This is a genomic window from Thermoflexibacter ruber (genome assembly GCF_900113045.1).
Classification (GTDB): Bacteria; Bacteroidota; Bacteroidia; order Cytophagales; family Thermoflexibacteraceae; genus Thermoflexibacter; species Thermoflexibacter ruber.
Genome location: NZ_FONY01000005.1, coordinates 115,343 through 173,013, shown reverse-complemented (window position 1 = coordinate 173,013; position 57,671 = coordinate 115,343). Strand labels below are relative to the sequence as shown.

Genomic DNA, 57,671 nt, shown 5'->3' with positions numbered 1-57,671 from the left:
AGGTTCAAATTGATTTAGGCAAAAAATATGATATGGTCAAAGACAAAGAGGGCTTCTGGGAAGTAACTACTGAAGTAATCAGTGAGGGTATTCATTATTATTCCTTGCTGATTGATGGAGTTGCACTTGCCGACCCTGCAAGCGAAACATTTTATGGCATGGGACGCATGGCAAGTGGTATAGAAATACCTTCTGTAAATGGTGCTTACTATGCACTCAAAGACGTTCCTCATGGAGAAACCCGCATGAAAAGGTATTATTCTACCGTTACTAATTCATGGAGGCGTTTTTATGTTTACACTCCACCGGGTTATGACGAAAACCCTAATGAAAAATATCCTGTGCTTTACATCATGCACGGAGGCGGCGAAGATGAAAGAGGCTGGGGAACGCAAGGCAAAGCAGACATCATCTTGGACAATCTCATTGCAGAGAAAAAAGCCAAACCAATGTTGGTTGTGATGCTCGATGGCAATGTAAGCAGTGGTGGAGGCATCGCAGGTTTCAATGAGCAAGTTTTGCGTGCATTTGAAAACGAGTTGAAGCAATGTGTCATCCCTATGGTAGAGAAAAGCTACAAAGTAGCTACTGATGCCAAAAATAGAGCCTTAGCAGGTTTGTCTATGGGAGGTCTGCAAACACTTTATGCAGGAATAAGAAACACCAATTTATTTTCCTACTTGGGCGTATTTAGCTCAGGCTGGTTTGCGAATCGCACCGAACTCTCAGACCCTCAATATGAGTTCATGAAAAAGAATGTGGATATGATTAACAACAATTTAAGAGTTTTTTGGATTTCGATGGGTGGCAAGGAGGATATTGCCTACAATAACTGCCAAGTAATGATGTCCAAGTTCAGCGAAATGAACATAAAATATACTTATTCTGAGTATCCCGGTGGGCATACTTGGCCTGTATGGAGGCACGATTTATTTGAATTTTCTCAGTTGTTATTTAAGTAATGCAATCGTTAGCTTAGACTGATTTTGCTTAATTAGGGTTTAAGTGAATATAATAAAGTCAAAATAAAGTCAAAATAGGCAAAGATAAACACATTCTTGTTCATTTATTTTTACTAATATTGTAATAAGTTTTGTTAACCTTCCAAAGTCGGTCTTACTTTGGAATTTCATACTAAAGTTATTGCAATATATAACTACTTTTCACGAAACTACACGCGAAAAGAAACTTTAAAGGGGCTGACCATTAGTCAGCTCTTTTCTAAATAAAATAAAGTGTATATTTAAACCTTAAAAATCACTTAAAACCAATTTTCAACTAATACAAATGACAAAATTTGGAATGAATCTCCTGCTCTGGGGGACTCAAATAGACGAATCTCTTTTTCCTATTTTAGACCAAATTAAAGAAATAGGCTTTGACGGTGTAGAAGTTCCTATTTTTAATACCAACCCTGACTATTGGAAAGTGTGGGCAAAAAAATTAGACGAGTTGGATTTAGGAAGAGTCGCTGTAACTATCTGTGGTGCAGATTTTAACCAAATCAGCCCTGATGCACAAATGCGAAAAAAGACCTTAGCACGCAACAAGCAAGCGGTAGAGTGTGCCGCAAACTTAGGCGCAACAATGCTAACAGGACCTTATCACTCTGCTTTATGCGTTTTTACAGGCAAATCTGCAACCCAAGAGGAGTGGCAGTGGGCAGTGGAAAATATACACGCTTTGGCAGAACACGCTAAACAGTTTAATATCACCTTAGGTTTAGAGTACCTTAATCGCTTTGAAAGTTACTTGATTTCTTGTGCAGAGGAACTGCTTAGTTTTGTAGAAGCAGTCAATCACCCTAATTGCCAACTGATGTTTGATACTTTTCATGCCAATATTGAGGAAAAAAACATAGGAGAGGCAATTAAAAAATGTGCAAAGCACCTGATTCATGTGCAGGTTTCTGAAAATGATAGAAGCACGGTAGGCAAAGGGAATGTAGATTGGCAAGGTGTTTTTTCTACTTTAAAATCAATCAATTATGATGGTTGGCTCAGTGTAGAGGCGTTTAGCCCCAAGTTGGCGGTAGCAAATATCTGGCGGAAAATGTTTGACTCTGAGGAGCAGCTGATGCGAGATAGCTTGAGTTTTATTAAAAAAAATTATGAGTTGTGAATTATTTGCTTGGTACTTCATGTAATAACACATGAAGCATTGAAAATCAAATTTTTATGTGTTATATAAACGTATTATCATATAAAAAGCAAAAATTCACATAAAAGTCAAATCATAAAAAAATATTCAGTTTTTCATGTGTCATCACTTGGAAAGCAACGAAATAACATCAAACTTGTATTTTAAAACAACATCAAACCATTTCAAACAAAAATATAGAAGTAAGTATGAAAAAGTTGAACATGGCAATCGTAGGGCTTGGCTTCGGAGCAGAGTTTATCCCTATCTATCAGCGACATCCACATACTAATATGTATGCAATTTGCCAGCGTAATGTAGAAAAGCTAAATCAAATTGGAGATGCTTTTGGCATTGAAAAACGCTATTCGAATTATGATGAACTATTGGCTGACCCCAATATAGACGCTGTGCATATCAATTCTCCTATCCACAATCACGCAGAGCAAAGTTTGAAGGCACTCAAAGCAGGCAAACACGTGGCTTGTACCGTACCTATGGCGACTTCGGTAGAGGAGTGCATGGAAATAGTGAAAGCCTGCAAGGAATCAGGCAAAAAATATATGATGATGGAAACGGTAGTGTATAGTCGTGAGTTTCTCTTTGTCAAAGAGTTATACGAAAAAGGAGAACTCGGCAAAGTCCAATTCCTCAAAGCAAGTCATCAGCAAGACATGGACGGCTGGCCTGACTACTGGCCTGGATTGCCACCTATGCACTATGCTACGCACTGTGTAGGTCCTGTTACAGGTTTGCTCAAATTGGAAGCCGAATATGTTTCTTGCTTTGGTTCAGGAACTATCAGAGAAGAACTCATTAAACACTACAACTCTCCTTTTGCGATAGAAAGTGCGCACATCAAGTTCAAAGACAGCGATTTATCAGCTTATGTGTATCGTTCACTTTTTGATGTAGCTCGTCAGTACAGAGAAAGTTTTGAAGTCTATGGCTCTAAAAAATCCTTTGAATGGTCGCTGATAGAAGGCGAAGACCACGTAATCCACACCGCCAAAAAGCCTGAACACGAAATCCCTGAAAAGATACAAGTACCTGATTACGCACATCTTCTGCCCGAAGGAATCCAACAGTTCACCACCAAAGGTGTGTATGACTTAGGAGAAAATCAACACCTTTCTTTCGTGCAGGGTAGTGGGCATGGAGGTTCGCACCCGCACTTAGCGCATGAGTTCGTCATGGCAATCGTAGAGGACAGAGAACCTTTCCCTAATGCTTGGCAATCAGCCAACTGGACAAGTGTAGGTATCTTGGCACATGAATCAGCCTTGCAAGGAGGGAAAATCATGTATTTACCTGATTTTAAGAACGTTTAAGAGAAAAAAGGAAAAAATAGAGAATACCTGTCAGGTTTCCAAAACCTGACAGGTGTGTGTATATTAAAACTGTCGTTCCTATGGGACTTTTATTAATGAAATATACTCATAACTTCTACAAAACTGTTGTTTCTAAATAGGACTTTGATATTTGATATAAGTATTCTTTCTAATTTTTAATATATCATACTCAAATAATTACCTTTTCATGTCTTATCTCTCGGTACGAAGTACATGAAAAGCAAAATGCTTGACAACAAACCTAATACTCAAAACTAACAAACAAATTTCTTTTAATCATTAACTTAACTTTAGCATGAAAAAAACATTCCTTATCATCAACATTTTATTGCTATGGCTTGCCTGTTTTTCACCACAGACCTTTGCCCAAAAGCAAAAAAAGCAGGGCAATGCCCGCCGCTTGGAAGTCCTCTTTTTAGGGGATAATGGACACCACAAGCCAATAGAGCGTGTGCCTTCGCTCATGATGGCTTTGGGAAGTAAGGGAATAAATATTACCTATACAGATGATTTGCAAGACCTTACACTTGACAACCTGAATCAGTACGATGCTCTGCTTATTTATGCCAACTGGGATAGCTTGCCTCCTGCTCAAGAAAAAGCCTTGCTTACCTACGTAGGTAGTGGCAAGGCTTTGATTGCTGTGCATTGTGCATCTTACTGTTTTCGCAACTCTGCGGAATATGTAAAAATGGTGGGTGGGCAGTTTTGGCGACATAAAATGGACAGCATCACGACCACTTTTACCCAACCCAATCATCCAGCAGTTGCTGGTTTAAAACCTTTTACTGCTTTTGATGAAACTTATTTGCACGATAAATTACAAGCAGATAACAATGTGTTGGCAGTGAGAGAAATCAAAGCAGACCAAGCCAACGACAAACCCAACCAAAAAACAGAGCCTTATACTTGGACTCGTACTTATGGCAAAGGTAAGGTATTTTACACCGCTTACGGACACGATGAGCGCACTTGGAATCACATAGGTTTTCACGACTTGATAGAAAAAGGGATTTTGTGGGCAGTGGACGAAAAAGCGAAAAAGGCACACGCCGCACTCACTCCACAGCCGTTCCAATTTATAGAAGCAAAGTTACCTAACTATGAACAACGTCCAGGTCCTCAGTTGAAGCAGTTGGCTCTTTCGCCAGAGGAATCCATGAAACATATTCAAGTACCTGTAGAGTTCAACTTAGAACTTTTTGCCAGTGAACCAAACGTAATGCACCCTATCGCCATGACTTGGGACGAGAAAGGTCGCTTATACGTACTTATCACCAAAGATTATCCAAATGAACGCAAAGACGAAGGAGGTAGCGATTATATTTTGCTTTGCGAAGATACAAATAATGACGGGAAAGCAGATAAATTTACTCGTTTTGCTGACGGATTAAGTATCCCTACGGGCATGACCTTTGCCAATGGAGGTCTGGTGGTTTCCCAAGCTCCACACATGCTATTTTTGAAAGATACTGACGGAGACAACAAAGCAGATGAAAAGAAAATCTTGTTTTCAGGTTTTGGTACTTTTGATACACATGCGGGTCCTTCCAACTTACACTATGGTTTTGACAATTGGGTGTGGGGTTGCATAGGTTACTCTGGTTTCAAAGGCAAAGTAGGCAAAGATTCCTTAGAATTTGGGCAAGGATTTTTCCGATTCAAACCCGATGGCTCTCAATTAGAGTATGTTACAAGTACTAATAATAATACTTGGGGCTTTGCTTTCAACGAAACAGGAGATGTTTTTGGCTCTACTGCCAACAATGCACACGGTTGGTATATGCCGATTGCGAACCAATATTTCAACTCTGCCAGAGGCACAGATAACGGAAGCAGAAGCACTGATACGCACAAAGACATGAAAACCATTACCCCCAAAGTGCGCCAAGTAGATGCTTTTGGTGGGTTTACTGCTGCAGCAGGACATAACTTTTACACGGCAAGGGCTTTCCCTAAAAAATATTGGAATAAAATTGCGTTCGTTTGCGAACCCACAGGACACGTAGTTCACCAAAACAACATGGTGAAAAATGGGACGGATTTCCAAGATAAAGAAGCATTTAACTTGTTGGCAGGAGCTGATGAGTGGGTAGCTCCTGTTTTTGCAGAAGTAGGACCCGACGGGGCAGTTTGGATAGCAGATTGGTATAGTTTTATCATTCAACACAATCCTACTCCACAAGGCTTTACCAATGGAGCAGGAAATGCGTATGAAACTGATTTGAGGGACTTTACGCACGGAAGAATTTATAGAGTGAGTTGGAAAAAAGCACCACCTTACAAGCCTGTGGTTTTGGACAGAAACAAGCCTGAAACTTTGATTGCAGGTTTGAAAAATAGCAATATGTTTTGGAGAATGACAGCACAACGCTTGTTAGTAGAAAGGAATAATCAAGATGTTGTTTCTCAACTCATTGCTTTGGTCAAAGACCAGTCCTTAGACGAAATCGGGATTAACCCAACTGCAATTCATGCCTTACGAACTTTGGAAGGCTTAGGTGCGATAACTGCGTCTAATTCAGCGGTAATGGAAGCGGTAGTTGCTGCTCTCAAACACCCTTGCCATGGAGTTAGAAAAACAGCAATTCAGGTGTTACCAAAAAATGAAAGTTCTGTAAAAGCCTTATTAGCCAACGATTGCTTGAATGACAAAGAGCCTTTGGTGGTTTTAAATACCTTGCTGGCACTTTCTACTATGCCTTTGAACGCAGAAGCTGAAAATGCGATTTTGCAAAGACTGGAAAAATCCAGCGAAATCAATGACAGATGGTTGCCTGATGCTTTTGCGATTGCCTTGACAAGCAAAGGGGGAAAATTGTATAAGCAAGTGATTAAAAAATACTTAGGCAAAAAAGAAACACCCAAAGCCAATGATGGCGGCATGAATCACCAACATCATCAAATGACTACCAATGAAGACAAGCCACAAACCCCTGTAAGTGAAAAAGCGGATTTGGTGGTAGAAGCGGTAAACATGACTACTACTACGCCTGTGGTGAGGGAAGGTTTTGGCTACAGCATTGTCTTAAAAAATCAAGGAAAAACCGATATTCCAAAAGGTAAACTCATTGTAGTCCAAATCAATCTGATAGGGCAAGGCTATAAAATTGACCAAGTAAGCAACTACATGGACGGAATAGAAGCAGGAAAAAGCGTAACGCTTACCAAAGGGAACAATGGACCTTGGACTTTTAACTTAGGATATAGTTCTGATAAAGCGGGTGATTATGTACTTGATATTGTAGTGGATAAAGACAATAAGATTGACGAAGGAAATGAAATGAACAACCGCTTTACCAAGAAGTTTACTTACCTACCTCCGCCAAATATGACCGCTTACGTATTGGAAAGAGCTACAAGGAGTTATGCCTCGCTTGCCAGCATAGACTCTGCGGTGAGCATTTTGAAATACAGCACCCAATTAGACCAAGCGTATAGCAATGCACTCCTCAAAGGACTAAGCTCAGGTTGGAACGCCAAGCGCAAAGACACGCCTAAAACAGAGGACAACCCCTTCCTAAAGTCTTTTTATCAAGGAGTGGCAAATGAACACAAGGAAAGGATTGCTCGCCTTTTGGTAGGTTGGAATGTGCTTTCTCCTAATGAAATCAGCGACCCTAATGCACAAATAATTCACCTCAAAGCGATTAAAGAAACTTTGAAGTTTGATAAAAAGGAGTTTACTGTAACCGCAGGGAAGCCTGTAGAAATCGTTTTTGAAAATCCAGATGCGATGCAACACAACCTCGTCATAGGGCAACCTTACAGCTTGGAAACTATTGGAAAAGAAGCAGATAAGATGATTACACAAAAAGATGGCGCAGAGAAAAACTATGTTCCTGCAATTCCACAAGTCATAGTAGCGACTCCTTTGGTGAATCCAGAGCAAAGCTACCGCCTCAAATTTACTGCTCCAACTGAACCAGGGGAGTATGTCTTTGTGTGTACTTTCCCAGGGCATTGGCGCATTATGAATGGAGTGATGAAGGTAGTAAATGCGGTAAGGTAAAAAAATTTACTAAACCTGTCAGAGTTTCAAAACCTGACAGGTTTTAGGCTCTATATTCGTACTATGAATTGTTATATGCCGTTAGGCATACGATATTGGTAGAAAATAATTTATTCAAACTGTACCAATCCCGTAAGGGATTGAATATTAAACTCCTAACGGAGTTTGGGCGATACAAATAAAATAGTGCTACCAATATTAAGTCCTTGACAGGACTTCTCTTTATTCATAACTTTTTGATACACTTATCTATAGCCTTGAACCTACCATAGATTCAAGCGTTACGCTTGAACCAGTAGGATAACACCATTACTCACTAAACCAAACTTTAAACAAAATTATGAGCAAAAAACTATTTATCCTCTCACTGCTCGTTTGGGCTGTGGGGTGCTTCTCTCATGCTGTCGTAGCACAGCCGCCAAGAGGTCCCTTTGTAGTATCTCCTCAGATTAATTCCGATAAAACTGTAACCTTCCGCTATTTAGCCCCTTCTGCTAAAGAAGTAAAGCTAAGTGGACAGTTTCTAAAAAGTCCAATGGAGATGGTCAAAGATTCTATTGGGATTTGGAGTGTAACCGTAAGTAACATTAAGCCAGACATTTATCCGTATAGCTTTCAGGTAGATGGAGTTACAGTCATGGACCCTGCCAATGTGTCTTTTTTTCCTAACGAACGCTTCAAAGCGAGTTTGGTAGATGTGCCTGATAATCCGCCTTTGATTCATGCCTTGCAAAATGTACCGCATGGAACGATTACCTACGAGTATTATCCATCTGTTGAAGGAACTACAGGCTCAGTAGTGGTTTATACACCTCCCAATTATGATAAAGATGCTTCCAAAAAATATCCTGTTTTTTATCTGATTAGTGGGACTACGGATACTGAAGAAACTTTTTTTAAAGTAGGTCGCACCAACTTGATTCTTGATAATCTGATTGCTGAAGGCAAAGCCAAACCTATGATAGTTGTCATGCCTTATGGAAATCCTATGGCTAAGATAGCCGAACAAAAAGGAAGATCTAAACCTGCTGACCCCACCTCAAGAGATGGCGCAGATGCCGTAAATAGAGCCAAGTTATTTGAAGTGGATTTAGTCAGTAATTTGATACCATACATTGAAAAAAACTACCGAACACTCAACAATCGAGAAAACCGAGCCATTGGGGGATTTTCAAGAGGAGGAGGACAAACTTTAAGAACTGCTTTTGGTAACATGGACAAGTTCGCTTGGATTTGTTGTTATAGCTCCTATTTATCTACTTCAGAAATGGAAAGTAATTTTAAGTCGATTACGGAAAAACCCGAAAACACCAATAAGCAATTGAAATTATTTTGGATAGGGGTGGGTGATGAGGATTTTCTCTACAAAGGTACAGTGGAATTTATGGACTACCTAAAAGCCAAAAAAGTGAACTATAAAAGCCTTATTACACCCGGTGGACATACATGGATGAATGTGAAAACATACGTAGCAGAAACTGCACAACTACTTTTCAGATAAACCTTAAACACTTTTGTAAATATGAAACAGATATTTTATATTTTGCTAATCCTTGCCTTTTCAGCTTTGACAGCCTTTGCCCAAAGACCACCTTCCATTAGTTCGCCAGAAGTTGCTCCTGACCACAGCATTACGTTCAGGTACTATGCCCCTAAAGCCCAAAAAGTAATGGTAAGTGGAGAGTTTTTAGCTGCACCTATGCTCATGACCAAAGATACTTCGGGAATATGGAGTGTTACTGTTCCCTCCGTCAAGCCCGATATTTACCCATATAGTTTTTGGGTGGACAGTGTGCAAATCGCTGACCCTAACAATACTTACATTTTTGCCAATGAAAGATTCAAACGTAGTATTGTAGAGGTTCACGGCGACCAACCGCTCATTCATTCTTTGCAAAATGTGCCGCATGGAAAAATCAATTACCGATATTATCAATCCTCTACTTTGGGAACTACTCGAACTTTATTGGTCTATACGCCTCCAAACTTTGATGCAAATGGAAAAACCAAATATCCAGTGCTTTACTTGATTCATGGAGGTTCAGACACTGAGGAAACTTGGACAAAAGTGGGTCGGGCTAACCTCATTGCCGATAACCTCATTGCTCAGAAAAAAGCAACACCTATGATTATCGTCATGCCTTATGCCAACGTAGCCCCAAGCCCAAGAGAACTTTTTACCAAAGACATGATGAATGACATCATTCCGTTTGTAGAAAGCAACTATCCTGTTTTGACGGACAGCAAAAGTCGGGCAATAGCAGGATTTTCTGTAGGTGGGGGGCAGACACTTAATATTGGACTGACCAATCCCGATAAGTTTGCTTACGTATGCTCTTACGCACCTTTTACAGCTACAGACGAGTTCAAAAAGAATTTTGGCAACTGGTCGCCTAATGCGGCTCTGATGAACAAACAACTCAAATTGTTCACCATTAGCATTGCCACTGAGGACTTCCTCTATGAAAGTGTAAAACAAAATATTGCTATGTTTAAGGAAAAGCAACTGAATCTTGAAACTTTGGTGGTATCGGGGGGGCATACATGGATGAACTGCAAACTCTACTTGGCGAATACTTTGCAACAGATTTTTAAATAAGAAAACTGTAAAATAAGGCTATTAAAAAGCCTAATATCTTCCCATGCTGGGATTCCTAAGCAATGGTTTAGACGGGGCTGCTAAGCGATAGTTAGGCTTAAAAATGTGATAAAAAGCTATCAACTTGTCTTAGGACTCCGTCTAACAATTCTTTTGAATTACTTAGCTAATTTTGTTGAGGTACTTACTTAGCTTTTGACAATAAATACATAATTTAGGAAAAATTTTATCAGTCAAAATCTACCATGAATAGAAAATCATTTATCCTTAAAACGGGTGTTTTTATAGGCGTATGTGCTTGTGCAGGGGCGTGTGTACTGCCCAAAGGCGAGCAGGTAGAGCCTAAAAAAGAAGAAAAAGTAGATTTTACCATTGACTTGACAGAAACTAAGTTTGCCGATTTGCAAAAAATAGGAGGCTTTATTTACGAAAAACTCATCATTGTAGTTCGCAAAAGCACAAGTGAGTATTTGGCATTTAACCAATACTGCACCCATGCCGCAGGCGTAGTACAATTTATCCCCCAAAACAACCACCTCCAATGCCCTGTGCATGGGTCTATTTTTGATTTAGATGGCAAGGTGATTCAATCCCCTGCCATCAACCCTTTAAAAAAATACAAAGCGGAACGCAATGGGAATTTATTGCGGGTTTTTGAGTAAACTATACGCTACTTATATTTGTAAAATGATTATCATTTTATAAATTTGTAATAACAAAATCAAATAATAATGGAAACAAAAAAGCGAGTATGGATTTCTTATGACTTAGGAGTAATAGGGGATTATGAAAGCCTATATCAATGGTTTGATGAGCAGGGAGCAAAGGAATGTGGATTGAATATTGCCACGTTTGAGGTAGAGGTAGAAGAGGAAAAACTCATTGATTATCTACGTAGTAATATGAAAAAAGAGTAAAAGTTGAGAAAACTACAAGAATATATGCTATCTATTTACAACGTAGTACAGGTAAAGTTAAAGGAGAGTTTATATTTGGAAAACGAAAGCGCGCTATATGGGAGGGATACGCCACTTCTAAATCAGAGGAAGTAGATATTTAAAAATAGATATGCAAAATATCCTTGTAGATACGTGTTTCTGGTTCGGGCTTTTTGATAAAAATGACCAATGGCATAAGTCAGCATTAGATATTCTCGAGGCAACCAAAAAAGAAAATAGATATTTAATTCCATTTCCTTCTTTGTATGAGATTCTTCATACTCAATTTGTTAAAAATAACAAAAACAACTTTGATGCTTTTTTAAAATCACATCAAGTTAATTTTATTAAAGATGATAAGTACATTAAAAAAGCATTTGAACGATGTTTAAAGCCCGAAAACTATAAGTATAGTTTGGTAGATTTAGTTCTAAGAATGATGATTACTGGTGTAAATATATCTATTCAGGCATTTATTACTTTTAATTCTAATGATTTTCATGATGTTTGCCAAGAACGCGGTATTACTTTACTTTCTTCTTAAAATCTACTTCCGTTAAACTTTTCATAAAGGCTATCAAGTCTTTTTGCTCTTGCTTATTTAGGTTTAACTTGTCAAAGGGTAGTGTTTGGTTGTCTAACTGGATTCCTATGCCTTCGCCCCCGCCTCTATTATAAAAATCTATTACTTGCTCTAAGGTTTGGTAAACGCCGTTGTGCATATAGGGTGCGGTCATTTCCACATTCCTCACCGTAGTAGTTTTAAAAGCGAAAGTATGCAAAGGTATTTTAGTCGTATTGAATTTACCTTTGTCAGAGTCTATAGTAGCTTTAGCAGTATCTGGTTTGGTAGGCACGCCTATGATTTCTGTTTCCATTTTATCAAAAACAGGAGGCACTGTGCCATTAAAAAGAGGCATAAAATGGCAGGTGCCGCATTTTGCTTTACCCATAAAAAGATTAAAACCGTTGATTTCTTGAGAATTAAGCTGAGTTTTATCTCCTCTCATGTACTTATCAAAGCGAGAGTTTAGGCTTTTTAGAGAGCGTAAATATGTAGCCAAAGCAATTTTAAACTGCTCCTCTGTAATGGGGCTTTGTGTATTTTCTTCCTCTGTTAAAAATACTTTTTGGAAAAGTCGTTGATAATTTTTATCTTGATTAAGTTTGCTTACTGCTTCTTTTACTGAGCTGTGCATTTCATCTTTGGCACTCAGTACATCGGTGATTTGGTCTTCCATATAGGCTACTCTACCCTCGTAGAAAAGGCTTGCTTGCAGTCCTGCATTGAGCAAGGTAGGGGCGTTTCTACTGATAAAACCTTTGCCGTCAAAAGATGCACTTTTAGGCAAACCATCAGTAAAGGCTCTTTCGGGCTGGTGGCAGGAAGCACAGTTGCGTTGATTGTTGCCTGACAAAATGTTGTCGTAAAATAGGGCTTTCCCTAAGGCTACAACTTCTTGATTATGTGCATATTTTCTGCTATAAAGAGGAGCAAAATAAGTTTCATCAAAAGCATCTTCCTCAAAAAGTGTTTTAGCAGTAGTTTTCAGGAAGCGATGTTCTTCAAAAGATTGAATACCTAATTTGATTTGGTAGTCGAGTAAAAGCTCGGAAATAGGATTAGCAAATTTAGTGATAAAATAAGCGCGATTAAAAGCATCAAAATCATTGAATTTGAGGATATATTTTTCTGCTTGGTCTATTTTATGCCAGAGTTTAGTATATCCTTCTATCTGCTTACTTTCATTAGCAACTAATTTAAAATTAGCAAAACGAATGGGTTTTTCATAAAGAGCAATGTACTTTTTTAATGTACTGAGAACAGCCATTGCCTCAGGCAAAGAATTTTTGGCAATAGGAGAATCAAAGCCACTGATACCCAAAGTAATAAGCCTAAAAACTTCCAATCGCATAGCATCAAAAATATGGGCATCTGTTAGGGTATTAGGTTCTGAAACTCTTTTGAGGTGCTTAATATTTACCAAAGTTATTTCTACATGTTTTAAGGCTTCTTCTTTATTTTCAGGCAAATAAGGAAAAAGTAATTCTTCTATCACTTGGAAACCCTCAGGATAAACTACTACGTTAGGGTCTTCTTCCTCTACTTCGTCAAGGGCGGGCTGATTGAGCTTTTTAGCCGTGAATGGGTTGTAAAGTTCTGCCAAGAACTCTACTTGTTTATATGCAGCGCGAGCCTCAAAAAAGGCTTGTTGGATTTTTGTTTCGCTTATATTGCTTAGAATTACATTTTTCAGATTTTCTGTCTTACTATACAAGGAATCAATGTCTTGCAAGAAAATGATTTTTGCTTGCTCGGAAGTGGGTGTTTCTTGCTCTGCTTGCTTATCTGGGATACAAGCCTGATGAAATAATAAGATGATGAGAAAGAAGTAATATTTTTTCATAAGTATTCCTAAAATGTAAAAGATATATTTGAAAGAAAAAACATTGGCAAGGCTTTTACACCTTGTCAATGTTTACAAGTAAAATTATTTTTGGATTCCTTTAATGATTACCAACTGGCTGGCTTGGTCTTCATTAGGACGTAAAGTACCTCCGTCAGCATTTTTATAAGCCTCGCCCCGCCAAGTGTGCGGTTGTACACAAATTACAAAGGTATTAGGAATACCGATAAGGTCAGAAATATCTTCCATTGCACCGTATTCCCAGCTACCAAAAGTAGAAGGTCTGCCACCCACATTGTATTTTGCTGCATCAGTAGCATTTCTTCTGTGGTCGAGTTCTATCACTTTTTTAAATTCTCCAGAAGCAATATTGTACTGATAGATATAAGCATCATGTGTCTCATCGCCATAGCTATTAGGGTCTTCCTGTACGTACACATAGTTTTGAGTAACGCAGATGTTATCAGGGTTTTGAAACTCTTTAGCTTTACCATTTCTGTCATCGCCATCTAAGATTACTTCCAACGAACCTTTCAAGGGGTCGTTAGCATCTAACATAAGACGATATACTCTGCCATATTTGCTGCGAGAATAGTTCGCATTAACCCCTGTGTTATTTTGACCTGTGGTGTTAAAGTAAATTTCTCTGTAGTTAGCAGTGCTACCCTTGCGGTAGTCGAGGTCTTCTACACGACCAAAAGAAATAGAATTGAGTCTTTGTGAGGTTTCGTTGATTTGACGACCAGTAAGGGTCTTGTGGTTATCTATTTTTACAAATTCAACTTCGTACTTTTGCCCTACTTTCATGTCCATTTCTCTCGTGTTGTTGTCTTTGCGCTTCAAGATGTAAAGACTTCCATTGTCCAAATCGCCTATGCTATTGCCTACATACAACGCCACTTGACCTCCAAAAGTACCAGAATCGTCATCACCAATAATAATTACTGTTCTGTTAGGATAAGCAGCAGCAGGGAGAGGCACAGCATTTTCAGCGTTCCAACGTCCTAAGCCAGCGATTTCGCGAGATTGAGTTGCTCTGCTTACATCGTCAAAAGGATTCAAAGCATGAGTGCGAGATTCCTCACCACTTTCCCCACAGGTAAAATATAAAGGACCGAAGCCATGCACTTCTCTTGTTGCCAAAGTTGCAGAACAAAGTCTCCAAATACCACCTGTAGAGTTGAGCAAGTATTCCCCTTTGATAGGCTTGAAAGTTTTGTCAAGCGTAATGCGAGAAACAGCAAAGTTGTCTTCATGATTAACAAGCATGATGTACTTGTCGCCATCTTTCAAGATACCAGCACCATCAGCAGAGCCACCAAATACGAAGTTTGGAGATTGAGGAAGTTTGTCATCACTACCTAATAGAGAGAATACTTCCAAATTCTCAAAACCGGGCATTTTTTTTACTAAAGCAGGTGTTACAGAGTGATTAGCCAAAACTACTTCGTTTACTTTTGCCTCATCACTTTTAGAGCAGCTACTTACAACTATGGCTACACATAGCATAAGGAGCAAGCCAAATTTGTTAAAATTTTTCATGTTTAGAAATGAATAAAGTTTTGAAATTTTAATTTTTTCCAAACACAAAAGTAGATAAGCAATGTAAACCGCTTTTTAAGCCAATTTGAATGTATAAAGTCTATACTTTATTTAGAATTATTCCAGATAAGTATTAAAAAATTGATTACCACATAGATAAGTGTTGATATAAAAGGTTTAAAAAAGTTAAAATTTAATTTTTTTAACATTCGATTTACTTTTTTTTAAAATTAACATTTTGGAATAAATATATAGGCTTGCATGTTATTGGTAATAAGATACTTATTACTTATATAGAACTAAATCAAAATTCTTGATGGTACTGATTTCCCATTTTATAAGTAGTTTTCTCCCTATTTTTCTTATTTTTGCCACTATCAATAAACAACAGCATGATGAAACTAATAGAATGTCCACGTGATGCTATGCAAGGCATTAAAGAGTGGATTCCTACGGAACTAAAAGTACAGTATATCAATCAGTTGCTTAAAGTCGGCTTTGATAGTTTAGACTTTGGGAGTTTTGTTTCTGCCAAAGTCATTCCACAAATGCAAGATACCGCAGAGGTGCTTCGTCGTTTAGACCTCTCAATAACAAAAACTAAGCTATTAGCAATCGTAGCGAGCGTGAATGGAGCCAAAAACGCTTGTCAGTTCTCGGAAATTTCCTACTTAGGTTTTCCCTTGTCTGCTTCTGAGACTTTTCAGCTACGAAATACCAATAAAACGATAGCCCAATCTTTTGATTCGCTTAAAGAAATACAAGATTTGTGCTTACAATCAGGGAAAAAATTAGTCGTTTATATTTCTATGGGTTTCGGCAATCCGTATGGCGACCCTTTTGACCAAAGTATAGTAGAAAAGTTTGCTCAACAACTCAGTGAAATTGGGGTACAAATCATCATGCTTTCGGATACTATTGGTGTTTCTGAGCCTAACTTAATTGTAGATTTATTTACCCAACTTAACCCTGCTTTCCCTGAAATAGAATTTGGTGCGCATTTTCACTCCAATCCAAGAACGGCGATGCAAAAAATAGAAGCTGCTTACCAAGCAGGTTGCAGGCGATTTGACGGGGCAGTAGGAGGCTTTGGAGGTTGCCCTATGGCAAAAGATGAACTCACCGGCAATATTGCCACAGAAAAGATGGTTCAGCATTTTTTGCATAAAGGCATAGACTTGCATTTAAGTTTAGATGCTTTGCACAAAGCCATAGAAATTAGTCGGGAGATTTTCATTTATGAAAATGAAGCGATAGTCTAAAAATCCTTTTAGATTTACTTTATCTTTTGTAACTCCTCTCTATATGCTTGATTATGAGGATTCCTCCGTATCAATTCTTCGTAGATTGGGATAAGATTTGCAGTTTGGCGCTTCTTTTTTACTTTTTCTAATTGCTTGATTAAGTCTTCATCATTAGGACATTGTAAGCCTGATTGATAGCCTGTAACGGTAATTTCTCCTTGTCCAGAGAATTGGGTATCTCCAAGAATAAATTTTATAGAAAGTTCAAAACCCTCTTCCTTATTATCTTCACATTTAAGCCAGTGATTTTCTGTGAGTTTTAAAACTCTTTCCACTTCTTCATCAAGTCCTGAGCCTAATTTATTTTTAAAAGTAATGTGTTGCAGTTTCCCTTCACAATCTACTTGGAAGGTAACAATAGCTACACCTACTACACAGCTTTCTCTCGCTTTTCTCGCATATCTTGTTTCCATCCCCCAAAGTTTAAAAAAGGCATCTGCTCCGCCTTGGAATCGCTTATTTAAGTTTTCACGTAAGTTAAGCTGTCGGTTACTTTGTATGTGTAAATTGGTTAAGACCAATAGGATAAAGATGATAAGTTTCATAGAGTAATGAGGTTTTGTGTTTAGCTTCAAAGCTACATCATTCAAAACAAAAAACTTTTCTGACTTATTACTTTTTTATATTGAGGGACTAAAAAACAAAAAATCTCCCTTCACCCCTTTCCCTTTCTCATAGTTTTTAAGCATCTTTGACTAAATAAATTGATTAAAAAAAGAAAGACTATGAAGAAAACGACTCTACTTTTTATTTTATTCTTGTTTTTGGGCATTTCTTGCCTTCATTTGCAGGCACAGAATGCCTATTTTTTCCCCAAAGCGGAAAAGTTAAATCTTGCTATCCCTACGCCTGAGCAGTTTTTGGGCTATGCGATTGGCACGCACCACACTCGGCACGACCGAGTAATTGCCTATATGCAAGAGCTTGACCGTCTCTCAGATAGGATTAGTTCGGAGATTTTTGGGCAGACCTACGAGTATCGCCCTCAAATCTTGCTTACGATTACCTCCCCCGCCAATCACGCTCGCTTGGAGGACATTCGCAAGGCGCACCTGCAAAGGGCTACGCAAAATGTGGCGGACAACGAGCCTTTGGTAATTCACTTGGGTTACAATGTGCATGGAAACGAGCCTTCCAGCACTGAAGCCGCCATGCTTACTGCCTATTATTTAGCCGCTTCCGAAAGCGAAGAAACGCTTAACTGGCTGAGTAACTTGGTGATAACGCTTGACCCTGTGATTAATCCTGACGGCAGAGATAGGCACACGCATTGGGCAAATATGCACAAGGGAACGCCTATGGTGGCTGACCCTTTGGACAGGGAACACAATGAGGTATGGCCTGGAGGCAGAACGAATCACTATTGGTTTGACTTGAATCGGGATTGGTTTTTGGGCGTTCACCCCGAAACCCGCAACCGTATGAAGATGTTTCACAAGTGGAAACCTTACGTCAATACCGACCATCACGAAATGGGGACAAACTCCTCTTTTTACTTTGACCCAGGACTTCCTGCAAGCAACAACCCACTTGTTCCCAAGAATTTGTATGAAAACTTACATATTCGCTTTGCCAAGTATTTTGAAAAAGGCATGAATGACATTGGCTCTATGTATTTCACCAAAGAGGTTTTTGATAAACTTTATCCAGGATACGGTTCAAGTTATGTGAATTTTTACGGGGGCATTGGCTTTTTATTCGAACAAGCAAGTTCAAGAGGACACCTTCAGGAAACTACGACTATTCCACTTACTTTTGCTTTCACTATCCGCAACCAAGTTGCTGCAAGTTTGGCAACGATTCGTGGAAGTATAGGAGAAAGGACGGAACTCATCAAACATCGTAGGGATTTTTACCGTATTTCTTTGGAAAATGCAAGAAAAAGCCCTGTCAAAGGCTATATTTTTGGTGATAGCAAAGACGAAAATCGCACCAATGCCTTTGTAAATATGCTATTAAGCCACGAAATAGAGTGCTACGAGGTAGAAAGTGACCAAAGTATAGAGGGGAAAAAGTTTGAAAAGGGGAAATCCTACATTGTGCCTACCGAACAGCTCAACTACATCATGGTTCAATCTGTTTTTGAGAATGTTACTAAGTTTGCAGATAGCATTTTTTACGATGCTTCTACTTGGACGTTGGTGCATGCTTTTGGCTTGCCTCATGCGGAGTTGAAAACGCCTTTTGCCAAAGGAAAGCAAGTTACAGAAACCAAAGTAAAAGTTCCTGCTAAAGTAGAAAAATCTAACTACGCTTACCTCATAGATTGGACAGATTACTACGCACCCAAAGCCTTGTATCACCTTGTCAATGAGGGAGCTATCGTGCAAACATCTTTCAAACCTTTTAGTACTGCAATCAATGGGAAAGAAAGAAATTTTGGCTATGGAACGCTGGTGATTCCTGTTCAGCAGCAAAAAATTTCTGCGGATTCTCTATTTTCACTTTTACAAAAAGTAAGCAAGGCGGCGATGATTGATGTGTTTTCTGTAAGCACAGGTTATAACCTTTCGGGTATTGACTTGGGTAGCAACAACGTGAGAACGGTGAAAAAACCAGAGGTATTAATCGTAATAGGTGCGGGAATTAATGCCTATGAAGTAGGTGAAGTTTGGCACTTGCTCGACCAAAGGATAGGAATGCCAATTACGAAATTGGAGTTGGTAAATTTAGGGCGAGCTAATCTTTCCAAATACACTACTATTGTCATGGTAGGTGGTGGTTTTGGAGGAGGAGGCTATAATAGCATAGACGAAGGCACAAAAAATCGCTTAAAATCTTGGCTTGCCAGCGGTGGCACGCTCATTACCTTCAAAGGAGCAGCAGAATGGGCTATCAAACAAGGGCTGACCAAAGAAAAACTCAAAGAGGAAAAGAAAGACGAAAAAGACAAAAAAGACCCTAAAATTACCCGCATAGATTTTGACAAAGCTGCACCCACCGAAGGAGCAAAAGGCATCAACGGAGCAATCTTTGAGATAGATTTGGACATTACGCACCCCATAGGTTTTGGTTATACCAACCGCAAACTGCCTATCTATCGCAATGGCGTAACTATGTTAGAACCAAGCACTAATCCTTACAATACGATAGGACAGTACACTGCTAACCCACGCATCAGTGGTTATATTTCTAACGATAATCTAAAGAAATTAGCAAACTCTGCGGCAATATTAGTAAGCGGGGAGGGTGCGGGACGAGTTATTCTTTTCTCAGACAATCCCAATTTCAGAGGTACTTGGTACGGAACGAATAAGCTGTTTCTCAATGCTTTGTTCTTAGGGAGCTTGATAAGTGCGCCCAATGTGGAAGGAGGAGAACATGAGGATTAATTGGTAATGGATAATTACTAATTTTCGTTTTTTTATATCTTTGAACTGTCAGTAGAAGTTAGTTTCTTGCTGGCGGTTTTTTTATTTTTGAATGAATGAAATTTATAAAAATAAATAGGTTTTATCTGGTATTGCCTTTATAAAAATGTAGTGTTAGTAGTCTTTTCACTAAGGTCAGTTAATAGATGAAATTGAGAAACATTTTTGCTGAAATAATCAAAAATTGTACTTCTTTTAGATAAAAACATAATCCCTTGACTTAGATTAATTTTCAACTATTATTTGCCCTTATAGAAGCTCGATTTTTCCAAATCGGATATATCTGATTTAGAAAGTTAGATACCTAAGCAGGAAAGAATGTTTCCTAAATATCAATAAAATTTACATCTATGAGGGTATTTTTAGAAAAATCTTGCACAAATATTTCACAAAACGGGAACTATTTACTACACCTTAATAGTTTTATGAATTGTTAAAGGAATAAATAAAATCGTGAAAAAAGCTATTTCCATACTGCTCCTCATGGTTTACCTTGCTCTCAGTATAGGGGTAAGTGTAAGTAAGCACTTTTGTGGAGGTAGCTTAGCTCATATAAGTCTTTTTTCGTCAGAGAAAAAGCAATGTGCCTGTTCGCTGATGAAAAGCAGTAAGGAAAGCGATTGCTGCGAAGACGAAATAAGTGTAGTCAAGTTAGCAACCGACCAAAACTTGGTAAAGTTAAATACATTTTCTTTTTTAAAGATAATGTATCTACCAACCCTTTCATTTTTTAACTTACATCTTTTCCCGCTTAAAACTCCATTATTTGCTTTAAATCAGCAAATTAGAAATCAATCTTATCCGCCCAAACCTCCACTTTACTTGTTTTTCCGTGTTTTTAGAATTTAGGATTAGGTAATTAAGCAAAATTATACATTCACTATAATCTGGTAGCAGTTCTGCCGGGGGAGAAAGACTGACCGTTTGTAGTGAACTGTAAAAACTAATCATCAAAGTCCCAATTAAGCATAACTAATTTATTATCAAGCTTATGGGTCGTACATAAAGGGTCTTTGATAAATCTATTGGCTACTTATTCACTACAAAGCTATGGTGCTTATGCACTGAATAAAAGACACTTTAATTTGCACAATTACTTATCTCTTAATACAATTCATTTTAAAATTATAAAAACATGAAAACAATCGTTAAATCATTCATATTAGTAACATTGTTAATTTCTTTGTACACATTTTCATCTCAAGCCCAAGAAATAGAGAAGCAGAAAAATAAAACAGATGAAACTACTGCCCAATTCAAAGTTAGTGGAGTATGCGGTATGTGCAAAGAACGAATCGAGGATGCTCTTTACACTACGGGTATTAAGTCGGCTACTTGGGATAGGAAAACACAACTGCTCACGGTAATATACAAACCAAAGAAAATCAATGAGTTAAAAATACATGAGCTGGTCGCTGGCGTTGGGCATGATACAGAAAAAGTCAAAGCCAAAGACGAGGTATATAAAAAACTACCTGATTGTTGTTTGTACCGCGATGGAGTGAGTTCTCACGATAATCGATAAAGCCTATGAAAACAACTTATCTGGCTGTTAAGAACATGGTTTGCGACCGATGTGTGGGTGTGCTTACCAAAGAATTACAGAAAGAAGGCTTTTCAGTGGTAAATGCAAAGTTGGGAGAAATAGAAATAGCTAATCAGATAGGGAAAGAAGCTCTTGAACAAATTAGAAATATATTGAAAATCAATGGTTTTGAATTGGTGGAGGATAGAAAGCAAAAAATAGTGGAGCAAATCAAAACCTTAGTGATTGAGCTGATTCACCGCAACTTGGAGGCAACTCCCTTGTTGGTGAACTATTCTGATTATTTTTCTGAGCAATTAGGCTTCGATTACTCGTACCTAAGTATGCTATTTTCCTCTCATGAAGGAATTACTATAGAAAAGTACATCATTCTACAAAAAATAGAACGCGTCAAAGAATTGCTAACTTATGGAGAACTAACACTTTCTGAGATAGCCTATCAGATGGACTATAGCAGTGTTCAGCACCTTTCTAATCAATTCAAAAAGGTTACAGGGCTAACTCCTTCTGAATACAAACAACAGAAAGATAAGGCTCGCAGAGGTTTAGACAAGGTAGGTACTTAGTTTTTTATACTTTGGTCAGCATAGAAAGAGTGATGTTTCCTTTGTCTGTCTGAATAGTCAAATCTTGGGAAAAATAGTTTTGTTGCTGAGAAATACCTGTAATTTGGTAGCCCTTAGTACTGTATTTTTCCAACTTGTCATACTGTTCTATGATGAAAATATCTTTGGCAGGGTAATAAGCGTATTTAAGGTCGTTTTGTGTGCCTTTAAGAGCAGGAGTACCATAGATAGCATCAAAATTCTTAATGACAGACTTTTTAGGAGTGGCTTTTTGTTCTTTTTTCACAATAAGGGCTAATTCGTGGCAAAGTTCGTTGATTTTGGCTTTGAGGGCATGATTAAACATATCTCCAATCATAATCATGCCCGCTTGCCACTGTCCCAAGCCACCTAACTCGGGGTGGTTAAACTGAACTTGATTCCCTTGTGTATTCTGTAAACCAGAGAAAAGCATAATGACTGCTCCTAAACTCAAGTCGTATTTCATTGCGATTTCTTTCAAATCTTTTCTCATGCTAAATTGTATGTGTTTTATTTACTTCAGAAAATTAATTAGTCCAACAAAAATAAAGTCATTTTTAAATATGCCGTTAGGCATTGCCTATTGGTAGGAAAGATTTTTTGCTACCATTCCAACTCTGTTAGGAGTTGAACACTGCTATTTAACTCCTAACGGATTTGGGTATTTAGCTGGGAATGGATAGCTACCAATATTAAAATCCTAACGGATTTAAAAGAACACCTAATAACGTTGAATTACCTATAAAGAGTGTGTAGATAACATTTACTTGCTTTTTTCAGGTACAAAAAGCACGGCATCTGCAAGGACATTCCCGGCTGATGAACCATTATAGACTTCCAAGTAGCTTTTTCTCCCTTTGGGCAAAGCATATTGTCCTACATTTACCCATTCCCCAGAAGTCTGCCCTTCCACAACCACCTCATTGGTCTTAATCACTATTTCTTTGTATTTTTTTCCTTGATAAAGTCTTAGCACAACTTGGGAACTCAAACCTTGAATTTTAGGTAGGTAAAAATAAACTTGATATGTACCAGCTTTGAGAATATTGGGTATGAAACTTACTGATTTAGGTTTACTTCCTTTACTGTCATCTATGAGCATGGAAAGCCCATAACTTCCATATCGCTTTTCTTTTTTCCATGTGCCTTTGATAAGTATATTTTCTATGTTTTCATTATCAACCAATATTTCTGGCGTACTTCCGTCTGCTAATGGATTGGTTTTTAGGATATTTTGTAATTTTTTTACGTCAATGTGCTGTACGGAAGTTTGGTTATCTATAGCTAATGAAGCGGCAACTGCGGAGGACTGTCCCAACACCATAAAAACAGGCTCCATTCGGATAGAACCAAAAGCAATATGCGTGGCAGACAAACAAACAGGCACTAAGAGATTCTTACATTCGCTTTCTTTGGGAACTAAAGCACGATAGGCTATAGGGTAAGGAGGGAAACCACCTATTTGCACATCTCCCTCATTTTTTACCATACCATTGACTACCAAGCGGCTACAGTTATGCGAATCCATAGTATATGCGGCCATTCCGACAGCCTCAGGGGCTATTTCTTTGCCTTCGCAGTGGTGTTGGGTCATTACATAGTCGCCTACCATGCGTCGCGCTTCTCGGATATAGAGTTGAGGCGACCAGTTCCCATTTTCTACGTACTCATCTTTCGGATAACCATATAGTTTCATTTCTTTTCGCAAATGCTCTGGCATACGAGGGTCATTCCCAATAAAATACAATAGTCCTTTGGTATAATCTTCGTGGGCTTTTATTATTTGTTTTCGTGTTTCGTAGTCCGCCTCAGGATAGTCATAGTTCATACCAATCATGTCTGTAGAAAAACCTCCACAGTTATTGATGTCTGTTTTTTGATTGGGCATAGGAGCGATATGCAGAAGTTGCCAGTTAAGTTCTTTGGGCTGAGTAAGTTCTATTTGTCGCAATAGCAGTTCATACTTACTGGGGTCATAGTTTTCTGGTTGGGTAATAGGAATCTGATTGTTAGGGTTTTTAGATAGGCATATCCGAAAGTTGTAGGCTTGTAATTTTTTATCTCCAGTACCATTAGGTGGTAGAGCTTCGTTGCTGATTCCCCAAATCAAACCACTTTCTCGTTTCCCTTTGATTCTATAAGGGTCAATGCCGTCAGGAAACTGATGCTTGTCTAACATTTGCACGCCGTTATAAGTTTCTCCGTACTGACTGTTTGCTTCTCGACCTACCGTATAGGAAACACCTGCTTTTGCCATCAAATCTCCTTCATAAGTACAATCTATGAACATTTTAGCCTTGACGACTCGCAGTGGACTGACAGCAGGCTTTTCATCATCTTCTAAAATAATCGATTGAATAAAACCTGCCTGTTTATTGACTGCCCGCAATCTTGTTTGATACCACACTTGCACATCTGCCTCTTTGAGATAGTTGAGCAGAATATTTTTCGCAACATGTGGCTCAAAAATCCATTTTTCAAATGTACCATAGTGTTTTCCTATCCTTCTATAAAAATCTCTTGCTAAACCTGTAACTACAAACTTATTCCCTATGTCTGTATGTCCTAAGCCACCTGTGGTCATTCCGCCCAAGTGATTGCTTGGCTCTATGAGTATGACAGATTTGCCTAACTTTTTGGCAGTATAGGCAGTAATAACCCCACTCGCCGTGCCGCCATACACACAAACGTCTGCTTCCACATCTTGTCCTTTGAGTTGATTAGGAATAAGATAGCTAAAAAGTAAAATCAATGGTAGTTTTGCGAGTAGTCTTTTGAGCATCTTATTGTCAATTTTAAATAAAAAAGTTAAGATGAAATCGCGCTTACCAGCCCCATATTCTTGGCGTATTCCAATTATTCTGAAAAGTAGGATTGTTCCAAGGGCTTAAATAAGGATTTCTTCCATTAGAAATATTGACTGCACCATGAATGGAAAAGTTCTCTGTTACTTTGTAAGAAGCTCTTAGTAACATGCCCCAGTTTTTGGCATTAAAATTATTAAGAGCTTGTTGGTGAAGTTGGGTAGTATTGGAATAAATCATTCCACCTACTTGTAACTTTTCATTTACATCATAAGCTAAGCCCAAAGTTAGGAAAGCACTGTTCGCAGAAAAATTTTGCTTCTGATTTTCTAAAGGGGCATCTAATCTAAACTGCTGATTGGCAAAGAGTAAGCCTGCTTGAAAATGCCATTTAGGTCTAAAATTGTAGTTGAGAGTAGGGTTGGCGTAAGTACTAAAAGCAGTTTGCCCATTCCCTAAAAAAGAAAACATCGTTCCTACATTCAAACCTATCTGCATTTTTTTCTGGGTAAAGTTAGGCATTTGTATCTGACAAAAAGCCAAGTGTGAGTGGATAGCACACAAGATAAAAGCTATAAGGAAGTTTCTCTTTACCATAGTATTCAAAAGTCTTAAATTTCTTAAAATTAGCTATACCAAAAATAGTACTTTGACCGAAGAAAGAATATTTTACCAACTTTGTTAGCAAAAATATATAAAATTCTTGAATTATGGGCATATTAATTGTAAAAGATATACGTATTCCTTTTAATTTTATTCTTCAAGATATTATTTTTTTAGCGACAAAAATTAGAAAAATTTTATTTTTAAGTAGAAAAATTATATTTTAACACTTGGCATTATTTTAGCAATAATTTAGAAAAATTACCCTTTTTTGACTATGAAATTTAACGTACCCCCACTCATTTTATTTGTTGTATTTTTTTTATTTTCATTGGGTAGTGTATCTGCCCAAGATGAAATTATCAGCAATGCCAAGGTAGCCATTAAGACAGGCAACTCTAAAGAGTTGATAAAACACTTTCATAATACAGTGGAGTTAAAAATTAGTGCCAATGAAAGTGATGGTGTTATGAGTAACAATTACAGCAAAACGCAAGCTGAGTATGTACTAAAAGGATTTTTCAAAGACAACCCTCCTCAAGACTTTGTTTACGTGCATCAGGGTACCTCCAAAGAAGGTATGAAATATACCATAGGAAAATACACTTACAGAGATAGCACGGGAAAAGCTGTGGGTACTTTTCGTGTTTTTATGAAGTTAAAAATGTATGAAGGTAGCTACTTGATAGATGAAATAGATTTTAGCAAGGAATAAATTTTGATTTTTTTGCTCTACTTCTTATTTTTGGTATCAATGATAATGGTAACGGGACCGTCATTGGTAAGACTTACTTTCATGTCTGCTCCAAATTCACCTGTCTGAATTTTTTTACCTAATTTTTCTTCAAATGCCTTGATAGTTTTTTCATACAGAGGAATAGCCGTTTCTGGTTTGGCAGCCTCTATAAAAGAAGGACGATTTCCTTTTTTGGTACTTGCATGCAAAGTAAATTGACTGATGAGCAGTATATCTCCCTTTACCTCTTGCAAACCTAAGTTCATTTTACCCTCCTCATCACCAAAAATACGCAAATTAATGACTTTGGAAGTAAGCCAGTCTATATCCTCCATGTCATCATCTTGCCCTATGCCCAATAAAATCGCATAACCTATACCAATTTGTCCTTTTACTTGCCCGTCAATTTTTACAGAAGCCTCTGATACTCTTTGGATTACTGCTATCATCTGTTATTATTTTTACTTTTGTAATACAGCGTAGAGCAGTTATCGGGTCTGAGTACCTTTTTTGCGATTTGCTGAATCTGCTCCACAGTAACTGCTTGGATATACTCAGCTTCCTTATTAATCAAATCTGGATTCCCTAATAGAGCATGATAAGCTAAGTTCATCGCTCTGGGCAGTACTTCTATCTCCCCCAAAATTAGCGTAGATTCTACTTGATTTTTCACTTTTTGCAGTTCTGCTTCACTTATTTTTTCATTCACAAGTTCATCTATCACCTCTTGAAGTGCTTTTGCTGCATTTTCTATGCTTACTCCTTCGTGCAATTTTCCCGAAATGCAAAAAAGCCCTTTGTCAATAGAGCCTGTTACAAAAGCACTGGCAGCACTAAACAATTTTTGTTCTTGTACCAATTTTTGATGAAGTCGCGAGGATTTGCTTCGCCCTAACACATCGCTCAGCAAATCTGTGGGAATATAGTCAGGTGAGGTTCTTTCACACATTTGATAAACTTTGTAAATCATAGTAGCAGGTACATTCGCCTCGATTTCTAAAAAGCGAGATTCTCGCTGTTCCTGTTCCTGAGGTAGTTGGCGTTGGGGTACTTCACCAGCAGGAATGGGCGCAAACCACTTTTCAGAAAGTTTTTTGACTTCGTCTAAATTTACGTTACCAGCTATTACCATGATGGCATTGTTGGGCAAGTAGTAGCGATAGAAAAAATCTTTGACATCGTCCATAGTAGCCTGCTCTATGTGAGCAATGTCTTTCCCAATGGTTGCCCATTGGTAAGGGTGTGTTTTATAAGCCAAAGGTCTTAATCTTAACCATATATCTCCATAAGGTTGGTTCAAATATCTTTGCTTAAACTCCTCGATAACCACTTTGCGCTGTACTTCTAAAACCTCTGGCTTGAAAGAGAGCGACATCATGCGGTCAGACTCGAGCCAAAAAGCTGTTTCTAAGTTTTGTGAAGGAAGTGTAATGTAATAGTTAGTGATGTCAGGCGAAGTAAAGGCATTATTCTCTCCGCCTACCCTTTGCAGAGGTTTGTCATACTCAGGAATATTCTTAGAGCCTCCAAACATCAGATGCTCAAACAAATGGGCGAAGCCAGTTTTATCAGGATGCTCATCTCTTGACCCTACATCATAGAGAATATTGACCGCCGCCGTAGCTACGGAGCGGTCTTCATGTACATAAACTTTTAATCCGTTATCTAAAATAAAACTTTGGTATTCAATCATCTGTAATATTCTTTAATCAAGTTTACCTTCTCTTGCTTTTTTCTTTAACTCCTCGTTGGCATAAATGGCTATTTCTACACGCCTATTTCTTTGTTTGTTTTGAGGAGTAGTATTTTCCACTACGGGTTGGGTTTCTCCTAAACCCATAGTTTTTAATCGACTTGGAGCGATACCCAAAGAAGACAGGTAAGCAGAAACGGAATTTGCTCTGCGTTCAGAAAGTTTTTGATTAAACTCATCAGAGCCATCGCTATCTGTATGTCCTGTAATCAAAACTTCTGTGTCTTTGTATTCTTTGAGCGTTTCTGACATTTTTCTCAGATTCTCTCTGACCTGAGGTTTTAGGTCTGCTTTGCCTACATCAAAGAGGATTCCTGAGCCAAGCGTAACTTTGATTCCTTCGCCTTCTCTTTCTACCTTTACCTCATTTTCAGGGTTTCCAGATGGATTGTTTCTTTTCAAATCTTCTTCTAATTTTCTTTTTTGCTTGTCCATGTACCTACCAATAGCTGCCCCACCTACGCCTCCTATTGCGGCTCCTAAGATAGCCCCAGTAGCTGTATTGCCAGACCTGCTACCGATAGCCCCCCCAATGACTGCACCAGCTCCTGCTCCTATCACCGCTCCTTTGCCCGTGTTACTCATTTTACAACTCGGTAAAAAAGACACATTCAAAAATAAAACAAAAGCTAAGAATATACTTATTTTTCTTCTCATATCTTGTTATGTTTAAGTGGATAATAAATTTTACAAATACTTCAGCATATTAGTAAACGTATGATTTTCACTATTTCTTGTTAAGTTCTATTCTAAAATTTGTCTTCAGGTAGCCATGTCAGCAGGTTTTGCACTTCTTCTGCCTTAATTTTTTCCCCAATATCTTCGTAAGCCACAATTAAGTTTCTTAGCACTCGCTTTATGATGTCCAAATTGGAGCAAGGCTCGTAGAACATTGGTCTTGAAGTAATACCCAACTGAAGGATATAGTTATCTATGTCATTTTTTACAAAAGTCAAGCCTTTATTGAATACATTGATATAAAATTGTAATTTTTCTGTTTTGTAAGTGAGGATAAAAATATTGGGTAGATTTACTCCGTAAACAGGAAGTTTGAGTTTTTGTGCAATAAGCATATAGACGATACAAAGCCCGATAGGATTTGATTTTTTACCTTCTAATATATTATTGAGCATAGAGTTAGAAACAGCCTTGATATTAGCAGTATTGGCTTTGAACCTGAACTTGTTGAAAAAAATGTTGTTTAATAATTTTATTTGGTCTAAGGGCATCAAATCCACCTTAAATTCCGCCCAAGTATCATAGTAGAGTTGGTCTATTTGCTTTCTTAGGTCTTCCAGACTCAAATCAGGATACTGATAAGTAGCGACTATCCACATACCTTTGAGCAAATCTTTCTCCTCATATTTAACCCAGTATGCTAAGCGTTCTCTGACAGAATTATAGTTGATGGAATGAAGTAGTTGCTCTATTCGCTTCTGTACTAAGGGGTTAAACTGTCGTAGCCATTCTTCTTCCAGAAATGGTATCACTTGCTCTCCCAAAGTAGCTATTTTTTCTTCTATAATACTAACTACCTCTACATCGTCATCATCAAGGAGGGATACCATTGCTTTAATTTCCTTTTCATTGATTACTGTGTCGTTCATGGTATTTTTTGCAGTCATCTTGTACTATTCTAAGATTGCTACACTTTGCTTTTTCTTGGTTGATAGTTTTTGTAGCATATTTCCTAAAAATATTTTCAGAGGAATAATTAGGATTACAATGATTAGTTTTGTGATAATTTCTATCGTCTGCTCCTCTTGAAAATACGAACTTATTTTGCTATTCAACATGGGAGCTATCTCTTTTTCCTCTGTTTTAGACATTTCTATCGCTTTATCTGCTATTTTGGTAATAGCTTCCTCATCTACTAACTGCACGGCATCAACTGTCCAATCTATGACCAAAAATAGCCCTACTATAAACATAAAAATAATGTTAGTAATAGTCATGCTATTCTTAGACTTTTCTAAGGAAGTCAAGGCTATATTTAGTTCGGTTTCTTTCCTATTTACATTGTCATTAGCCTTGTCCAACCTGCTTTGAAGCCTGTCACTCACCGAAGTCAAAAGCTTTGCCTCGCCTAATAGTTGAGCGTAGCTTTGTGAAAGTTTTTCGTACTCCCCTCTCAGCGTATCGAGAGTCAATTCTTCGGCAGGCTGCGTTAATACGTTTCTGGAATGAGATAAAATCTGCGTTTCTTTTTCAAAAACTTGACTTTTATCAACTTGTTGTGTTTTACTCATAACTTAATAGTTTCTAAATAAGTAAACTCTTTAAATTAACAAAAAAAGCGACTGTAAGTTCCCAATACAGTCGCTCTAAGGCTGAGTGAAGAACTTTATCATGGGTATTAATTTTCAATCACATTCATTACTATTGGAATATCAATAATTTCTTTGAAATCTTCGCCAGACTCTTGCATGTCTTCGTCATCTTCCTCATAAAACCAGTTGATAACTACACTGTTATTATCTATTCTTTCTAAGCGTCTGAAGATTTCAACTAAGCACTTAGACGAACTTGTGTTAAAATATTCTAACTTAATATCAAAAATAGTCTTATCTGACGGACTCTTCACATAATCATCTAACCACTCAAAAAGAGGTCTGTAAAATTCTATTGAATTTTCTGGAATAGAACGACCTGACATTAAGAATTTACCTGTTTTTCGGTCAAAACTTAGTTTTGGTGTTTTAGATGTTTCCTCTAAATAAAAATTTTCCATATTATTATATATATGAATAAATATATTGCTAATTAGCTGATATTCTTACTGTCAAACTAAAAAAAGAATAATGAGGGTCAAACTCTTCAAATTCGTATTCTAATCTATTGCCAGATTTCCTTGCAATATCTATGATGCCTAAACCAGCCCCTCCCTTAGGGGAAACTACACCTATATTCAGTTGCTCACGATATTTCTCTTTTAACTCATCAGCCGTGAGAGAGTTTACTTCATCTATACGTTGCTTAAGCATCATTACATCTTTTGACGCTACATAATTCCCTGTAATAATAGTATAAGTATCATCTAACTTTACTAATAGAAAAGTAATGGCATCGTCTTCATGTAGGCTATTACCATGCACTGCTTCGTAGTGATGATAGATATTTTGCAAAATTTCTACTAATATACTAAAAACTCTTTTTTTGATGGCTGATTTGCTTTCAGTTTCAGCAAGTTTTGTCTGAGCAATAGATAAAAGGCTTGTCAATAAGTCGTTTGATGCCGCACCTTTATACGACATAACTATACTACTTGACTGCATCTGTTTGTAATAAGCCTGTATATCCAAATTATTTAAAAATTGACCTTTTTCTAATATAAACTGTGATGTAAGCAATACAATGTTAGTTATAATTTTGCGAATCTAAGAAAAACTTTGAATCCAACAAATTATTTTAAGTAGCAAATTAACAAATTGTACTTGGAAAAAACATATATGTTTAATTCCAATGCAAAAAAATTGGAATTAAACTATAAAAGCAAATATCGTACACAAAACTTTAATAAGGTTTAAAAGAAAAAGCCTAAAGTAAAAGTAGCTGTTAGCCTTGTATTGTCGGTGATAGCCGTAGGTTCTGCTCCTCTCAGCAGGTAGGGGCGATAACTACTTTGAGAAGTACGGTAAGAAATCGCCCCATCTAAGTAGAACTTGTCTGTACGCTTACCCAGTCCGCCTGTGATAAAGGTCATCTGTCCCTCTGGGGCGGGAATATCCTCTTTGAGTGCGCTGCCGTACATAGCATATCCGCCTCTGATCCTGAATGTACCAAATCTAAACTCTGAACCTAATCTAATATTTACAGTAGAGCGATAAATGAGTTTGATGACTGCATTATCGCTTTCCATATTAAAAACGGGCTGCGGATTAGAGAACCTAACACCAGAGTAATCTACTAATTCCACATCTCCACTGATAAATCCCTGTTTCCCAAGAAAAATAGCTACTCCCCCATTGATTCGCAGTGGGGTGCGCATATTGTACTGCGATTGGAGGAGAATAGTACGTGCATTGAGGTCGCGCAAGGTTACGGGTACTTCCACTCCATTGACAATCTCTATAATAGTGTAGTTATTGTAGCTTACAGATAAGTCCGCATCATAGTTATCATTGACACTGTAAATAGTTGGGGTAATGATACTTGCACCCAATCTGATATAATCTACTGGACGGAAAATCACGCCCAAGGAGGCATTGATACCTATACCACTTTGGGATAGACGTTCTCGCAAACGCAAACCATTCAGAGGACTATTTGCTTGTGGGATTTCTGTATATTCTTTGGTGCGATTGTATCGAATCGTAGGAATGCCTATGCCTGCCCCTATGTAAAGCATGTCTTTGTAGTTAATCGCATAAGAAAGATTCCATTGGTTTTGTGCCCCTGTTTCGGTAATTTTTTCTCTTTGTTCGGTAGGTCGTATTGGCACAAAAGTAACGTATTGATTTTGTGCATTGGTGGGGTCATTAAGGTCTGGTAAGATGAGGCGAGTAGCATACGCCATGCCACTAAGCGTAAAAATGCCATTTCTTACTTCGTCATCAAATTCATTCCAAGTTACGCTTCCTCCTGAACCTGCTAAGAATGAGCTAATAATATTATTTCTGTCATTTAAGCCGCTATAGCTCCATTGGCGATTCAGGTCATTGTTACGAGTAAAAGTAATCGCAAAGGCAGTGCCGCGCAAATCAGCATCACTACCTCTATCTGTCCCCCAAACTACACCTAACTGATTGATACTTAGATTGGTTCTGGAATCAGGTGTACTGTTATTGATGAAACTTGTATTGGCATTGGTCAAATTGATAGATGTACTGACAATCATTTCTGCTCTGCGAATAAATCCTAAACCCGCAGGATTGGTCAAAGCGGCAGTAGGGTCGCCCCCCAAGGCTGTATTCGCTCCTGCAATGCCTTGAAACCTTGCCGAGCCTCCAAACTGCGTATTGGTATATCGGAGGGCATCAAAATAGTAGCCTAATGCGTTGTCTGGATTTTGAGCAAAAGCTAATGAATTAAAAAAAAATACAATTAAAAATGTCCAATATTTAAGTTTCATATACTATCGAGGATTTGGATAATCTAATGAATAAATAATTGTCTGTGCTAACTTATATGTTTTTCTTATTGATATTCAAGAAAAAAATATTCTTTGGCTGTGGTACCGATTTTCTAAATCGAGATAATGGCATTTGACTTGGAAAGTCAGACCTACAAGAGAACGAATATTTATACAAACTCAATTAGAAAAGTACACTATATCAATAGAACGACTTTTGAAAAGGCGATGTTTCAAAAATAACAAAAGTAAACAATTAGCAGATATGACGTAATAGGTCAGACTACTAAAGCACTTCCACTGTACTAAAAAGTTGTTTTTCATATAACTCTACTATTTGCATCGCAGCACTTTCCCATGTTAGTTTCTCTACTTCTTTCTTGCTTGCCTCTGCAAGTAGCTCTCTGATGCCCTCGTAGTGCAAGAGTGCATAAAGATAGTTAGCAAACTTGTTAGCGTCCCAACAGTCGGCTTTGAGTACGTTATGGAGAATTTCAGAAACTCCTGATTGCTTAGAAAGCACCGCAGGCACTTCGTGCTGAGCGGCTTCTAAGGCAGAAAGCCCGAAGGGTTCAGAAACGGAAGGCATAAAATAGACATCTACTCTTTCTAAGAGTTCGTGTACCCTTTTTTTGCTTAAAAAGCCTGTAAAAATAAAAGACTCTCCTAATTTTCTTCTGCTGACTTCGCTCATTAGCCACTGCTGCTGGTCGCCTACCCCTGCAATGACAAAAATAATATTATTATCTTTTTTGAGGAGTTTTTCCGCAGTTTCTAAAAGAAATTCAGGACCTTTTTGGTAAGTGATTCGTCCTAAGAAAAGTATCATTTTTTTGTTAGGCGCAGGTGGCTTTTTGGAATAGCCATAATCACCAAGTTTTTCTGGCTCTTGCAAGATATGAGTGGCTGTATATCGCTCAGGCAGAGGGTCTATGGCATTATGCACGGGAAAAATTTTGTCTGCTTCTATGTAAGGATAATGCTCCAAAATTTGTGCTTTGGTAAAGTAGCTGACGGGAATGATTAGGTCTGCCATGCTCATTCCATCATATTCTATGTGATACACTTTGTTGTGAGGGCTTCTCGCACCTATACCTATGCGGTCAGTTTCCAAAGAATGTATATGCACGACTAAAGGCTTACCTGTTAGTCTTTTTAACTGAATGCCTGCGGGAAAAGTAAGCCAATCATGCGCATGAATTACATCAAACTCTCTTTTGAGGGCTATCTGCGCTACTACTTCCGCAAAGGTATCTACTTTCTCTAAAATATTTGCCCCATAATTTTGTCCTGTATCGTATAGTTCCCTAATCTGTCGGGAGTCCATAGTTTGTTTGACTGTCGTTTCTGACTCTGCTATCTTCTTGATAGTTTTCATCACAGGAATAGGGTACGGGCTAATATCCATAGGCACAAATACTACTTCTGTAATTTCCTCTATATGATATTCCTGTCTTTCTACAGTTACATCTTCGTCAGTCAGTTGATTTAGTCCTATGATATTGATATTGTCTAAAATAAATTGAGGGTCGCTTTGGGGGATAATCAAGGTAAGGTCGACATGGCGGCTAAGAGCCTTTGCAATGCTATAACAAGCCTGCCCCAGCCCTCCTGTCAAAAATGGAGGAAACTCCCAACCTAACATCAACACTTTCAATTTTTTAGATTGCATTTTATAATTTGGTAAAATTAGAGCTTGCTTAGATTGAGAGCAAAATTAAGTGAAATTTTTGTAATTTAAAGACTTTACGTACTTTTGTATAAGCAAAAAATTATACTATGAATCCTTGTACTTTTGTCAAGTCTGTTCCCCAAAAATCAGCATCATTGTATATTTGATGAAGTACTTGATTGACTGCCTGGGTATCCTCCGTAGCAATATTTTTCCATTTTTCTGCAAAATAAGACGCATAGTCATCTTGGATTAGATAAAAATCTGCTCCCCTTTTTCCATAAAATTTGCCATTTTCCTCTTTGACTACTCGCATAAAAAGTAAATACGCTTTGAAACCCTCTGCCATGAGGTGAGGGGCTTTACCAAACTGCTGATAATAACGCAAAATAGTAGGTATGTTCCTCATCTTCATCTTGGAAGTAGCTTGCAGGGTAATGCTGAGTAAGTAGTGTACTATGTGAGGATTACCAAAACGGTCTAATACTTCATAGGCAAACTTTTCTAAATCTGCTTTGGTAGGTTGTAAGTGTTTGAAATCTTGCGCAAGTACAGTAGGAGCTATTTCTTCTAACATGACATTCTTTATAAAATGTTGCATTTCTGCATCTTGCATACATTCATAGACTGTATTAAAGCCTTTCAGGTAGCCTTTGCAAACACTGATAGTATGCGTGCCATTAAGCAGTCTTAGCTTTCTTTCTCTATAATAATCAATATTTTCTGCAATAATTACTCCTTCATCTACTTGGGCAAAAGATAGGACTTCTTTGACTTTCTTGTCGCCTTGTATCGCCCAAAGCCTATAAGGTTCAGTTTGAATGGCTAATGCATCTTGATAGGGAAGTGAATGACTGATTTCAGGAGTAACATTAGTTACAATCCTATCTACCAAAGAATTACAAAAAGAATTTTCTTTTTCTACCCAATTCTTAAATTCTTCTCCTAAGTGGTTAAATTCTATTAGCTGTAAAACAATATTTTTAAGTTTTAAGCCATTGTCAGGGATAAGTTCAGTAGGGATAATAACTAATCCATCTAATTGATTTTTAAACCTTTTATATAATACAGCCGTCAATTTGGCAGGGAAAGAAGTTGGGGGCTTAGCAAAAATACTTTCTTCTACGTATTGAATCCCTACTTCGGTAGTATTAGAAATAACAACTTGCAAATCAATACTTTGAGCAATCATCAAAATATCATTCCAATTGTCGTTAGCTGAGATAACTCTGGAAATAGACTCATTGATTATATTTTCACTCACTACCTGACCGTTTTGTATGCCTCTAATACAAGTAGTAAAAAGCCCATCTTGCTTTTGAAAATCGTCTGTCCCTCCGGAGGTAGATTTGACTATGACAATTTTTCCTTGAAAAATACCAGCTTTGTTTGCCTTATCAATGAAAAAATCAGGTAGCCCTCTTAGCAGGATACCCGTACCGAACTGTAATACTTTTTCAGGCAAATCAGCCTTAGAGCGAATAAGTTGTTGTGAGAGTTGTTGCATATAAAATTGTGATTGGGATTGTGAAAAAATTTGCTTTTAGTTTAAAAATTTATTTTGCATAGTTACTGCTATTCTTCTAATAATCCTTTTGATGATACAATACCAAACCTGCTATGGGTTCTTCTATGATGTTCCTCAGCGCAATACCCTTGTCATTAGCCACCTGACGCAACACGTTGGCATAGTAAAAAGCTACCGAACCTGTAAAATGCACCTTGTACTTTTGGTAGTTTTCAAACTTACTCACTCTACGGTCAAAAAACAAAACAAAACTTTGATACACAGATTCATAACAGTAAGGCTCGGTCAGGTGGTCAAAGAAAAACTTGGAAAAGGAAGCAAAATAACGATTGGGAAAAGGTTTATTGATATTTTCTAATACATTTTCTCTGGTGAGTTGGTATCTTTTGGCAAAAAGTAGAGCTAAATGCTCGGGCATCTCTTGGTTGAGGAAGTCAGTAACGACTTTCTTTCCTAAATAGCCCCCACTTCCCTCGTCCCCCAGCCAAAAACCAAGACTAATAGCAGATTGGATAATATTTTTCCCATCGTAAAGTGCTGCGCCTGAGCCTGTTCCCAAAATACAAGCAATGCCTGCCTCCTGTCCGCACAAGGCTCTTGCCGCTCCTAAAACATCGCTATGGACTTCTATTTTTGCTAAAGGAAAAACCTGTTTCAAACCTGCTTCAACGATTTGACAACGCTCTGGCGTGGCACAGCCCGCTCCATAAAAATAAATTTCGCTTACTTCTTGTGGAGTTTGCAGAGAAGGAAAAAGTTGAGTAAAAAACAAATCATTCAAAATCTGTATGATAGAGGCAGTGTCTTGATAGTAGGGATTCATGCCTACGGATTTAGCTTGTATGGTGTAGCCATTGGGCTGGAGCAGTCGCCAAGAGGTCTTAGTGGAGCCGCTGTCTGCTATGAGTATCATATCTACTGTTTTACGCTTAATTTCAAAATCTCTTCTGCAAACTTAAAAGTTTCTTCCTGAACACTTTGCAAATCTTCAGACTTGATGTAAGAAGCAATGACGTGATTATTGACGTTAGGGAAAGCCACTTTCCGTTTCAGATGGGCAGGAGTACCTAACTGCCCAAACATTTTTTGTATTGCCTTGACGGACACTACTTTGTCCTGATGTTCTTCATCTTTATAATAGTAGCCTACAAAAACAGGTTGCTTGATATTGGTAAAAGTTTCCTCAGTCATAGTAGTACTTACCAAAGATTTGAGAGCTACTAAACCTTCAAGCCTGTATTTTTTAGTCCAATACTGTCCCTCGCCTAATTTTTCTTCTTTCATAGCTCTGGGGTTTGCTCCTATTGCTTTTTCTGCAATTTGCAAGCCCCAAGGTTTATCAAGTAAGGCAGTAAATGGGTCAAAAAAATCAATTAGTGGAGAATAAATTACCAAACCGTAAATATCAGGATTTTGGGAAGCAATATACAAAGCCTGCATACCGCCTGCTGAGGTCGCCATTATAATGACTTTTTCGCCAATTTGCTTGCCTATCGCTACGGCTCTTTTGGCACTTGCCAATAATTTCTCAGCGGTAAGATTTTTAAAAATATCTGCGGTATCTATGCCGTGTTCCTCTAAACGAGCTAAGTACAAGTTACAACCGTATCTTTTGGCAAAATTGATGTGGATAGGTTCTCCTTCTTTTTGGCTTGCCGAGAAGCCATGCAGATACACTACACTATAAGGAGTTTTTTGCTTGGTAGAGTCTGCCCAAACGATGCGTGCTTGGTTGTCAGGTTTGATAGAGGGGTGATGACTTTCCAAGCGATTAACTTCCTCTTCTAAGAGTCCTAAGTCAGCAGGTACATTTGGCAGTACACCATCTAATCGGGGCGAGGTAGGGCGAGGTCCTAAGACATATACGCCAGCCATTAACACCAATGCTACAAAGAATATTTTAAAAAATTTTTTCATTGGCAATAAGGGAATTTGAATCTTAAACAAAAATAAAATTTATTTTCTAATTCTCCTTTTGAAGCAGAAATATTTGGATTTTTTTAGGCTCGCCCTAAACCTTTTTTATATACTTCTAAGGCTCTATCTCTGGCAAATTCGTGGTTTATGATGGGTTTAGGATAGCTAAGTTGGCTGAACTCTGGCACCCACTTCCTAATGTATTGAAAATCTTTATCAAATTTTTGTGCTTGCAAAGTAGGGTTAAAAATGCGGAAGTAGGGAGCCGCATCGCAGCCACTTCCCGATGCCCACTGCCACCCTCCATTGTTAGAAGAAAGTTCAAAATCTATGAGTTTCTTGGCAAAGTAGGCTTCCCCCCAGCGCCAGTCTATAAGTAAATGCTTAGTCAGAAAACAGGCAGTAATCATACGAACGCGATTGTGCATAAAGCCTGTTTCGTTGAGTTCTCTCATTCCTGCATCTACTATAGGATAACCTGTTTCCCCTTTACACCAAGCCTCAAAGTCTTTTTCGTTGTTTATCCACTCAATATGGTTGTAGGCAGGATTAAACGCACTTTTCGCCGAGTGTGGGAAATGCCAAAGAATCATCATGTAAAAATCTCTCCATATCAGCTCGTTTAGCCATTTTTCACTATAAGCCAAGCCTTTTCTTGCTAATTCTCTGATACTTACCGTCCCAAAACGCAGGTGAACACTGATGCGAGAAGTACCTTGGATAGCGGGAAATTCGCGACTTTCTCCGTATCTAACTAACAATTCTTGGCTTATTGCCGAAGATGGGAAGTGGTAATCTGCCTCTACGAAACCCATTTCTTGCAAGTGAATCAAAGGCAAAGGAGAGATTTTCAAAAAGCGATAAAAATATTTTTCATTGGGATAAGATTTCAAAAAAAAGTCGTTGAGTTGTTTTTTCCATTTCCTGCTGTAAGGTGTAAAAACTGTATAAGGCTTTCTATCGTCTTTGAGTATCTCGTCCTTTTCAAAAATAGTTTGGTCTTTGAAGGTGTAAAAGGGTATGTTATTCTTTGATAATAAATGACTTACTTTTGCATCGCGTTCTTTGGCATAAGGCTCGTAGTCGTGGTTGGTATAAACTGCCTTGACCTCATATTGCTGTAAAATCTTTGCCCAAACTTCTTCTGGCTTGCCATATTGGACTAAAATGCTACTGCCTAAATTTTTAAGTTCCTCAGATAATCTTCGAATTTGCTGATAGATAAAGGTAACTCGGCGGTCTTGCTTATCTTCTAATGCGTCTAAGATATTTTTATCAAAAATAAACAAAGGAAGCACAGGCAAATCCCCTTTGAGTGCATGATAAAGCCCTGCGTTGTCGTGTAGCCTCAAATCTCTGCGATACCAAAAAATAGCGATTTTTTCCATGTATTTTTTAAATGTTTTAACAGAAAACCGATTTGTCTTATGATTGTTTATGCACCTGCCCAAGAAATTAAATCCTATTATGATTTGATTTTTTTATGCAAGTATTTCTGAAATTTAGTAACTTTGTTAAAATTCAATGAAACATTATTCACTAAATAAATTAAAACCAATATGTTATCACCAACTCAAATCAATCAAATTGCTGATAAAATCAATTCAAAAGTAGATTTGCCGCTTTTAGGCGAAAATCAAGAAAAGCAATTATTTATGACCGTAATCAACCAAATAGCCAACCTATTGAGTACGACTATGCCAAAGCAATATCAAGCTATGCTCAATGACCCTAAGCAAGGCATAGAGACTAATGAAGCCAATAAGATAGGAAATGAACTGATGCAACAGATTACTTCCAAAGTAAATATGGGCATGTTAGGCTCAGTAGGGAAAAGTATTGCCACTTCTTTTGTAGAAACCATTGTGGCTGGTCTGCAAAAGGGGGGAAAAATCTAAATCATTGATATTTTTTTATCTAAGGTTCATTCATGAGAAAACAACTTTCTTTGGTACTTCCCCCTGAAATAGCTTTTGAAAAAGAAAGGTTTGAGGCATACATCAAACAGAGTCAACAGTTACAAGAGGTTGATAATCTGTATATTCGCCAACTGCGAAGGTCTATAGATGCGCGCTCCAAGCAAGTCAAGGTGAACGTAAATGCTGAAATTTTCATAGATGAGCCTCCCTCCCAGCGTATTTCTTACCAGAAAAATTATCCTGAGGTGAGCAAGGCGGAGCAGGTCATCATCGTAGGGGCGGGACCCGCAGGAATGTTTGCTGCTTTGCGATTAGTAGAATTGGGGATAAAACCCATAGTCGTAGAACGAGGGAGCGATGTAAGAACAAGACGCAGGGACTTAGCAGCCATCAATAAGGAACACATTGTTAATCCAGAGTCTAATTATTGCTTTGGCGAGGGGGGAGCTGGTACTTATTCCGACGGCAAACTTTATACTCGCTCCACCAAACGCGGGGATTTTCAACGAATTTTAGAAATTTTTGTGGTACACGGGGCTTCAGAAGAAATTTTAGTAGATGCTCACCCACACATCGGGACAAATAAACTTCCTAACATTGTTACTGCAATTCGCCAAAGTATCATAGAAGCAGGAGGCGAAATCCATTTTAACTCTAAGGTGGTGGATTTCATCGTAAAAAATGGAGAAATGCAGGGAGTAAGATTGCAAAATGGGGTAAATTTGGAAGGTATTGGGGTAATTTTAGCCACAGGACACTCCGCACGAGATATTTTTGAACTCCTCCAACAAAAAGAAATTTACACAGAAGCAAAGCCTTTTGCTATTGGAGTACGCATAGAACACCCTCAACAAATCATAGACAGAATACAATACCATTGCGATAATCGTGGGGACTACTTGCCTGCCTCTTCGTACAGTTTGGTGAGCCAAATAGACTACAAAGGTATAGAAAAAGGTGTTTTTTCCTTTTGTATGTGTCCTGGTGGATTTATCGTTCCCTCAGCAACGGCTCAGGGAGAAGTAGTAGTGAATGGTATGTCCCCTTCGCGCCGTAACTCTAAGTTTGCTAATTCAGGTATTGTGGTGGCTGTGGACGAGAGCGATTGGAAGGATTATACAAAATTTGGGGTATTAGCGGGCATGGAATTTCAAAAAAGTATAGAGCAAAAAGCCTGTATCATCGCAGGGAATACTCAAAAAGCCCCTGCCCAACGCATGGTAGATTTTGTAAACCGAAAAGTTTCTCTTTCCTTGCCAGAAACCTCTTATCAGCCAGGACTTACTTCTGTCCTGATAGACGAGGTGCTACCTCCCCAAATTGCTCAAAGGCTTCGCAAAGGCTTCCAAGATTTTGGCAAAAAAATGAAAGGCTACCTCACCAATGAGGCAGTCGTCGTAGGAGTAGAAAGCCGTACCTCCTCCCCTGTGCGTATCCCGAGAGATAAAATTACTTATGAACACTTGCAAATCAAGCGTTTTTTTCCCTGTGGTGAGGGAGCAGGCTTTGCAGGGGGTATTGCTTCTGCTGCTATGGACGGAGAAAGGTGTGCAGAAATGCTGGTGAAACAGTATGCAAAGAAGTAAGTCAAAAGATATTTGTTGTCAAATTAATTTTTTAGCTTTGTCTAAATTTCTGAATAAAGGTAAAATAATCATGTTTACCTTGATAAAAAATACCTACAAAACTTCATCTAAGAAAATCACTATGGCTTACAGGGATACAAAAATCAAAATTATAGGCATGCTTGTCTTTTCATTTTTTTATCGCCATATTGGAGAAAGAGCTACTTTTCTGTATTTAATTCAAACGGTGCAATACTATATAGACATGCTTACTTGCATAATTAGTACTCTTATCTTTTGGGAAATAGCTAAGCAAGTAATCCGTTATGCTGACAAATATTACCCTTGGGAAAGAGATTTAGTAAAACGTCTTGTTTTTCAATGGCTTACGAGTTTTGGGATTATTACCCCTCTACAAATCGCTATTATGTTTGTGTATAATTTTTATATTGTATATCGTCCTGAGAATTTTGATTTCACAACCGTTTTTTATACTGATGTACCTTTGGTTTGGTTACTTTTTAGCGTTATGCAACTGATTTATGCTATTCTGTATTTTCAAAATTATATACAAGTTATTGAAAATAAGCAATCTAATGAGAGGAATCAGCTAAGTAATGACTATCAGAGGTTGTACATAGCCCACGAAGCACTAAAGGCACAGTTAACAGTATTGCAAACAAGTTTTCCTTTAAATAGAGATACAGAAAAAGTAGAAATCTATACGCCCTCCTCTGCCCAAGAACAGCATTTATTGGTACAGCAAGGCAATGCACTTGTACCTCTTGCTTTGAAAGAAATAGCTTATGTTTTCAAAATCAATGACTTCACACTTATTCGTACTTTTGAAAGAAAAGATTTTGGTATAGATGCTACCTTAGAGAAGTTAGAGGACATTCTTCCTAAATCCGATTTTTTTAGGCTAAATCGTCAAATAATTATTAGCAAAAAAAGTGTAAAACAAATAAAACCAGAAAACTATGGTAAATTAAATGTAGAACTTACACCTACTTATGAAGAGGAAGCAGGTGTAAGTCGTACTAAAGCCCAAGAATTTAGACAATGGTTAGGGCTTAATCTTTGAGGAACTCGTCAAAAAAGTTTTTGGCAATTCCACTCTTATTTGCCAGAAAAACTAAGAAAGCATTTTGGCTCGGAATGTATAAAAGAGTGGAGTTATAGCCTTCTAAACCGCCTGCATGACCGTAACCCTCGCCAGAGGAGAGTTTCCAAAGTTCTATGCCTAAGCCATACTCACAGTTCCCATTATCACATGAGGGTAATTTTACCCATTCTAACATCTGTCTTTGGGTCTGCTCACTTAAAAAATTGCTTTTAAACAAGAATTTACCAAACCTTAGCAAGTCTTCAGCATTGGAAATAATACCTCCATAAGGCGTTTCATAAGCGTATTGGTCATAGCGAAAAGAGTTAAAAAGTAGCCCATTTTTCAGATAATCAGAATATCCACTCGCCAATTTTTGTTTAGGGGAAGCCTCTAAAACACTCGTATTATTCATTTGGGCAGGCCGCAAAATCATTTCGTCAAGTAGGCTGGCATAGCTTTTACCTCCTGTTTTTTCCAAAATCAAGCCCAATAACAAGTAGTTAGCATTGTTATAAATCCAAGTTTTATTTGGTTCAGAATACGGTTTAAAACTGAACACGAACTCTTCAAGTTGCCAATATGGATTGTACTTTTCAAATTTTTCAGGAGTATTGGCTATCCAAAGGCTTAGTTTAGCATTACCAAGCCCAAGACTGTACATTCCGCTTGTATGATTAAGCAAATTAGTTAAAGTCATTTGGTCTGCATATTGGATTTTATTGGCTAACTCAGGCAATAATTCTCTGATAGTCTGATTCAGTCGCAACTTTCCCTGCTCTATATATTTCATAATCATTGCCGCTGTAAAGGTCTTCGTAATACTGGCTATTCTAAATTGATGACAAGATGTCATAGCTATTTTGTTTTCCAAATGGGCATAGCCATACGCTCCTTGCCAAAGCAAGCCATTTTTTTCTACTAACATACTGATACCCGGAATATTCTGCTTGATAGCCACATCTTTAATCAGTTGTGAATAAATCTGATTTTTAGGGTGATTAGAAAAATCTAATCCATTGCACTGTATTTCTTGCTGAGAAAAGGGAGGTTCTAATTTAGTACATGCAGAAAAAATAAAAGTTAAAAATAGTATTAGATTAGTTTTGAATTTTAAATTAATAAGTTTCATGTCGGTTTAAGTTTTAAAATTAAAATGAATGAAATCGGTAAGTAGTGCCTATCTGCAAACTTTGCCAAGGCATAACAGGCATAGCGTGATACAAGCCCTCTACTTGTAAAGAGTATTGGGTATAAATATCAAAAGTGCTATTGATGCGCGCGCCTAATCGCAAACGAGGCTGGGCTGAGAAGCCTGATAACCATTTGTTTTTATAGGAGGTATAGTTACCACTGCCGTCAGAAACGAAGGTTTCTTTTTGTAAAATAGAGCCTGCATAGCCCAATGCTAAACTTGGTTCTACAAACACGCTCCCTATGCCTATTCTACAAGAAATCATGGGCATAATTAGCACAGTATTTTTCAGCTTCCTATGCGAATAAAAGCTGAGGTTGAGTCCAACTTTAAAATAGCTTTTGTTCTTTAAGCCGCCAATATTCCTTTGTAACTCACCTGTTAGCATCATTCCACCCTTTGACAAAGGTGCATTATGAAAAGGTGTACCTACACCATGAGTACCTACCGCAAAATCGGCACTCCATCGACTTTGGCTCTGGGCTTTCCCTACAAATAAAAAGAAAAGCATCAGCAAAAAAATAGAAAAATGTTTCATACGTTTCGAGTATAATTAATTTGATTACAGAGCAAAAAACGCTTGAAAAACCCTGTTAGATACAAAAAAAGAGGGTGTAAAAGGCGAACTGCACCTCTTGGAGGGTGAAGTGCAAACTTTGTAGGACTGAATTGCAGTTGGAAATTAGTAGCTATCTATAGAAAGCAAAACCAAAGTGCAAGCTTCCATTACTTCTATGCCTTGCTGGGAAGCAAGTTGGGCAAGTTCTGGATTTTCTGTACCTGGATTGAAAATGAGGCGTTTAGGCTTGAGTTGGAGAATGTAATCATACCATTCCTGCTGATGTGCAGGATTGATGTATAAAGTAACTGTATGAATATCCGAAAAATATTTTTTTTCTGTATAAATAGGCAAACCAGCTATTGTACCTGTTTTTTTTCCTATGTTTATAATTGGGTGTCCTTTGGCGATTAGACGATGCGCCGCCATATTAGCATATCGTTCAGGATTTTCCGATGCTCCTATGATAAGGGTTTTTTTTGATAGAGTATTCATTTTCAAAGTAAAAACAGTGCTTTATGCAAGAACTAAGGATTCTATCGCAAAGTTCAATACTAAATTTTAAAATGGTACTTCATCTGGTGGGAAATTTTTGCCATTATCCGTATTCATCTTACTGCTGAAAGTTACCATGCTCCCCGTATCAAACTCACTTGGGATTCCGCTTATATTCGAGAAGTTCCCATACTCATAGTTTGCATTGCCTGAAATGTCTATTTCCGCATCTAAGAATTTGGTATATTTGCCAATAAAACGAAGGTTTACGCTACCAAGTGAACCGTTACGATGCTTAGAAATAATGATTTCCCCCATACCTTGCGTAGGTCTGCCCTCTGCATCTTCGGTAATACCATAATACTCAGGTCGATACAAGAAAATTACCATGTCTGCATCTTGCTCTATCGCTCCTGATTCTCTCAAATCCGAGAGTTGTGGCTTTTTATCGCCTCCTCTTGTTTCTACGGCGCGGCTTAGCTGAGAAAGAGCGATGATAGGCACGTCCAATTCTTTCGCCAACTGTTTCAAAGACCTTGAAATAGAGGCAATTTCTTGTTCTCTGTTTCCCCCAGAGTTCTTAGAAGTATCTCCTGTCATCAGTTGCAAGTAGTCTATTACGATAAGTTCTATATGGTTTTGTGCTTTCAGGCGGCGTGCTTTTGCTCTTAGCTCTAAAATTGAGAGTGCTGGGGTATCATCTATAAAAATTTTAGCATCTCGGATTTTTGTTAGCTTCATGTTCAACTGCTCCATTTCCCAGTCTTGCAAGCGACCTGTTTTAAGTTTACTACTTTCTATTTCTGCCTCTGCCGAAATCAATCTATCTACCAACTGCAAAGTCGACATTTCTAAAGAAAAAATTGCCACAGGTCTGCCAAAATCCACCGCCGCATTTCGCAAAAGGCTCAAGCTAAACGCTGTTTTTCCCATAGAGGGTCTTGCAGCTACAATTATCAAATCAGACTTTTGCCAGCCAGATGTAATTCTGTCCAGAGCAGAGAATCCTGTAGGTACGCCTGTCAATCCGTCTTTGTGTTCTTTTTTAGCTTCCAACTCCCTGATAGCCATTTGCATAGCAGAGCGAATATCTGTATAATTCTTGCGAGTAGTCGATTCAGAAATTTTAAAAAGAGCCTGCTCCATTTGGTCTAAGAGGTTAAAAGCATCAGTAGCACTTTCGTAGGCATCTCTGAGTATTTCGCCAGAGAGCCTAATGAGTTCTCGCTTGATGGCTTGCTCTATGAGGATACGCGTATGATAGACAATATTAGCCGCAGAAGCCACATTGCGCGTAAGGCTCGCCACATAGCCCGCCCCCCCTGCTAACTCTAATTCGCCAATTTTACGCAATTGATGCACCACTGTCCTAATGTCTATAGGTTCAGATTTCTCAAACAATTGACGGATAGCCTCATAAATACTTTTATGGGCTTCTTTGTAAAAAATCTCAGGAGCGAGCAAGTCAATGACTTCGTTCAAAGCATTTTTTTCTAACATCAATGCACCTAACACAGCCTCCTCAAGTTCTATGGCTTGAGGAGGTAGCTTCCCTCCCAAACTTTCCAAGTTTTCAGTATTTGCCTTGCGTTTGGTTTTTCTTGTAGTATTCTGATTATCCATAACTACTTTATAACGAAGTCTTTAGATTTAAAAATATGAAGTAATTTTAGCTACTGCCGCCCCAAGAATCAAAATAGTGGGTGGTAAAGTTATGCAAAATTTACACCATAGTAAAAATAATAGTAAGGAGAAAAATTTATTTTGTAAAAAATTCTCCTTACTATTTGTGAATCAATACATTAAAAAATACATTAATGGCTTTCTACTTCTTTATCGCTCACAAAGTCGTAGTAAGTCATATTGACGATGTGATGAATGATTTGGTCTAAGTCCTCTGCCGCTTTTTGTAAATGGCTTAGGTATAGTTTCATGTCTTCGGTACACGGGTCTTGGGAATTATTGACAATGTTGATAATTCCAAGAATATTAGCCACAGGACGGCGCAGCTCATGAGATTGGATATAAGCAATTTCTTCTAAAATATAATTTCTCTTTTTTAGAAGTTCTTGCTGTTTTTTGATGGTATCAATATCGATAACATTAAAACTTACGCCTGTAATTTCGCCTCTTTCATCATATACAGGAAAATACCTAAACTGTTTCCATTTTTTGGTACCATCAGGGTAAGGAATAAGCAACTCTTTATTTATTTTTTCTCCTGAGAGTGCTTTGGTAAAGTTTTTCTGGAAACCCTCCTCGGTGCCTTTTATCAAATATTGAGTAAAATCCATTCCCTCTTTTATTTCTACATTATAAAAATCAAAAAACTCTTTTTGAGCTACTTGGTTAAATCCTACTAAGCGGCAATTCCTGTCCAAAAGCATATATACATCTGCCGTACCGTTTGAAATAGCCTTCAACTTGATTGCTTGCTGTTTAAGTATTTTTTCTTGTTCTTTTTCTTCTGTAATGTCTTGGAAAAAAACAGTGATGCCTTCAGGAGAAGGATAAACAGTAGTAAAAAAACATTTCCCAGCAAAAAACTCCTCAAATCTGACCGTTTCTTTTTCATACATGGCTTTTTTGTATGCCTTGGGGAAGTGATAACCTTCTGTATCAGGGAATAAAGCCCATAGGTTTTTCCCTATCAATTCTGGAGATGTTAAACCTACGGTTTGCTCAAATACTTTATTGACTCTGGTAATAGTCCAAGCATGATTAACTACGCAGAAACCATCAGTGATACTATTCAAAATAGAATTGATCTTTTGAGCATATTCAAAATATTTGAGTTCGTGAACATAATTTGCCGTGTTATCATAACCAACACACAAGATTTCGACTACATTCCCAAACTCATCTTTGATAGCAGAAAAGTCCCATTTTGCCCACCAAAACTCTCCATTAGGTGCTTTTTCTCGTAATTGTACTGTGCTGGTTTCCTCGTGATGCGTAATCACTTTACTCAAGGCATGGTTGAGTTTTTCAAGGTCAATCCTGCTGTACATCGTCAAATGAGGCGTTTGCCCTAAAAGGTCTATGCCCAAGAAATCAAACTTTTTCTTGTAAGAGGGGTTTATGTAAGTATAGCAACCTACTAAATCTCTTTTTACCAAGAAATAGTGAGAGGAATTAGCAAAATGCTGGTAGAGGTGATGCTCGATGCCAGCCACAGTATCACAATCCAACAGGTTTACATCCATAAAAGTTACCGATTGATAAGATAAAAAAATAGTTGAAATTTCGTAAGTTTAGTAAAACAAGTTTCTGGATGTAGATGGTAATTCGCTTCAGTAGATAGGTGTTTCAAGTAATGTTTAATCTCAATAGATTAATTAAGATTTTGTAGGAAAATAGATTTTCAAGATAGAAAGGCTAAGATGCAATACATGAATTTGTAACGGAGAAGTGTATGCAAAAGTTCTCTCTTGCAGAGATAAAATAATTAGATACAGTAATTTAGCCAAATGAAAGAAAATAAACGCATGGTTAAGTTAAAATATCGTTGAAATATTACGTCAGAATGCAGGGAATAAATGCCCAAAAATCTGCATTTTTTTATATTTTCTACTTGATACTTTAAGCAGAGCTGTATTTAAAGCCAGCTCTGCTTTTGTTTGTTTAGAGAGCATCAATGATAAACTTAAACCAATTTGTTTTTTACCAAATACTCTGCTATCTGCACCGCATTGGTCGCTGCTCCTTTGCGAAGGTTATCTGCTACTATCCACAAATTGAGGGAGTTAGCTTGGGATTCATCTCTGCGAATACGCCCTACAAAAACCTCATCTCTGCCGTGAGCATTCATGGGCATAGGATAAATGTTGTTTTGTGGGTCATCTTGGAGAATTACGCCTTCTGTATGAGCTACAATATTTCTTACTTCAGCTAAGTCAAAATCTTGCTCAAACTCTATGTTTACAGACTCGGAGTGTCCACCCATGACAGGGATTCTTACCGTGGTTGAGGTAACTTTGATGCTGTCATCACCCATGATTTTTTTGGTTTCATTAACCATTTTCATTTCTTCTTTGGTATAGCCATTTTCTAAAAAAACGTCTATGTGGGGAAGTACGTTAAGGTCTATTTTGTGAGGATAGGCTTTCGCTCCTTCTATGCCTGCTCTCTCGTCCATGAGTTGGTCGACGGCTTTTTTTCCTGTACCTGTTACGGATTGGTAAGTAGAAACTACCACGCGTTTTATTTTGTATTTTTTATGTAAAGGGTTCAAAACCACTACCATTTGTATAGTTGAGCAGTTAGGGTTGGCAATGATTTTGTCTTCCTTGGTGAGTGTATGGGCATTGATTTCTGGGACAACCAACTTTTTGTCAGGGTGCATTCTCCACGCTGAGGAGTTGTCTATAACGGTTGTTCCCACTTCTGCAAAGCGAGGGGCGTGTTGGAGAGAAGTACCGCCACCTGCTGAGAAAATAGCAATTTGAGGCTTGAGTGCTATTGCCTCGTCCATGCTTGTAACGGTGTAGTGCTTGCCGTCAAACTCAACCTGCGAGCCTACTGATTTTTCAGAGGCAACAGGAATCAACTCTGTAACAGGGAATTTGCGTTCTTTTAGCACTTTCAAAATTTCGCCACCTACTAATCCTGTGGCACCTACTACTGCAATTCTCATCGTACAAATTATAAATTTTAAAATTGAGGGTGCAATTTAGTGCAAAATTTTTATTTTTAAATCGCAGTAGCAAATGTTTATAAAAATTTGTCAAAACCAAACTCAATTTACCTATGCCAACTATCAACGTAAACGGTGTAAACTTACACTACGAAATCAATGGAAATGGAAAAGAAACCATAGTTTTCTCACATGGGTTGTTATGGAGCGGAAAAATGTTTAGAGAACAAGTCAAATATTTTCAAGACCGCTATACTTGTGTTACCTATGACCATCGCGGTCAAGGGCAAAGCGAAGTCCCTGCCTCAGGGTACGACATGGATACAGTTTACCAAGATGCTGTGGCACTTATAGAAAAACTCAATCTCGCTCCTTGTCATTTTTTAGGGCTTTCTATGGGGGGGTTCGTAGGAATGAGAATAGCAGCTCGCCGCCCTGAATTACTCAAAAGTCTGATGCTTTTAGAAACCTCTGCGGATACTGAACCCAATAAGTCCAAATACAATCTGCTGAACTTTATGGTGAAACTCTTTGGTGTAAAATCAGTAAGTAAAAAAGTCATGCCTATCATGTTTGGAAAAACTTTTATGGAAGACCCCCAAAGGGCAGACCTTCGTAATGAGTGGAAAAGCTACTTAGAGGCTAATGCTAAGACGATTACAAGGGCGGTACAAGGCGTCATAGATAGACAAGGCGTTTTTGATGAAATTGCTGCTATTAATTTGCCTACTTTGATTGTAGTAGGTGATGAGGATATAGCTACCGTTCCAGAAAAATCACAAAGGATTCATCACCAGATAAAAAATTCAAAATTAGTGATTATTAAAAATGCAGGACATTCCTCTTGCGTAGAAGAACCTACACAAGTAAATAAAGCAATAGAGGAGTTTTTAAGTAGCTTGTAAAGTATCCTAAAAATGATTTTATAAAGAGGTAGCGCATTTATTTTGCTCAAACTCTTTCATGCTTTGTAAGATATTTTGCATCTGTTCCTCAGAAAAATCTTCCTTGTACATTTCCTCAAAAACTTTAAGTTTAAATTCTATGGGGGAAAGGTATGGACAAGTACGTCTGATTCTATTCTCTACTAATTTCTTAAATAGACTTAGCATCTCAAAACCCATTCTTGCGCGCTCTTGCACAGGTTTGGCATAGATGATTTCAAACTGTTTTTGCAAGATATGCTTTGGTGTGTCGTGTACAAATTGGGACATAAATTTTACAGAAGTTGGAATGTATTTAAATTCAAGTTTTTAATCCAATATCGAAGGTAATTATGGTCAATAGTAGGGTTTTGCAACAAACTTTCAATATCTCTGGCTTGCCTTTCGCTAAATAAAGTTTGTATCCATCGTAGTTTTGCAATAATGAGATCTTCAATCGCTATTACCCAAACTTGTCCGTCTATATCATCAAAACTTTGCCTTCTACTCATTGCCAATTTGCTATATTCTGTATCTTTCATCAAAATAAAATCTATCTTAAAACCAGAAATGTTATCTATTACATTAAACATTCCTTGCCGCTCTACTTCTTCTATAATGGTAGGTTTATGAAGGTAAAAATTCTCAAAAATAGCAATAAATTTTTCTATATCAGCCTCTTGTAAGTGAATGACTATATCAATATCTCGTGTCATTCGTGAGGTGGTATAATAACTCATTGCTAAACTTCCTGAAAGCATGTAAGAAATTTGTTGTTCTTCTAATTTTTTTGCTACTCTGTTAAATAATTCTATCACGCGCTAATAAGTAGATTAAGATTTTTATTTTTAACAAAGATAAACAAAAGCATTAATTTCTCTCTTCCCTTCCGTTCACTTCTTATTATTTTTTCAAATGTTTATTTACCTTTGCAAGCAATCAAACCTTAACAACCAATACTCATGGAATTGAAAAAAGTTGCACTGAACGACTTACACGAAAAATTAGGAGCAAAGATGACTCCTTTCGCAGGTTTTAATATGCCCTTGCGCTATACTTCTGACATAGAGGAGCACCTAACCGTAAGAAATGCAGTAGGCGTATTTGACGTGTCCCACATGGGCGAGTTTGTCATTGAAGGGGAAAAAGCCTTAGACCTTATCCAGCGAGTTACTTCCAACGATGCTTCTAAACTGTATGACGGAAAAGTGCAATATTCCTGCCTACCCAACGAGCAGGGGGGAATAGTTGATGATTTATTGGTATATCGCATGAACGCCCATACATATTATTTGGTGGTAAATGCTTCTAATATCGAGAAAGATTGGAATTGGATTAGTAAATTCAATACAGAAAGTGTCAAAATGAGCAATGTTTCTGACCAAACAAGCCTATTTGCTGTCCAAGGACCCAAGGCGTTGCCTACCTTACAAAAACTCACCGATTTAGATTTGGCATCTATGGAATACTACACTTTTAAAATAGGTAATTTGGCGGGTGTAGAAAATATAATTATCTCTGCTACAGGCTATACAGGAGCGGGAGGTTTTGAGGTTTATGTGGCTAATCCTGATGCTGAGAAAGTATGGAAAGCCATTTTTGAAGCAGGCGAGGAGTTTGGCATCAAACCTGTTGGCTTAGGGGCAAGAGATACTTTGCGCTTGGAAATGGGCTATTGCCTGTATGGGAATGACATTGATGATACTACTTCTCCTTTGGAAGCAGGTTTGGGTTGGGTTACTAAGTTCACTAAAAACTTCATAAATTCGGAAGCCTTAAAAAAGCAAAAAGAAACAGGAGTCAGTAGAAAATTAGTGGGTTTTGAAATGATAGAAAAAGGAGGTATCCCAAGAAGTCATTACGAAATTAAAAATGCTGAGGGAGAAACTATCGGCACGGTAACTTCTGGCTCACAATCTCCTTCTTTGAACAAAGGAATTGGCATGGGCTATGTACAAGTACCTTACAGTGAAGTAGGAACAGAAATTTATATTGCTATTCGTCAAAAAAATATCAAAGCACAAGTAGTCAAATTACCTTTTCTAAAAAAATAACGCAAATGAAAGGAATTATTCTTGCAGGAGGCTCAGGGACAAGACTTTATCCTATCACTATGGCAGTAAGCAAGCAACTTTTGCCTGTTTACGACAAGCCTATGATTTACTACCCCCTTTCTGCTCTGATGTTGGCTGGGATTCAGGAAATTCTTATTATTTCTACCCCCATAGACTTGCCTTATTTCAAGCGGTTATTAGGCGATGGCTCACAGATTGGCTGCCAATTTTCTTATGCGGAACAACCTCAGCCCAACGGCTTGGCTCAGGCTTTTGTCATAGGAAAACGATTTGTTGGAAATGAGAAAGTTGCTCTTATTTTAGGAGATAATATTTTCTACGGAGCGGGACTAAGTACTCTCCTCCAATCCTGCAATAGTCCCGACGGGGGAATTGTTTTTGCTTACCATGTAGCAGATCCCGAAAGGTATGGCGTAGTAGAATTTGACAAGCAGATGAATGCTATCTCGATAGAAGAAAAACCCAAGAATCCTAAATCCAACTATGCTGTACCTGGTCTATATTTTTATGATAACGAAGTAATTAGTATTGCAGCATCTATTAAGCCCTCTGCCAGAGGCGAGTATGAAATTACCGATGTGAACCAAACATACTTAAAGAATGGCAAACTCAAAGTAAAAATCCTCAATAGAGGCACAGCATGGTTAGACACGGGTACTTTTACATCGCTGATGCAAGCTGGGCAGTTTGTGCAAGTGATAGAGGAAAGACAGGGGCTAAAAGTTGGCTGCATAGAGGAAGTTGCCTATAAGATGAAATTTATCACTGCCGAGCAGTTAGAAAAAATAGCCCAGCCCCTGCTCAAAAGTGGCTATGGAAGGTATTTGATGGAACTATTAAAATAAGCCTTATCAACCAATTAGATTTATGTTTATACCTACCGAGTTTGAGGGTCTTTGGATAATTGAGCCTAAGGTTTTTAGCGATGCCAGAGGCTACTTTTATGAAAGTTTTAACCAGCAAGTCTTTGAAAAAGAAACGGGTATTTCTATCAACTTCGTGCAGGACAATCAATCTTTGTCCTCTTTTGGCGTATTGCGGGGTTTACATCTGCAGTTTGGGGAATATGCCCAAGCCAAATTGGTTAGAGTATTGAGCGGTGAAGTACTTGATGTAGTGGTAGATGTGCGACCTGACTCGCCTACTTTTGGCAAATCATTTAGTATTTTGCTATCTGCTAACAATAAAAAACAACTTTTTATTCCGCGTGGTTTTGCACATGGTTTTGTAGTTACTTCGGATACAGCAGAATTTTTTTACAAGTGTGATAATTTCTATGCCCCTCAATATGAAGGCGGAATCATATACAATGATACAGAGTTGGCTATTGATTGGCAGGTAGAGGAAAAACTCCTCATTGTTTCAGAAAGAGATAGAAAATTGCCTACTTTTAGGGAGTTTTGTCGTAAGGTATGAGGCAAAAATATCCTTTGAAATATACACAATGGTTGATTTTTATAACTTTTTCCCTTCACTGCTGTTATTCTGGAAATATCATTCTTCATAAGTTCATGTTAAATCTTCAGGATAAGAGTATTTTGATTGTAGGGGCGAGTTCAGGTATAGGTTATGAACTTGCCCAAACGTTAATAAAGCAAGGTGCGAAGGTAATTTCTGCTTCTCGTACTTCTCCACAAGGGCTTGATGTCCAACACATTAGTTTTGATGCACTAAGCGATTCAGGAAGCGAATTAGCCAATATTACACAGTTAGACGGCTTGGTGTACTGTGTAGGGAGCATAAATCTCAAACCCTTTTCTCGTCTTAGCCAAGACGATTTCCTCAAAGATTTTCAACTCAATTTGCTTGGTGCAGTGAAGGTAATACAAAATACCCTCAATGCTTTAAAAAAATCAGAAACCTCCAGTATCGTGCTTTTTAGCACGGTAGCGGTAGCAGTAGGCATGGGCTTTCATGCAAGCGTAGCCTCTGCCAAAGGAGCAGTAGAAGGCTTGGCAAAATCCTTAGCGGCTGAGTTTGCGGTGAATAAAATACGTGTGAATGTGATTGCGCCTTCGCTTACGGACACACCTTTGGCAAAAAACTTACTATCTTCGCCAGAAAAAAGAGAGGCTTCTGCCAAAAGACACCCCATTAGCCGAGTAGGTTCGCCACAAGACATGGCGAGTTTGGCAGCTTTTTTACTGTCGAGTGAAGCAAGTTGGATTACAGGTCAGATAATTGGGATAGACGGAGGCATGGGAAGTTTGAAACCTTTGTAAACAAGATTATACTCGCACTCCAATCACCAAGACATCATCGGTTTGTCGGTGCTTTTTCCCTTTCCAGTCTTGAAAGGTAAGTTCGAGAATTTCTTTCTGTTGGTTCATCTCTAAGTGATGAATACAAAATAGCAAATCCCTAAAATGTTTGGGTAGGAATTTTCGAGGCTTATTGCTTCCTTCTTCTTGCCCAAACTGGTCTTGATAGCCATCAGTAAAGATGTAAAAAGTAGTTGGTTTGTCTATTTTGACACTGTGTTTATTGAATTGAAAATTCCTGTTCCCCTTTATCCTTCCGCCTATGTGCATACGGTCGCCTTTGATGTAGTGTAGTTGAGGAATATCTGCTATGTCAGGCTGAATATATACCAAAGGATTGCTTGCACCCGCAAACTCTAAAATTCTGTTTTTCAAGTCAATGGTACAAATAGAAACGTCCATACCGTCTTTGTTTTCCGTTGCTCCCTGGTGCAGCACTTTTTGTATGCCTTTGTGCAACTCAGCCAGAATTATGTCAGGTGAGTAGATTTCTTTATCAAAAACTATCTGATTGAGCAAGGAATCGCCCAACATACTCATCAAAGCCCCAGGTACGCCATGCCCTGTGCAATCTGCCGCCACCAGTACAATTTTGTTTGCATTCGTTTCCTCCACCTCTGCAAACCAATAAAAATCTCCACTAATAATTTCTCTTGGTCTGAAAAATACGAAACTCTCAGGCAAAGCGGCCGCTATCATTTCAGTAGAGGGAAGCATAGACATTTGGATACGTTTGGCATAATTAATACTTGCCGTGATGTCTTCATTTTTCTTCTCTATGATAACATTTTTTTCCAAAATCTTTTCATTAGCATTTTTGAGTTCATTAGACTGCTCCTCGATTTCCTCTTTTTGCTTTACAATTTCTTGATTTTGTTTTTGTAATACGATGTTGATTTCCTTGTTTTTAAAGTTGTTGTAGTAAAAAATAATGGCAAAAATAGACATTAGAACTAAAATAGAAAGTAAGCCAACCAGTACAAAACGATTTTGACGTTCCTTAGCAAACTGCATTTGCATTACGGCTTCTCTTTTTTCATTTTCCGAAGCATTTTGCAAACTAATCATCTTATAATGACTTTCTTGGTTAAAAATAGAATCTTTCAAAGTCATAAATTTCTGCTGATACTCAAAGGCTTGCTCAAAATTTTGCAATTTAGCATAGGTATTTGCCAAACCTTGGTACGCATTTTTCAAATCAGGAAGGCGTTTGTAGGCTTCTGCTTGCTGTACTGCTTGCTGATAGTAAGAGAGTGCTTTTAAGTATTCGGTCTGCTCGTTGTACACCTCCCCAATGTTACACAAGGTAGCAATATTATCTCCTTTATTATCAATAAGTTTGAATGTTTCTAATGCCCTATTATAAAAATTAAGTGCTTCGCTAAACATGGCTTGCTTGGCATATACTCTGCCTATGTCGCTCAGACACATGGCATACTCTCGCTTGTTGTCCTGCTCCTCTGCCAGTTTCATTGCCCTACTTAGGTAGTTCATTGCCTGCTCGTATTCGCCTACTGCGGTAAAGATATTACCTAAATCTTTGAGATTTTCTGTTTGCCCATCTTTGTTTTTCAGTTTTTCAAAAAATTCTAAGGACTTGATTTTGAAATGATAAGCCTGCTCAAAATTTCCTTGCTCAAAGTAAATCATGCCAATAGAACTTGTTACTTTGGCAACACCCACCTCATCGTTAAGTTCCTCAAAAGCATGTAAGCATCTCAGGGAATAATCCAAAGCAGATACATAGTTGCCCAATTTGCGATGTGCATAGCCTACATAACCCAAGTGATAGGCAATATTTTTTTTATCTTTGAGTTTCTCATACAGTAGCAATGCTTTTGAGGCATATTCTAAGTTTTTTATTTCATCACCGTACAAGAAATAGGCTGAGGACTGGCGGCTAAGTGCTTCTGCCATGCTTTTTTGGTCGCTATTTTTTTCTGCCAATGCGTAGGCTTGTTGGGCGTAATCTATGACTTTTTGAGGTTGTTCTAATTCATAGTAAAAAGAAGCCAATTTAATAAGCACATCGGTTTTGGCGTTATCAGCTTGTGCTTGGTTCAATAAATGAAACAAACTATCCTCTTTTTGCCTTTCTTGGGCAAAAGATGCCAAACAAATAAAAATCAAGAAGAAAGAAAGTATTTTCTTCATTAAAAACAACTTCATAAATGCCTTTTATAAAAACGGCAATTTTTAAAAATTAGTGTATGATTGCCAAAGGGGGAAAATTTTTGAAATGTTTTCAAATAATACCTAACTTCACAAAAATAGGAAAAATTATTTTCTTTTGCTCATTTTCTTTCCAAAAAGGACTTAAAGAAACTATCAACTCATTGATAGGATTATAGCCATTGGTTTTTATAAATTTTCCTACACTTGACCAAGTATTTAGATACCCTTCTAACATAGCTAAGTCCCAAAAAAATTCCATTTGAAAATCAGGGTTTGCAATAGTTTGAAAGGGAAAAGGGATAGTTTGATAGGCTTCTTCTACATACTTGCGTTCTAAGTCCCAAAAACTACCTACTTTTTCTTTGTAAAACTCTCGTATGAGTTGGTCTATTTGGGGGGAAATCTGAAGTAAGTTGTAACCCCATACAGCAATAATTGCACCTTTTTTTGCAACTCGCTGTATTTCTTTGTAAAATAAATCAAAATTGAACCAATGAATCGCTTGCCCTACGGTGATGAGGTCAAAAGTATGCTTAGCAAAAGGAGTTTTATACTCATTACAGCAAAGATATTGGATATTAGGCAATCGTACAGCTTCGTCTAACTGTTTTTGGCTGATGTCAGTGGCATATACTTGCTCAAAAAAACTTGCCAATGCCTGTGCGACTTGCCCATTTCCCGTTCCTACATCCCACGCATTTTGTTTATTCCCAACGTATTGGAAGATAAAACTGTAGAGTTCCTCCGGATAAGTAGGGCGAAATTGAGCATACTGCTTAGCGTTTCTGGAAAAAAGGTCTTTCATCTAACTTGATTATTTGTCTGCCTCTTTCAAAGCATTTATTAAAATCTCTATGTCTTTCTCATCATTGTATAGATGC

At 37.9% G+C, this 57,671-nt stretch carries 53 protein-coding genes (2 of these 53 running past the window's edge); 23 read left to right on the top strand and 30 right to left on the bottom strand.

Annotation, left to right across the window (positions count from 1 at the left end; translation table 11 throughout):
• The 9 genes from BM141_RS04410 to BM141_RS04370 form a co-directional block, all read left to right on the top strand.
• On the top strand, positions 1-962 hold the 3' portion of the coding sequence (locus BM141_RS04410) for an alpha/beta hydrolase-fold protein (RefSeq protein WP_091540779.1). It extends 961 nt beyond the left edge of the window; the window shows 962 of its 1,923 coding nt (coding positions 962-1,923); its start codon lies off the left edge, out of view; its stop codon occupies positions 960-962.
• Between the two features lie 325 nt (positions 963-1,287).
• Entirely contained in the window at positions 1,288-2,121 is an 834-nt protein-coding gene (locus BM141_RS04405) for a sugar phosphate isomerase/epimerase family protein (protein WP_245763975.1), read from the top strand.
• Between the two features lie 227 nt (positions 2,122-2,348).
• Entirely contained in the window at positions 2,349-3,470 is a 1,122-nt protein-coding gene (locus BM141_RS04400; protein ID WP_091540679.1) for a Gfo/Idh/MocA family protein, read from the top strand.
• Between the two features lie 316 nt (positions 3,471-3,786).
• Positions 3,787-7,503, top strand: coding sequence for a PVC-type heme-binding CxxCH protein (locus tag BM141_RS04395; RefSeq protein ID WP_091540676.1), 3,717 nt, complete (start codon positions 3,787-3,789; stop codon positions 7,501-7,503).
• Positions 7,504-7,843: 340 nt separating this feature from the next.
• Positions 7,844-9,004, top strand: a complete 1,161-nt coding sequence (locus BM141_RS04390) for an esterase (RefSeq protein WP_091540672.1) — start codon at positions 7,844-7,846, stop codon at positions 9,002-9,004.
• A 21-nt stretch (positions 9,005-9,025) separates the two neighbouring features.
• A complete protein-coding gene (locus BM141_RS04385) occupies positions 9,026-10,102 on the top strand; it encodes an esterase (RefSeq protein WP_091540668.1) in 1,077 nt (358 codons plus the stop codon).
• Positions 10,103-10,347: 245 nt separating this feature from the next.
• Positions 10,348-10,764, top strand: coding sequence for a QcrA and Rieske domain-containing protein (locus tag BM141_RS04380; protein ID WP_091540665.1), 417 nt, complete (start codon positions 10,348-10,350; stop codon positions 10,762-10,764).
• A 69-nt stretch (positions 10,765-10,833) separates the two neighbouring features.
• Positions 10,834-11,019 carry a hypothetical protein gene (locus BM141_RS04375; protein ID WP_091540662.1) on the top strand — a complete coding sequence of 62 codons (186 nt, stop codon included), beginning with the start codon at positions 10,834-10,836 and terminating at the stop codon, positions 11,017-11,019.
• Between the two features lie 151 nt (positions 11,020-11,170).
• Complete coding sequence (locus BM141_RS04370) at positions 11,171-11,584, top strand: hypothetical protein (RefSeq protein ID WP_091540659.1); 414 nt, start codon at positions 11,171-11,173, stop codon at positions 11,582-11,584.
• Here BM141_RS04370 and BM141_RS04365 read toward each other — a convergent pair.
• Complete coding sequence (locus BM141_RS04365; RefSeq protein ID WP_091540656.1) at positions 11,565-13,448, bottom strand: cytochrome-c peroxidase; 1,884 nt, start codon at positions 13,446-13,448, stop codon at positions 11,565-11,567. The two genes, BM141_RS04370 and BM141_RS04365, sit on opposite strands and share 20 nt — an antisense overlap.
• Positions 13,449-13,532: 84 nt before the next feature.
• The gene (locus tag BM141_RS04360) at positions 13,533-14,990 is read right to left on the bottom strand and encodes a PhoX family protein (RefSeq protein WP_091540652.1); all 1,458 of its coding nucleotides are present in this window, start codon (positions 14,988-14,990) and stop codon (positions 13,533-13,535) included.
• A 392-nt stretch (positions 14,991-15,382) separates the two neighbouring features.
• On the opposite strand from BM141_RS04360, the gene BM141_RS04355 reads away from it, so the two are divergent.
• Positions 15,383-16,252, top strand: coding sequence for a hydroxymethylglutaryl-CoA lyase (locus BM141_RS04355; RefSeq protein ID WP_317039429.1), 870 nt, complete (start codon positions 15,383-15,385; stop codon positions 16,250-16,252).
• Positions 16,253-16,266: 14 nt separating this feature from the next.
• Here BM141_RS04355 and BM141_RS04350 read toward each other — a convergent pair whose 3' ends face one another.
• The gene (locus BM141_RS04350; protein WP_091540648.1) at positions 16,267-16,839 is read right to left on the bottom strand and encodes a hypothetical protein; all 573 of its coding nucleotides are present in this window, start codon (positions 16,837-16,839) and stop codon (positions 16,267-16,269) included.
• A gap of 180 nt (positions 16,840-17,019) precedes the next feature.
• On the opposite strand from BM141_RS04350, the gene BM141_RS04345 reads away from it, so the two are divergent.
• The 4 genes from BM141_RS04345 to BM141_RS04335 all read left to right on the top strand — a co-directional run bounded on the left by BM141_RS04345 (position 17,020) and on the right by BM141_RS04335 (position 21,777).
• A complete protein-coding gene (locus BM141_RS04345) occupies positions 17,020-19,626 on the top strand; it encodes a M14 metallopeptidase family protein (RefSeq protein ID WP_091540645.1) in 2,607 nt (868 codons plus the stop codon).
• Between the two features lie 492 nt (positions 19,627-20,118).
• The gene (locus BM141_RS22530) at positions 20,119-20,514 is read left to right on the top strand and encodes an HYC_CC_PP family protein (protein ID WP_143090796.1); all 396 of its coding nucleotides are present in this window, start codon (positions 20,119-20,121) and stop codon (positions 20,512-20,514) included.
• 286 nt (positions 20,515-20,800) lie between these two features.
• Positions 20,801-21,190 carry a heavy-metal-associated domain-containing protein gene (locus BM141_RS04340; protein WP_091540642.1) on the top strand — a complete coding sequence of 130 codons (390 nt, stop codon included), beginning with the start codon at positions 20,801-20,803 and terminating at the stop codon, positions 21,188-21,190.
• A 5-nt stretch (positions 21,191-21,195) separates the two neighbouring features.
• Positions 21,196-21,777, top strand: a complete 582-nt coding sequence (locus BM141_RS04335; RefSeq protein ID WP_091540638.1) for a helix-turn-helix domain-containing protein — start codon at positions 21,196-21,198, stop codon at positions 21,775-21,777.
• 4 nt (positions 21,778-21,781) lie between these two features.
• Here BM141_RS04335 and BM141_RS04330 read toward each other — a convergent pair whose 3' ends face one another.
• From BM141_RS04330 to BM141_RS04320, 3 genes are all read right to left on the bottom strand, one after another.
• The gene (locus tag BM141_RS04330) at positions 21,782-22,291 is read right to left on the bottom strand and encodes a hypothetical protein (RefSeq protein WP_091540636.1); all 510 of its coding nucleotides are present in this window, start codon (positions 22,289-22,291) and stop codon (positions 21,782-21,784) included.
• A 270-nt stretch (positions 22,292-22,561) separates the two neighbouring features.
• Entirely contained in the window at positions 22,562-24,580 is a 2,019-nt protein-coding gene (locus tag BM141_RS04325) for an FAD-dependent oxidoreductase (RefSeq protein ID WP_091540633.1), read from the bottom strand.
• Between the two features lie 43 nt (positions 24,581-24,623).
• Positions 24,624-25,199, bottom strand: a complete 576-nt coding sequence (locus tag BM141_RS04320) for an outer membrane beta-barrel protein (RefSeq protein WP_091540629.1) — start codon at positions 25,197-25,199, stop codon at positions 24,624-24,626.
• 283 nt (positions 25,200-25,482) lie between these two features.
• Between BM141_RS04320 and BM141_RS04315 the strand changes: the two genes are divergently transcribed.
• Positions 25,483-25,920, top strand: coding sequence for a DUF4783 domain-containing protein (locus tag BM141_RS04315; protein WP_091540625.1), 438 nt, complete (start codon positions 25,483-25,485; stop codon positions 25,918-25,920).
• 17 nt (positions 25,921-25,937) lie between these two features.
• Here BM141_RS04315 and dtd read toward each other — a convergent pair whose 3' ends face one another.
• From dtd to BM141_RS04250, 13 genes are all read right to left on the bottom strand, one after another.
• The gene (gene dtd / locus BM141_RS04310; protein WP_091540622.1) at positions 25,938-26,390 is read right to left on the bottom strand and encodes a D-aminoacyl-tRNA deacylase; all 453 of its coding nucleotides are present in this window, start codon (positions 26,388-26,390) and stop codon (positions 25,938-25,940) included.
• Positions 26,387-27,634 carry a M16 family metallopeptidase gene (locus BM141_RS04305; RefSeq protein ID WP_091540618.1) on the bottom strand — a complete coding sequence of 416 codons (1,248 nt, stop codon included), beginning with the start codon at positions 27,632-27,634 and terminating at the stop codon, positions 26,387-26,389. Before BM141_RS04305 ends, dtd begins: the two co-directional genes overlap by 4 nt.
• Positions 27,635-27,646: 12 nt before the next feature.
• The gene (locus BM141_RS04300; protein ID WP_091540614.1) at positions 27,647-28,351 is read right to left on the bottom strand and encodes a YiaD family glycine zipper/OmpA-like lipoprotein; all 705 of its coding nucleotides are present in this window, start codon (positions 28,349-28,351) and stop codon (positions 27,647-27,649) included.
• Between the two features lie 92 nt (positions 28,352-28,443).
• Complete coding sequence (locus BM141_RS04295; RefSeq protein ID WP_245763974.1) at positions 28,444-29,301, bottom strand: transglutaminase-like domain-containing protein; 858 nt, start codon at positions 29,299-29,301, stop codon at positions 28,444-28,446.
• Positions 29,302-29,325: 24 nt separating this feature from the next.
• Positions 29,326-29,943, bottom strand: coding sequence for a hypothetical protein (locus BM141_RS04290; RefSeq protein WP_091540611.1), 618 nt, complete (start codon positions 29,941-29,943; stop codon positions 29,326-29,328).
• A 107-nt stretch (positions 29,944-30,050) separates the two neighbouring features.
• The gene (locus tag BM141_RS04285) at positions 30,051-30,425 is read right to left on the bottom strand and encodes a DUF1987 domain-containing protein (RefSeq protein WP_091540606.1); all 375 of its coding nucleotides are present in this window, start codon (positions 30,423-30,425) and stop codon (positions 30,051-30,053) included.
• Positions 30,426-30,453: 28 nt separating this feature from the next.
• On the bottom strand, positions 30,454-30,996 hold the full coding sequence (locus BM141_RS04280) for a SiaB family protein kinase (protein ID WP_262509448.1): 543 nt from the start codon (positions 30,994-30,996) through the stop codon (positions 30,454-30,456).
• Positions 30,997-31,217: 221 nt separating this feature from the next.
• Positions 31,218-32,765: an OmpP1/FadL family transporter gene (locus tag BM141_RS04275; protein ID WP_091540599.1), complete on the bottom strand. Its 1,548-nt coding sequence runs from the start codon at positions 32,763-32,765 to the stop codon at positions 31,218-31,220.
• Between the two features lie 286 nt (positions 32,766-33,051).
• Positions 33,052-34,437 (bottom strand): glycosyltransferase family 4 protein, encoded by a 1,386-nt coding sequence (locus BM141_RS04270; protein WP_091540595.1) that lies wholly within the window; start codon positions 34,435-34,437, stop codon positions 33,052-33,054.
• A gap of 100 nt (positions 34,438-34,537) precedes the next feature.
• The gene (locus BM141_RS04265; protein ID WP_091540591.1) at positions 34,538-35,944 is read right to left on the bottom strand and encodes a tagaturonate reductase; all 1,407 of its coding nucleotides are present in this window, start codon (positions 35,942-35,944) and stop codon (positions 34,538-34,540) included.
• A gap of 76 nt (positions 35,945-36,020) precedes the next feature.
• Positions 36,021-36,878 (bottom strand): N-acetylglucosamine kinase, encoded by an 858-nt coding sequence (locus tag BM141_RS04260; protein WP_091540588.1) that lies wholly within the window; start codon positions 36,876-36,878, stop codon positions 36,021-36,023.
• Between the two features lie 2 nt (positions 36,879-36,880).
• Positions 36,881-37,882 (bottom strand): alpha/beta hydrolase, encoded by a 1,002-nt coding sequence (locus BM141_RS04255; protein WP_091540584.1) that lies wholly within the window; start codon positions 37,880-37,882, stop codon positions 36,881-36,883.
• A gap of 83 nt (positions 37,883-37,965) precedes the next feature.
• Positions 37,966-39,270: a cryptochrome/photolyase family protein gene (locus BM141_RS04250; protein WP_091540580.1), complete on the bottom strand. Its 1,305-nt coding sequence runs from the start codon at positions 39,268-39,270 to the stop codon at positions 37,966-37,968.
• A gap of 171 nt (positions 39,271-39,441) precedes the next feature.
• Between BM141_RS04250 and BM141_RS04245 the strand changes: the two genes are divergently transcribed.
• From BM141_RS04245 to BM141_RS04235, 3 genes are all read left to right on the top strand, one after another.
• Positions 39,442-39,780 (top strand): hypothetical protein, encoded by a 339-nt coding sequence (locus BM141_RS04245; protein WP_091540577.1) that lies wholly within the window; start codon positions 39,442-39,444, stop codon positions 39,778-39,780.
• 32 nt (positions 39,781-39,812) lie between these two features.
• Positions 39,813-41,387, top strand: a complete 1,575-nt coding sequence (locus tag BM141_RS04240; RefSeq protein WP_091540573.1) for an NAD(P)/FAD-dependent oxidoreductase — start codon at positions 39,813-39,815, stop codon at positions 41,385-41,387.
• A 70-nt stretch (positions 41,388-41,457) separates the two neighbouring features.
• A complete protein-coding gene (locus BM141_RS04235) occupies positions 41,458-42,450 on the top strand; it encodes a LytR/AlgR family response regulator transcription factor (protein ID WP_177217257.1) in 993 nt (330 codons plus the stop codon).
• On the opposite strand, the gene BM141_RS04230 is transcribed toward BM141_RS04235, so the two are convergent.
• The 6 genes from BM141_RS04230 to BM141_RS04205 form a co-directional block, all read right to left on the bottom strand.
• Complete coding sequence (locus BM141_RS04230) at positions 42,440-43,603, bottom strand: serine hydrolase domain-containing protein (protein WP_091540567.1); 1,164 nt, start codon at positions 43,601-43,603, stop codon at positions 42,440-42,442. The genes BM141_RS04235 and BM141_RS04230 overlap by 11 nt on opposite strands.
• Positions 43,604-43,622: 19 nt before the next feature.
• A complete protein-coding gene (locus BM141_RS04225; RefSeq protein WP_091540563.1) occupies positions 43,623-44,204 on the bottom strand; it encodes a hypothetical protein in 582 nt (193 codons plus the stop codon).
• 144 nt (positions 44,205-44,348) lie between these two features.
• Entirely contained in the window at positions 44,349-44,720 is a 372-nt protein-coding gene (locus BM141_RS04220; RefSeq protein WP_091540560.1) for a CoA-binding protein, read from the bottom strand.
• Positions 44,721-44,786: 66 nt separating this feature from the next.
• Entirely contained in the window at positions 44,787-46,343 is a 1,557-nt protein-coding gene (gene dnaB / locus BM141_RS04215) for a replicative DNA helicase (RefSeq protein WP_091540557.1), read from the bottom strand.
• 191 nt (positions 46,344-46,534) lie between these two features.
• Positions 46,535-47,926, bottom strand: a complete 1,392-nt coding sequence (locus tag BM141_RS04210) for a PAS domain-containing protein (protein ID WP_091540553.1) — start codon at positions 47,924-47,926, stop codon at positions 46,535-46,537.
• A gap of 440 nt (positions 47,927-48,366) precedes the next feature.
• The gene (locus BM141_RS04205) at positions 48,367-49,356 is read right to left on the bottom strand and encodes an aspartate-semialdehyde dehydrogenase (RefSeq protein WP_091540550.1); all 990 of its coding nucleotides are present in this window, start codon (positions 49,354-49,356) and stop codon (positions 48,367-48,369) included.
• Between the two features lie 113 nt (positions 49,357-49,469).
• On the opposite strand from BM141_RS04205, the gene BM141_RS04200 reads away from it, so the two are divergent.
• The gene (locus BM141_RS04200) at positions 49,470-50,261 is read left to right on the top strand and encodes an alpha/beta fold hydrolase (RefSeq protein ID WP_091540547.1); all 792 of its coding nucleotides are present in this window, start codon (positions 49,470-49,472) and stop codon (positions 50,259-50,261) included.
• 18 nt (positions 50,262-50,279) lie between these two features.
• On the opposite strand, the gene BM141_RS04195 is transcribed toward BM141_RS04200, so the two are convergent.
• Together BM141_RS04195 and BM141_RS04190 are read right to left on the bottom strand one after the other, a co-directional pair.
• Entirely contained in the window at positions 50,280-50,570 is a 291-nt protein-coding gene (locus BM141_RS04195) for a hypothetical protein (protein ID WP_091540544.1), read from the bottom strand.
• 5 nt (positions 50,571-50,575) lie between these two features.
• Entirely contained in the window at positions 50,576-51,097 is a 522-nt protein-coding gene (locus BM141_RS04190) for a hypothetical protein (protein WP_091540541.1), read from the bottom strand.
• Positions 51,098-51,241: 144 nt separating this feature from the next.
• Between BM141_RS04190 and gcvT the strand changes: the two genes are divergently transcribed.
• The 4 genes from gcvT to BM141_RS04170 all read left to right on the top strand — a co-directional run bounded on the left by gcvT (position 51,242) and on the right by BM141_RS04170 (position 54,576).
• The gene (gcvT, locus tag BM141_RS04185) at positions 51,242-52,333 is read left to right on the top strand and encodes a glycine cleavage system aminomethyltransferase GcvT (protein ID WP_177217256.1); all 1,092 of its coding nucleotides are present in this window, start codon (positions 51,242-51,244) and stop codon (positions 52,331-52,333) included.
• 5 nt (positions 52,334-52,338) lie between these two features.
• Positions 52,339-53,199 carry a glucose-1-phosphate thymidylyltransferase RfbA gene (gene rfbA / locus BM141_RS04180; protein WP_091540537.1) on the top strand — a complete coding sequence of 287 codons (861 nt, stop codon included), beginning with the start codon at positions 52,339-52,341 and terminating at the stop codon, positions 53,197-53,199.
• A 22-nt stretch (positions 53,200-53,221) separates the two neighbouring features.
• Entirely contained in the window at positions 53,222-53,770 is a 549-nt protein-coding gene (gene rfbC, locus BM141_RS04175) for a dTDP-4-dehydrorhamnose 3,5-epimerase (RefSeq protein ID WP_091540534.1), read from the top strand.
• A 95-nt stretch (positions 53,771-53,865) separates the two neighbouring features.
• Complete coding sequence (locus BM141_RS04170; RefSeq protein WP_091540762.1) at positions 53,866-54,576, top strand: SDR family NAD(P)-dependent oxidoreductase; 711 nt, start codon at positions 53,866-53,868, stop codon at positions 54,574-54,576.
• A gap of 6 nt (positions 54,577-54,582) precedes the next feature.
• Here BM141_RS04170 and BM141_RS04165 read toward each other — a convergent pair whose 3' ends face one another.
• The 3 genes from BM141_RS04165 to BM141_RS04155 form a co-directional block, all read right to left on the bottom strand.
• Positions 54,583-56,784 (bottom strand): tetratricopeptide repeat protein, encoded by a 2,202-nt coding sequence (locus BM141_RS04165; RefSeq protein WP_091540531.1) that lies wholly within the window; start codon positions 56,782-56,784, stop codon positions 54,583-54,585.
• 76 nt (positions 56,785-56,860) lie between these two features.
• Positions 56,861-57,595 carry a class I SAM-dependent methyltransferase gene (locus BM141_RS04160; protein WP_091540528.1) on the bottom strand — a complete coding sequence of 245 codons (735 nt, stop codon included), beginning with the start codon at positions 57,593-57,595 and terminating at the stop codon, positions 56,861-56,863.
• Between the two features lie 9 nt (positions 57,596-57,604).
• On the bottom strand, positions 57,605-57,671 hold the 3' portion of the coding sequence (locus BM141_RS04155; protein WP_091540525.1) for an aminotransferase class V-fold PLP-dependent enzyme. Its footprint extends 1,091 nt past the window's final position; the window shows 67 of its 1,158 coding nt (coding positions 1,092-1,158); its start codon lies beyond the right edge, outside the window — the gene reads right to left on this strand; its stop codon occupies positions 57,605-57,607.

Bases quoted from the DNA above. Each gene is read 5' to 3' on its own strand.
- BM141_RS04405 (WP_245763975.1), top strand. From the start codon at position 1,288: ATGACAAAATTTGGAATGAATCTCCTGCTCTGGGGGACTCAAATAGAC.
- BM141_RS04400 (WP_091540679.1), top strand. From the start codon at position 2,349: ATGAAAAAGTTGAACATGGCAATCGTAGGGCTTGGCTTCGGAGCAGAG.
- BM141_RS04395 (WP_091540676.1), top strand. From the start codon at position 3,787: ATGAAAAAAACATTCCTTATCATCAACATTTTATTGCTATGGCTTGCC.
- BM141_RS04390 (WP_091540672.1), top strand. From the start codon at position 7,844: ATGAGCAAAAAACTATTTATCCTCTCACTGCTCGTTTGGGCTGTGGGG.
- BM141_RS04385 (WP_091540668.1), top strand. From the start codon at position 9,026: ATGAAACAGATATTTTATATTTTGCTAATCCTTGCCTTTTCAGCTTTG.
- BM141_RS04380 (WP_091540665.1), top strand. From the start codon at position 10,348: ATGAATAGAAAATCATTTATCCTTAAAACGGGTGTTTTTATAGGCGTA.
- BM141_RS04375 (WP_091540662.1), top strand. From the start codon at position 10,834: ATGGAAACAAAAAAGCGAGTATGGATTTCTTATGACTTAGGAGTAATA.
- BM141_RS04370 (WP_091540659.1), top strand. From the start codon at position 11,171: ATGCAAAATATCCTTGTAGATACGTGTTTCTGGTTCGGGCTTTTTGAT.
- BM141_RS04365 (WP_091540656.1), bottom strand. From the start codon at position 13,448: ATGAAAAAATATTACTTCTTTCTCATCATCTTATTATTTCATCAGGCT.
- BM141_RS04360 (WP_091540652.1), bottom strand. From the start codon at position 14,990: ATGAAAAATTTTAACAAATTTGGCTTGCTCCTTATGCTATGTGTAGCC.
- BM141_RS04355 (WP_317039429.1), top strand. From the start codon at position 15,383: ATGATGAAACTAATAGAATGTCCACGTGATGCTATGCAAGGCATTAAA.
- BM141_RS04350 (WP_091540648.1), bottom strand. From the start codon at position 16,839: ATGAAACTTATCATCTTTATCCTATTGGTCTTAACCAATTTACACATA.
- BM141_RS04345 (WP_091540645.1), top strand. From the start codon at position 17,020: ATGAAGAAAACGACTCTACTTTTTATTTTATTCTTGTTTTTGGGCATT.
- BM141_RS04340 (WP_091540642.1), top strand. From the start codon at position 20,801: ATGAAAACAATCGTTAAATCATTCATATTAGTAACATTGTTAATTTCT.
- BM141_RS04335 (WP_091540638.1), top strand. From the start codon at position 21,196: ATGAAAACAACTTATCTGGCTGTTAAGAACATGGTTTGCGACCGATGT.
- BM141_RS04330 (WP_091540636.1), bottom strand. From the start codon at position 22,291: ATGAGAAAAGATTTGAAAGAAATCGCAATGAAATACGACTTGAGTTTA.
- BM141_RS04325 (WP_091540633.1), bottom strand. From the start codon at position 24,580: ATGCTCAAAAGACTACTCGCAAAACTACCATTGATTTTACTTTTTAGC.
- BM141_RS04320 (WP_091540629.1), bottom strand. From the start codon at position 25,199: ATGGTAAAGAGAAACTTCCTTATAGCTTTTATCTTGTGTGCTATCCAC.
- BM141_RS04315 (WP_091540625.1), top strand. From the start codon at position 25,483: ATGAAATTTAACGTACCCCCACTCATTTTATTTGTTGTATTTTTTTTA.
- dtd (WP_091540622.1), bottom strand. From the start codon at position 26,390: ATGATAGCAGTAATCCAAAGAGTATCAGAGGCTTCTGTAAAAATTGAC.
- BM141_RS04305 (WP_091540618.1), bottom strand. From the start codon at position 27,634: ATGATTGAATACCAAAGTTTTATTTTAGATAACGGATTAAAAGTTTAT.
- BM141_RS04300 (WP_091540614.1), bottom strand. From the start codon at position 28,351: ATGAGAAGAAAAATAAGTATATTCTTAGCTTTTGTTTTATTTTTGAAT.
- BM141_RS04295 (WP_245763974.1), bottom strand. From the start codon at position 29,301: ATGAACGACACAGTAATCAATGAAAAGGAAATTAAAGCAATGGTATCC.
- BM141_RS04290 (WP_091540611.1), bottom strand. From the start codon at position 29,943: ATGAGTAAAACACAACAAGTTGATAAAAGTCAAGTTTTTGAAAAAGAA.
- BM141_RS04285 (WP_091540606.1), bottom strand. From the start codon at position 30,425: ATGGAAAATTTTTATTTAGAGGAAACATCTAAAACACCAAAACTAAGT.
- BM141_RS04275 (WP_091540599.1), bottom strand. From the start codon at position 32,765: ATGAAACTTAAATATTGGACATTTTTAATTGTATTTTTTTTTAATTCA.
- BM141_RS04270 (WP_091540595.1), bottom strand. From the start codon at position 34,437: ATGCAATCTAAAAAATTGAAAGTGTTGATGTTAGGTTGGGAGTTTCCT.
- BM141_RS04265 (WP_091540591.1), bottom strand. From the start codon at position 35,944: ATGCAACAACTCTCACAACAACTTATTCGCTCTAAGGCTGATTTGCCT.
- BM141_RS04260 (WP_091540588.1), bottom strand. From the start codon at position 36,878: ATGATACTCATAGCAGACAGCGGCTCCACTAAGACCTCTTGGCGACTG.
- BM141_RS04255 (WP_091540584.1), bottom strand. From the start codon at position 37,882: ATGAAAAAATTTTTTAAAATATTCTTTGTAGCATTGGTGTTAATGGCT.
- BM141_RS04250 (WP_091540580.1), bottom strand. From the start codon at position 39,270: ATGGAAAAAATCGCTATTTTTTGGTATCGCAGAGATTTGAGGCTACAC.
- BM141_RS04245 (WP_091540577.1), top strand. From the start codon at position 39,442: ATGTTATCACCAACTCAAATCAATCAAATTGCTGATAAAATCAATTCA.
- BM141_RS04240 (WP_091540573.1), top strand. From the start codon at position 39,813: ATGAGAAAACAACTTTCTTTGGTACTTCCCCCTGAAATAGCTTTTGAA.
- BM141_RS04235 (WP_177217257.1), top strand. From the start codon at position 41,458: ATGTTTACCTTGATAAAAAATACCTACAAAACTTCATCTAAGAAAATC.
- BM141_RS04230 (WP_091540567.1), bottom strand. From the start codon at position 43,603: ATGAAACTTATTAATTTAAAATTCAAAACTAATCTAATACTATTTTTA.
- BM141_RS04225 (WP_091540563.1), bottom strand. From the start codon at position 44,204: ATGAAACATTTTTCTATTTTTTTGCTGATGCTTTTCTTTTTATTTGTA.
- BM141_RS04220 (WP_091540560.1), bottom strand. From the start codon at position 44,720: ATGAATACTCTATCAAAAAAAACCCTTATCATAGGAGCATCGGAAAAT.
- dnaB (WP_091540557.1), bottom strand. From the start codon at position 46,343: ATGGATAATCAGAATACTACAAGAAAAACCAAACGCAAGGCAAATACT.
- BM141_RS04210 (WP_091540553.1), bottom strand. From the start codon at position 47,926: ATGGATGTAAACCTGTTGGATTGTGATACTGTGGCTGGCATCGAGCAT.
- BM141_RS04205 (WP_091540550.1), bottom strand. From the start codon at position 49,356: ATGAGAATTGCAGTAGTAGGTGCCACAGGATTAGTAGGTGGCGAAATT.
- BM141_RS04200 (WP_091540547.1), top strand. From the start codon at position 49,470: ATGCCAACTATCAACGTAAACGGTGTAAACTTACACTACGAAATCAAT.
- BM141_RS04195 (WP_091540544.1), bottom strand. From the start codon at position 50,570: ATGTCCCAATTTGTACACGACACACCAAAGCATATCTTGCAAAAACAG.
- gcvT (WP_177217256.1), top strand. From the start codon at position 51,242: ATGGAATTGAAAAAAGTTGCACTGAACGACTTACACGAAAAATTAGGA.
- rfbA (WP_091540537.1), top strand. From the start codon at position 52,339: ATGAAAGGAATTATTCTTGCAGGAGGCTCAGGGACAAGACTTTATCCT.
- rfbC (WP_091540534.1), top strand. From the start codon at position 53,222: ATGTTTATACCTACCGAGTTTGAGGGTCTTTGGATAATTGAGCCTAAG.
- BM141_RS04170 (WP_091540762.1), top strand. From the start codon at position 53,866: ATGTTAAATCTTCAGGATAAGAGTATTTTGATTGTAGGGGCGAGTTCA.
- BM141_RS04165 (WP_091540531.1), bottom strand. From the start codon at position 56,784: ATGAAGTTGTTTTTAATGAAGAAAATACTTTCTTTCTTCTTGATTTTT.
- BM141_RS04160 (WP_091540528.1), bottom strand. From the start codon at position 57,595: ATGAAAGACCTTTTTTCCAGAAACGCTAAGCAGTATGCTCAATTTCGC.